This is a genomic window from Thalassovita aquimarina, from assembly GCF_018219815.1.
Classification (GTDB): domain Bacteria; phylum Pseudomonadota; class Alphaproteobacteria; order Rhodobacterales; family Rhodobacteraceae; genus Thalassobius; species Thalassobius aquimarinus.
The window spans coordinates 56,529-113,280 of the sequence record NZ_JADMKU010000009.1 but is presented as its reverse complement, the minus strand read 5'-3'; the positions used below and the strand labels follow the sequence as shown (position 1 = coordinate 113,280).

Here is a 56,752-nt window from a genome sequence, read left to right as displayed (position 1 = left end):
GCGGTCCTTCGCATGCCTTTTCGCACGCAATATCCGGCGTCATCCTGACCGAAGACCACGCAGTTACCGAGGAAGGCCGGCTTACCTCCGCGACAGATATTGACCGGTTGCGCGCCCACAGTTCTAGCGTCGCGTTTACCGCGCTCACCGAGGTCGCGCTCGAAGCCTCGGCCGCATGGAAGACGACAAACGCCGACTGGCTGGCAGACGCCAAAACCGGTTGCAGATTGTGGAACAATTTCCCCCAAGGTGGAAACGAGGCCGTGCAATGGAATGGCGCCTGCGACGCAGATGGACTGGCAACCGGTGCCGGCATCGCATCATGGTCCGACCACTATGGATCTCTCTACGAGACCGACGAAGGGGAGTTTGAAGGCGGGAAACTCAACGGCGCGGCGACAATCCTCGTCGGAAAAGACTACGAGGAAAAGACCCGCTTCGAGGGCAGCTTCAAGGACAACCTGCCCAACGGTTTCGGCACCCTGGAACGGGATGGGCAGACATACGCGGGCAACTGGATCGACGGGTGTCTTGGCGTCGGCCCGCACAGCGTTGCGTTCTTCACGCACCGCGACAGTTGCTCGCCCTTCTGAAACTGCAAACCACCGCCACGCGTCACCGCCATGATCCGCGAGGCGCATAAATCCGGCCATCGAACCAAAAAAACACCCGCCGAAGCGGGTGCTTTTGATCACTGATTATCCTGTTCCGCCTCGATCCGCCGCCACTTGGCGACGTTGGCGTTATGCTCGGCCAGGGTTTCGGCAAAGGCGTGGCCACCCGATCCGTCCGCCACGAAGAACACGTAATCGGTCTCCGCCGGGTTCAGCGCCGCCTCGATGCTGGCACGACCCGGATTGGCGATCGGCGTCGGCGGCAGCCCCGCGATTACATAGGTGTTCCACGGCGTTTCGCGGCGCAGTTCGCTCTGCCGCAACCCGCGGCCCAGAACGCCCTGCCCCTTGGTGATGCCATAGATCACCGCCGGGTCGGTCTGCAGCCGCATCCCCTGCTTCAACCGGTTGACGAAAACGCTCGCCACCTGGCGGCGTTCTTCCGGCACCCCGGTTTCCTTCTCGATGATCGAGGCCAGTATCAGCGCCTCTTCCTTGCTGGCCAGCGGCAACCCATCGACCCGGTTCTTCCAGGCCTCTTCCAGAATGGCATCCTGCTCCGCCGCCATCCGCCCGATGACCGATCCACGGGTATCGCCCGAACGCACCTCGTAGCTGTGCGGCGCCAGGGTTCCTTCCGCGGGCAGTTCGACGACATCGCCGGTCAGGACCGAAACCTGTTTCAGCCCCTCGACGACCTGCCAACTGGTCACGCCTTCGGCCAACGCGATGCGGTGACGGGTATCGGCCCGCGACAGCGGCTCGGCAAAGGCTTCGGGCGCTTCGTCGCCGGCAGGATCATAAGCCGCCTGTTCGACATAACGATTGGTGGCCGGGTCCAGTTCGCGCAGCACGAATTCGCTGCGGGTCACGCCGATCCGGTACACGATCTCGGTGCCGCAGGTGCTGGCGCCGCCACGGGTCAGGATGTCGACGATGTCCCGCATCGACGCGCCCTCGGGCACCAGGAAGCTGCCCGCCTTCAGCTGGTCGGATTTGTCGGAATAATCCGCGCCCAGCCGGAAGATCGTGCCATTGGAAATCGCGCCGTCCGTTTCCAGCTTGCGGCTGATCTTGGTCATGTTCGACCCGGGCTCCACCCGCACGCAGATCGCCTGCTCCAGCGGCCCGGTGGTTTCATAGCTGCGCTTGCCCCAGAGGATCAGGCCACCGCCGAGGAACAGGAAAACAATCAGCAGGGTCAGCGCGTTAGAGGCAACTGCCCGCCACATCAGCCGGCCTTTCCGAACAGCACGCTGGCATTGGTGCCGCCAAAGCCGAAGCTGTTGGACAGCGCCACGTTGATGTCGCGTTCACGCTTCTTGTTCGGGGCGAGATCGATCGAGCTTTCCACCGCCGGATTGTCCAGGTTGATGGTCGGCGGTGCCACCTGGTCGCGGATCGCCAGGATCGAGAAGATCGCCTCGATCGCGCCGGCCGCGCCCAGCAGGTGCCCGGTCGCCGATTTGGTCGAGGTCATCGTCGCCTTGCCCGCCGCATCGCCCAGCAGCCGTTCCACCGCGCCCAACTCGATCGTGTCGGCCATGGTCGAGGTGCCGTGCGCGTTGATGTAATCGATGCTCGACGCGTCGATCTTGGCATCCTTCAGCGCCGCGCGCATCGCCCGTTCGCCGCCTTCGCCATCTTCCGACGGCGCGGTGATGTGATAGGCGTCGCCCGACAGACCGTAACCCAGAACCTCGGCATAGATCTTGGCGCCGCGCGCCTTGGCGTGTTCGTATTCTTCCAAAACGACAACGCCGGCCCCTTCGCCCATGACGAAACCGTCACGATCGTTGTCATAGGGGCGGCTGGCCGCCTGAGGGTCGTCCTTGCGCTTGGTCGACAGCGCCTTGCAGGCGTTGAAGCCCGCGATGCCGATTTCGCAGATCGCCGCCTCGGCGCCGCCCGCGACCATCACGTCGGCGTCGCCATAGCGGATCAGTCGCGACGCGTCACCGATGGCGTGGGCGCCGGTCGAACAGGCGGTCACGACCGCGTGGTTCGGCCCCTTGAAGCCGTACTTGATACTGACCTGACCGGAAATCAGGTTGATCAGCGCACCGGGGATAAAGAACGGCGACACCCGGCGCGGGCCCTTTTCCTTGATCAGAACGGCGGTGTCGGCAATCGACTGCAGCCCGCCGATACCCGATCCGATCAACACGCCGGTGCGTTCGAGGCTTTCGTCGTCTTCCGGTTTCCAGCCGGCGTCTTCAACGGCCTGGGTCGCGGCGGCGATGCCGTAGAGGATGAAATCGTCGACCTTGCGGCGCTCTTTCGGTAGCATCCAGTCGTCGGGGTTGAAGGTGCCGTCGGAGCCATCGCCCATCGGCACTTCGCAGGCATAGTCGGTGGCCAGGTGGCTTGCATCGAAACGCGTGATGGTACCGGCGCCCGATTTCCCGTCCAGAAGCCGTGACCAGGTTTCCTCGACACCGCATGCCAGCGGTGTCACCATGCCCAGTCCGGTTACAACAACTCGACGCATATTCTGCTCTCCTCTGCCTCGACGGTTCGAGGTTCTCAATAGCTTGGATCGCGCCAGCGGCGCAAGTGGATGGCGGGGTTTATAGGCGGCAGCGACCGGTCACCGCCAGCGGAAAACGGCTTAGCGACGGCTTGGACCGGAGCGACAAAACCGCACCGCCTAACCCCGCAGCGCATATAGAAACCATGACCGAAAAGAAAAGCCCCCGCCTTTCGGCGAGGGCTCATGGAAATCAGTGATATTGAGCTATCACGAAGCCTGGCTGATGAATTTCACCGCGTCGCCGAAGGTCTGAATGGTTTCAGCGGCGTCATCGGGGATCTCGATGCCGAATTCTTCTTCGAACGCCATGACCAGTTCAACGGTGTCCAGGCTGTCCGCGCCCAGGTCATCGATGAACGATGCGTTCTCGGTGACTTTGTCTTCTTCAACACCCAGGTGCTCAACAACGATCTTTTTGACGCGGTCTGCGATATCGCTCATTTTATGTCCTCATCTTTAGGGCATAGTGCCCGAATTGTCGCCCTTGCCCGCGGGCAGGCTTGATATGTGCCCAACGAACGGGCGGCTCCTTTCCCGCGAAAAAACGGGATGTCCCGCGGGCTGGCACGCCCTCCCCCGGAAAAATCTGCGTGGCCTATAGCACATGGTGCGGCGTAGGCAAACGCTTTCGCAACCCCCTGCAGGGATTGCTAAGGATTTTTTACAGCCCCGCGCGAATCCGCATTCGCACGGGCGCTGCCTGTTTACAGCATCGCCATGCCGCCGTTCACGTGCAGCGTCGTGCCGGTGACATAGCCCGCTTCGGGGCTGGCCAGGTACAGAACGGCCGCGGCGATTTCTTCCGGCGTGCCCATCCGGGCGGCCGGAATCTGCGCGTTGATCTTTTCCTTCTGATCATCGGTCAGCTTCTCGGTCATCGCGGTGGCGATGAAGCCCGGCGCCACCGCGTTGGCGGTGATTCCGCGGCTGGCGACCTCGTAGGCAATGGATTTGGTCATCCCCACCATGCCGGCCTTGGCGGCGGCATAGTTGACCTGACCCGGGTTGCCGGTGGCCCCCACGATCGAGGAAATGTTGATGATCCGGCCCCAACGCGCCTTCATCATCGGGCGCATGACGCCGCGGCACAGCCGCATGGCGGAGGTCAGGTTCACATCCAGCACCGATTGCCATTCGTCGTCCGACATCCGCATGAAGATCTGGTCGCGGGTGATCCCGGCATTGTTGACCAGGATATCCAGCCCCCCCATCGCCGCGATCGCCAGTTTCGGCAGCGCGTCGACAGCCTCGGCATCGCTCAGATTGCAGGGCAGAACATGGGCGCGCTCGCCCAGTTCGGCGGCCAGCGCCTCCAGCGGTTCCACCCGCGTGCCGCTCAGCCCCACGGTGGCGCCCGCATCGTGCAGCGCCTTGGCGATGGCACCGCCGATACCGCCCGACGCCCCGGTCACCAAGGCGCATTTTCCGGTCAGATCAAACATTTCGATTGTTCCTTTTCATCGCTTCGGCCCGTCGCGCAGCGCCGGACCGGAAATTCCGTTTCCGGCTCAGCCCAGATTGGCCAGAGCTTTCGAGATATCCTCGGGCGTGCCGATTGCGGTGCAGGCGATTGACCGTTCGATCCGACGGATCATGCCCGACAGCGCCTTGCCCGCACCGATTTCCCAGACCTCGGTCACGCCGTTTTTCGCCATCCACATCACGCTTTCGCGCCAGCGCACCGACCCGGTGACCTGATCGACCAGCAGCGACCGGATCGTCGCCGGATCGCTGACCGCTTCGGCCACCACGTTGGCGACCAGCGGCACGGAGGGTTCGTTGATATCGACGTCTTCCAGCGCCTCGGCCATCACCCGGGCCGCCGGTTCCATCAGCGCGCAATGAAACGGGGCGCTGACGGGCAGCAGGACCGCGCGCTTGGCGCCCTTTTCCTTGGCCAGTTCCACGGCGCGTTCGACCGCGTCCTTGTGGCCCGACACCACCACCTGACCGGGATCGTTGTCATTCGCCGCCTGACAGACCTCGCCCATCGCGGCTTCTTCCGCGACGGCCTTGGCGGCGGCGAAATCCAGCCCCAGCAAGGCCGCCATCGCGCCTTCGCCAACCGGGACCGCTTCCTGCATCGCCTTGCCGCGGGTGCGCAGCAGCCGCGCGGCATCGGAAATGCTCAGCGCGCCAGCCGCCGCCAGCGCCGAATATTCGCCCAGCGAATGACCGGCGACGAAGGCCGCCTGATCGGCCAGAACCACACCTTCGGATTCCAGCGCCTTCAAGGCGGCCAGCGATGTCGCCATCAGCGCGGGCTGAGCGTTCTGCGTCAGGGTCAGCTGGTCCTGCTCCCCTTCCCAGATCAGCGCGCTCAGTTTTTCGCCCAAAGCGTTGTCAACTTCATCGAACACGGCCTTCGCCGCCGGATAGGCATCGGCCAGTGCCTTGCCCATCCCGATGGTCTGCGCCCCCTGTCCGGGGAAAACGAATGCTTTTGTCATGACGCCCCTCATCACGTTTTGTTTTGACGTGATGTAAACGCCCCGGTCGCCGATAACAAGACAAACGCCACTCTTGCCCGGGTCGGGCAGCATGGCGGGACGTTCCCAGTTCGTGGATCGCGATCAGATCGCGATGGACGGTTTCCGCCGTGCTGCGAAACGGTCAAGAGCGGCCTGCGGCAAGGGATTTGCAAACGCGACACGCAGGATGTCGCTGCCGCCCTTGGTCCGCGCCAACAGCGTGTCTTCGGCGAACTCCAGAACCTCCAGCTCTTTCAGGGTGCGGTGGCGCTGCAGCCCGGCGAATCCGCCGTTTCTGCCGGGAAGCTGAAAAAGCCTGCCGCTTTCGATGTCGATGGCGAATTCGTCGCCACCGGTCCGGCCCGTTTTGAACAGCATGTATCCTATCCCGCTCAGGAAACAGGTCAGCAGGGCGCGCATCGTCATCGCCCCCGGCTCGGCCAGGTTTTCGGGCTGCACCCACAGGCCGAGTGAGGACAGGCACATCACCAACCCGCAGAAGGTCAGAACGTCCCCCGCGAAATTTCGCGCCGGGTTGGCCACGACTGCCATCAGCGCCTGTTCCTGTTTGCTTGCCTCGCAGTCCATGGCATCCCCTTTCTCTTGGGCACCGGTCAAGTGCAGGTTTCGCTTTTCAAATGTAGGCTTCGCTTTCTGGCAAAAATGCGGCAAAGTCTGGACGAACCCGGCCCCGGGGGCCGACCGGAGGCGCAACAGGCGCACAATCCGTTTCTTTGGGTTGCAACATCACCTGATCCATCGTATACGCCCGCATCCTTCCGCATATTTATGTTGAACCGCGCAGTCTCTCGTGGATGGGTCGCGGAAGGAATTGACCCTCCTATGAAATGCGCCTGAAAATGAACAGGAGTGCACATGCCGCTTTACGAGCATGTATTCATCTCGCGTCAGGACCTGTCCAACACGCAAGCTGAAGGCCTTATCGAACATTTCGGCACCGTACTGGCGGACAACGGCGGCAAAGTCGTTGACAGCGAGTACTGGGGCGTCAAGACGATGGCCTACAAGATCAACAAGAACCGCAAGGGCCACTACGCCTTCCTGAAAACCGACGCCCCGGCGCCGGCGGTGCAGGAAATGGAACGCCTGATGCGCCTGCATGACGACGTCATGCGCGTTCTGACCATCAAGGTCGAAGGCCACGAAGACGGCCCCTCCGTCCAGATGCAGAAACGTGACGACCGTGGCGATCGCCGCGAGCGCCGTTCGTAACCCCAAGATAAGGAAGCTAAACAATGGCAGCTAAACCGTTTTTCCGCCGCCGCAAAGTTTGCCCCTTCTCCGGGGACAACGCGCCGAAGATCGACTACAAAGACACCAAACTGCTGCAGCGCTACATTTCCGAGCGCGGCAAGATCGTGCCCTCGCGCATCACCGCAGTGTCGGCCAAGAAGCAGCGTGAACTGGCTCGCGCCATCAAGCGCGCCCGCTTCCTCGCCCTGCTGCCCTACGCCGTGAAGTAAGGAGACGAACAGATGCAAGTTATCCTTCTCGAACGCGTGGCCAAGCTGGGTCAGATGGGCGACGTCGTCGACGTCAAGTCCGGCTACGCCCGCAACTTCCTGCTGCCCCAGGGCAAGGCCCTGACCGCTTCGGAGGCCAACAAGGCCAGCTTCGAAGCCCAGAAAGCGCAACTGGAAGCCCGCAACCTGGAAACCCGCAAAGAAGCCGAAGCGCTCGGCGAAAAGCTAGACGGCCAGCAGTTCGTCGTGATTCGCCAGGCCTCGGACGGCGGCAACCTCTACGGTTCGGTCACCCCGCGTGACGCAGCCGACGTTGCCACCGCAGGCGGTTACTCGGTCGACCGCAAGCAGATCGTCATCCCGACCCCGATCAAGGAACTGGGTCTGCACAAGGTTGACATCACCCTGCACCCCGAAGTTCAGGTTCAGATCGAACTGAACGTCGCCCGTTCGGAAGAAGAAGCCGAACTTCAGGCGTCGGGCAAGTCGATCCAGGAACTGGCCGCCGAAGCCGAAGCGGAAGCGGAATTCGAAATCGCCGAACTGTTCGACGATATCGGATCGGCCGCGGCAGACGAAGAACTGGATGTGGTTCCGGCCTCGGACGCTGGCGAAGCGGAAGAAACCGAAGAAGAATAAGTCACCTTCTCAGGATGACTGTTGGAACTGCGCGGAAATTCCGCGCAGTTCTTTTTTTAACCAGACAATTGCGTTGAGCCACTATTTGGGCCATGCTGCGTTACGTAACCTTTAGTTGTTGCGCTCTTTATCGTAGCGTCACCACAAACAAAAAGGGCGATGCCAGAACTCAGCAGGCCACCGCACGTTGAACGAAAATGAGCCGGATGTGACGCATTCACTCCGCGGAACGAGGCTCACGGAAACTGGTAGTTGTCAGGCACAGTAAGAATACAACAATGAATCTGATCGACCTAAGTTCGGTTAACGATGACGACAGGTTTCTGAACTTCATCGAAAGCCTCTGCAAAGAGCTGGGCTTCGATTACGCGTCCTATGCCACCACGAACATGGTCACCGGCGACGTTCAGGGTTTCGCCAACTATTCCGAGGATTGGAAGGATCACTATACCAAGCGGGGCCTGCACCGGCTGGACCCGACGCTGTCTGTCTCCATGCAAAGCATCGCACCGGTCGACTGGGCTCGTTTCCAGCATGATGAAAAGTTCCACGCGGTGTTTTCCGATGCCTATGATTTCGGCATCACCGATCGCGGCATAAGCGTACCGGTCCGTGGCCCTTATGGCGATTGCGGGCTGCTCAGCGTGACCCGCAAATGTTCCGATTCCGAATGGAAGAAATATAAAGCCGAAGTCATCGGTGAACTGCAATTTGCCGCTGTACACATGCATGATAACGTCATGAAGTCCGGATTGCTGCCCAAGGCGCTTGCGATCCCTGCTCTGTCGACCCGCGAAAAGGAAATCCTGCAGTGGGTCGCCGCCGGAAAATCCCAGCAGGATATCGGCGACATCCTGTCGATTTCGCATCGAACGGTCGAAGTCCATATCAGGTCCAGCCGTGAAAAACTGGGGGCGCTTACGACTGCGCAGGCTGTCGGGCGCGCGATCACGCTGGGCATGATCCACCCCGGATAAAAGATTTTCCGCAATCTTTAAGCTAATTTTGGGTTTATACGGGAAACCCCTAATGGCCATTCCCCTACTATTCGGTTCACATTTGATAAAAATAACCGATGGTAGGGGAACCACTCATGATTATTGTTGTAGACGCACTGAACAGACACTTATTTTCCGATATCTTGGCCGAAATGCATGCCCTGCGGGCCCGCGTCTTCGCTGACCGCCTGGGATGGGAAGTCACCGTGAAGAACGGAATGGAGATCGATGAATTCGATGCTCTCAATCCCGCCCATGTGATTTGCCTGGACGACGATGGGGATGTCGTAGGGTGCATGCGCCTGCTGCAGACGACCGGCCCGCACATGCTGGCCGACGTGTTCTATGACATCCTTGACGGCGAACCGCCGCTGCGCAGTTCGCGTATCTGGGAAGCCACGCGGTTCTGTGTCGATACCGAGAAACTGAAGGGCCGCACGACCCGCAATTCGATTTCCTATGTCACTAGCGAAGTCATGATCGGGGCCTTCGAATATGCCCGCGACGCCGGTGTTCTGGACGCGGTGGCGGTGATCGATCCGGTGATGAACCGGGTGATGCAGCGCTCGCGCAACGCGCCCTACGATTACCTTGGAACACCCAAGCAGATGGGCAAGGTCAAGGCGATGGCGGCGCTGATGGATTGTTCCGAGGAACGGATCGCCGGTATTCGCGATTTCGCGGGTATCAACCACGATGTCTTTGGCTCTGACGATGAGGTGCTGAGCTTGTTCAAGGAAAACAACGGCAGCGCCGGCAATGGCAGCCGGGAGATCACGCTGGAATCGGCCTATGACTTCGCCCCGGAACCGGAGGCGGTGCGCAAGCCGACCCGGAAAGACCTGCGCGAATATTGCGAAGCCCAGGTTGCCAGCGCGGCAAATGACGAAGAAAAGGTCGCGGCGCTCGCGCTCAAGCTCGAACTGGCCGAAATCCTGCGCGGGGACGTGCAAAACCGGTGCGACGCGTAACTGCTGCGCACCCACCCACGCATAACCAAAATGGCTGGTCCCCGTACTGATTACCGGGGCCAGCCATTTTACGTTCCGAAATTGTCACCGACCTGCAGCGGCGCCATCCGGATCAGACGGGAATCCGCCACCCCCGCCTGGCGGTGCAGCATGGCTTCGCGGTATTCCGGATCCTTCAGCATGTCGACGAAAGCCTGCGGACTGGGGTATTCGGCGATGAAACACAGGTCCCATTCCTTGTCCTTGGGCCCGATGACCATCTGCTCCATCTTGCCGCGCCAGACGATACGCCCGCCCAACCGCTTGAAAACCGGTTCGCTGCCCTTGCCATAGGCGGCATAGGCTTCGGCCCCGGTTGCATTGCGACCATCAGGATAGTCCGCCCTGTCGCGCAGTTTGACCAGGTTGAGCATATGTATCGGCCCGGGCCGGTCATTGGCGCGAAACGCGTCGAAATCATCCTTTGAAAAGCTGGTGTGCTCCATCTTGTCCTCCCTGTGGTCGCAGACAGAAAACGCCAGCAGCCGCACGCGGTCAACACACAGCCGGAAATCATCCTGCGAAACCGAAAAGGCCGCCCCCGAGGGGCGGCCTTTGGCGAAATCGATTCTGGGTCGGACTTATTCGTCTTCCAACGCTTCCACGGCTTTCTGCAGATCGTCCTTGCCGACTTCCTTGTCGGTCACCTTGGCCTGTGCGACCACGTGATCGATAACCTTGTCTTCGAAGATCGGCGCCCGCAGCTGCTGCTGCATCTGCTGGTTCTGCTGGATGAACTCGAAGAACTGGCGTTCCTGACCCGGGTACTGGCGGGCCTGGTTCATGATCGCCTGGGTCATTTCGGCATCGGTGACCTCGACCTCGGCCTTCTGGCCCAGTTCGGCCAGCAGCAGGCCCAGACGCACGCGGCGTTCGGCCAGCTTGTTATGCTCCTCGGTCGGCTCAATCTTGTCGTGGTTGTGATCGTGCACCTCGGGGTTTTCTTCATGCCACAGCTGATGCGCGATCTGCTGTGCTTCGGCCTCGACCAGCGACGGCGGCAGATCGAACGCCACCATGCCGTCCAGCTTGTCCAGCAGGTTGCGCTTCAGAACCTGACGCGCGGCGCCTTGGTACTCGGCTTCCAGACGTTCGGTGACCTGTGCCTTCAGTGCGGCCAGATCCTCTGCGCCGAATTTCTTCGCCAGCTCGTCGTCGATCTCAGCGGCTTTCGGGGCCTTGACCGCCTTGATGGTGCAGTCGAACACGGCTTCCTTGCCGGCCAGGTTTTCCGCGCCGTAATCTTCCGGGAAGGTCACGGTGACGGCTTTTTCCTCATCGGCCTTCACGCCGAGCAGCTGCTCTTCGAAACCGGGGATGAACGATCCCGATCCGAGCACAAGCGGATAATCCTCGGCAGAACCGCCTTCGAAGGCTTCGCCGTCGACCTTGCCGACGAAATCGAACACGATCTGGTCGCCGTCCTTGGCTTTCGAGCCCTTCTTGCGGTCCTCGAAATCCTGAGCGGTTTCGGCCAGCGATGCCAGCGCTTCGTCAACGGCCGCGTCGTCGGCCTTGACCACCAGGCGTTCCAGCTCGACTCCCGAGAAATCGACTTCGGGAATTTCGGGCAGCGCTTCGTAGGTCATGGTGACCTTCATGTCGTCGCCTTCTTTCCAGTCTTCAGCGCCGACCATCTGAACGTCGGGCTGCAGCGCCGGGCGCTCACCGGAGTCTTCGAAGTGCTTGTTCATCGCCTCGTCGACGGCTTCCTGCATCGCCTCGCCCAGCAGGCGCTGACCGAACTGCTTCTTCAGCAGCGCCATCGGCACCTTGCCCTTGCGGAAACCTTTCATTTCGACTTCCGGCTGCGCCTCGGCCAGCTTGGCGTTTACCTTGTCGTCAAGCTCCTGCGCGGTCAGCATCATCTCGTAAGCGCGCTTGAGGCCTTCATTCAGGGTCTCGGTGACCTGCATGTTCTCGTCCTTCTTTTCAACCTTGGTGCGGGTGGAGGGACTTGAACCCCCACGCCTTGCGGCGCCAGAACCTAAATCTGGTGCGTCTACCAATTTCGCCACACCCGCAAAAAATCGGGCAGGCAGCCCCGTCAAAGACGCGACTGCCTGCAGTTCCGGCGCTATCTAGCAAACAGTTCGGGCGGATGCGAGAAGAAAATTCAGCCCTATTGCAACGAATAAATCGCTAAAAAGAGCGGGACAAGCGCCGTTAAGATGATTAGTCTGACTGCAAAAAAGCAGGCAGAGCAGTAGGATAATCGCCCATGGAACTCAAAACTTCCGGGCGCACGAGCGGGCAAAACCCCGCGACGCGCCGCGTGGAACTTGTCAACGGGCTCATGCCTGGCACGCTGGTGTTGACCGAAGACGGCGCGTTGCCGGTCGAAACCCTTGCTCCGGGCGACAGGATCATCACCCGCAACACCGGGCTGGTGACCCTGAAAGCGATCGACCACGACTTCGAGATTTGCGAAACCGTGCGCATCCGCGCAGGATCGCTGGGCCATGACCGCCCCGACGCGGACACCATCCTGCCCTCGCGGCAAAAAATCCTGATCCGCGACTGGCGCGCCAGGGCGCTTTATGACGCCGATCAGGCCCTCGTCGACGCCCGTCGCCTGATCGACGGCGAATATGTCCGGCTGCAGCCGCGCGGCCAGCACATGGTGTTCCGCCTCTCGTTCGACAGCCCGCAGGTGATCTATGCCGACGGTCTGGAACTGGAATGCGCCACCGCGCCGGTCATGGCCGGCTGAGCAGACGTTTCAGCACGTTCGGCAATTGTTCGGGCAGGTCTTCGGCAATCAAGCCGGGACCGAATTCCAACGCGCATTCTACATGCAACCAGGCCGCCGTTTCCGCCGCCTGCATCGGGTCGAAGCCACGCGCCAGCAATCCGGCGATGAACCCGGTCAGAACATCCCCCGACCCCGCCGTCGCCAGCCAGGTAGCCGCGCGCTCGTATTGCGCCGAATTGATGCTGCAGCGCCCGTCCGGTGCCGCGATCACCGTGTCGGGCCCCTTGAATAGAACCACGCAGCCCGCCCGCTTCGCCGCCTCCCGCGTCGCATCCACCTTGGAATAGGCCGGTCCCTTTAGCGGCGCGGCCTCCAGCTTCGCCGCAATGTCCGGGAACAGCCGCTTGAATTCGCCCGCATGTGGCGTCAGCACGCAATTCTGATGCAGCTTGGCAAACAGCGCCGCGTCCTGCGTCAAAAGGGTCAGCGCATCGGCATCCAGCACCGTCGCCCGCCCGGCCTCCAGCGCGGTGGCAACCAGCGCCGCCGCCTCCTCGTCCAGCCCAAGCGCCGGGCCCAGCCCGATCGCGTTGAACCGCGCATCCTCCAGCACCTTGGCCAAGGCGGTAGCATCGCCCACCCGCCGCAGCATGATGGCGGTGACCTGCGCCGCCACCTCCGCTTGCGCCGCCGGCGGCACCGCCAGCGTCACCAGCCCGGCCCCGACACGAAGCGCCCCCCGCGCCGCCATCCGCGCCGCGCCGGTCCGGCCAGGACCGCCGGAAAGAATCAAGGCGTGGCCGTGGGAATATTTGTGAGTATCGCTGAACTTGGTCAAAGTTGATTTCGTCGGATCGCACAAGCGCACAGCGCCGGCGACATAGGAAGCTTTGAGCCCGATATCCTTGACGACCACTTTACCACACCAAACCGCTCCGCCCTGCGGCGGACCTTTGGGCAACAAGTAGTGCCCGATTTTCGCGCGATGGAACGATACTGTCAGATCGGTAGGGAATGCCCCTTCCAAATTGCGGCCCGAGTCACTGCATATGCCGCTGGGAATATCGACAGCGACGTATTTGGGCCGATCCTTTTGGTGCCAGCTGAAGACCCGGGGCACGAAACCATGCCACGTGCGTTCTGTATCGTCCGGCATCAGGCGGGTCAGGCCGGTTCCGAAAACCGCGTCGACAACCAGATCATGCTCACACTCATCGAGGGTGTCCTCAATCAAATTGTCATCCCACTTGTGGATGCTCCGGTTCCCTACCCACCGCTCGTAATTCTCCAGCGCATCCGGCGGCAGTTTCTCGGGATCGCCGTAGAGAAAAACCTCCACCTCCCAGCCGCGCTCTTTCAACAGCCGAGCAACGACAAACCCATCGCCGCCATTATTCCCCGGCCCGCAAAGCACCACCGCCCTGAACTTCTTCTGTTCACAAATATCCTGGGGGGAGGCCGCAGGCCGGGGGGCAACGCCCCCCTCCTCCGCCAGACGATCAACACCCCCCGCCCCGCTATCCGCATCCGTCCCGGCAAGCTCCGGCCATTCCTCGAAAATCGCCTCGACGACGCCCCGCCCGGCGCGTTCCATCAGCTCCAGCCCGGTCACCTCGCCCGACTCGATGGCCGCACGTTCGATCGCGCGCATTTGCGCAGAGGTCAGCAGTTCCGTCATGACATCGGCACCAGAGTTTTCATTTCGCACATATTTTAATCTTTTCGATGCTTTTTTAATCTCGCCCCAAGAATCCGGACTGGCCGATCCCCGGGAATGACTGTAGTCAATTGAGGCCGCCCAATGAAAGTGATCTGTGCCATCAACGAAGCATCTGGCGAGGAGACCCAGCGATGAAAAAGATCGAAGCGATCATCAAGCCGTTCAAGCTTGATGAGGTGAAAGAAGCCTTGCAGGAGGCCGGCATCCAAGGCCTCAGCGTGATCGAGGTCAAGGGCTTCGGTCGTCAGAAGGGCCATACCGAGCTTTATCGCGGCGCGGAATATGTCGTCGACTTCCTGCCGAAAGTGAAAATCGAGGTCGTGCTGGACGACGATCTCGTCGATGGCGCGATCGAGGCGATCATCGACGCCGCCAAGACCGACAAGATCGGCGACGGCAAGATCTTCGTCAGCCCCGTCGAACAAGCCATTCGCATCCGCACCGGCGAAACCGGTTCGGACGCGCTGTAATTACCCCATAAACGAAAGGGATTAAGGGAATGAGCAAGGACGCAGTTCTCAAGACCATCGCGGATGAAGACGTCGAATATGTCGATATCCGCTTCACTGATCCGCGCGGCACGCTGCAGCACGTTACCGTGATTGCCGACGAGGTCGACGAAGACTTCCTCGAAGAAGGCTTCATGTTCGACGGCTCGTCCATCGCCGGCTGGAAATCGATCGAAGCCTCGGACATGAAACTGATGCCCGACACCGACTCGGCCTATATCGATCCGTTCTATGCCGAAAAAACCCTGTGCATTCACTGCTCGGTCGTTGAACCCGACACCGGCGAACCCTACGAACGCGACCCGCGCGGCACCGCCGAAAAGGCCGAGGCTTACCTGAAATCGACCGGTATCGGCGACACCGCCTACATGGGCCCGGAAGCCGAATTCTTCCTGTTCGACAACGTCAAGTATTCGACCGCGATCAACAAAGTGTCCTACGAAGTCGACGCCATCGACGCCTCGTGGAACACCGACACCGATTACGAAATGGGCAACTCGGGCCACCGTCCGGGCGTCAAGGGCGGCTATTTCCCGGTCAACCCGGTTGACGACGCGCAGGACCTGCGGTCGGAAATGCTGTCGACGATGAAGCGCATCGGCATGAAGGTCGACAAGCACCACCACGAAGTGGCGTCGTGCCAGCACGAACTGGGCCTGATCTTCGGCACCCTGACCAAGCAGGCCGACGAGCTGCAGAAGTACAAGTACATCATCCACAACGTGGCACAGGCCTATGGCAAGTCGGCCACCTTCATGCCGAAACCGATCGCCGGCGACAACGGCACCGGCATGCACGTGAACATGTCGATCTGGAAAGACGGCAAGCCGCTCTTTGCCGGCGACAAATACGCCGACCTGAGCCAGGAAGCGCTGTACTTCATCGGCGGCATCCTGAAGCACGCCAAGACGCTGAACGCCTTCACCAACCCGTCGACCAACTCCTACAAGCGTCTGATCCCGGGCTTCGAAGCCCCCGTTCTGCGCGCCTACTCGGCCCGCAACCGGTCGGGATGCGTCCGTATCCCGTGGGCCGAAAGCCCGAAGGCAAAGCGCGTCGAGGCCCGTTTCCCCGACCCGGCGGCCAACCCCTACCTGTGCTTCGCAGCCCTGCTGATGGCCGGTATCGACGGCATCAAGAACAAGATCGATCCGGGCGAAGCGATGGACAAGAACCTGTACGATCTGCCCGCCGAGGAACTGGCCGGTATCCCGACCGTCTGCGGCAGCTTGCGTGAAGCCGTCGATGCGCTGGCAGCGGACCACGACTTCCTGATCGCTGGCGATGTGTTCACCAAGGACCAGATCGAGGGCTACATCAATCTGAAGATGGAAGAGATCCAGCAGTACGAACACACTCCTCACCCGGTGGAATTCGCGCTGTACTACAGCTGCTGATTTTCCCGCTTGGGAAGAGTATGGAAAGGGCGCCTGCGGGCGCCCTTTTTCTTTGCACCTCAACTAAATACCTGAAAAAAATAGATTTTTTGATTTCTTCCACTCCTGACCACACAATTAGGCCGGGAAATTTTTAGAAAAATTCACAACATTGCCTTTTTCCGTCGGAATTGCGCCACAGAAAGTTCCATTTTCACCGCCAAAAAAGGACCAGTCGTATCGAGCTGGAGATCTGCTATGGAAAAGGACTCGCACCGGTATTCGGCAGGTTTGGTGTTTCTCGAAGAAGCACATGCCGAAGAAGCACAGCTGAGCACCGCGCTTCAGTCCGTTCTGGAAGCGCGCGGTCAGCGCATACAGTCGGTAAACGTGCTGGAAAACGACCAGATGCGTATCTACACCGATACCATGATCCTGGATCTCACCCCGCCGCTGCACCCCGATAGCAGGCTGGCGATGATGGACGAGGATGAGGGCGACGCGATCCTGCCGCATGCCGAAATGCTCATCGGCCTGTCGCTGGCGCTGCGCAACGACGTGGAGCCGGAGGAAACCGACCCGGCCGAAATCGAACGCAGCCTGAAATCCTATCTCGCCGAAATGACCACCCGGCTGGCAAAGATGACCGAACCCGACTTCGTGCTGTGGCTGCGCCCCTCCGCCCTGCTGGAAACCGAGGAATTCATAAACGCGGCAACCCATATCATGCCGCGCAAGATCCGTCGGTCCGCCGAAAACGTCAAATCGCGCCATGCCCGCCCGAAGCCGGTCCTCATGAGCGGTGGCACCGCACGGGCCGCGGGCGCGGCTTGCGACGCCGCCAACCGCTTCCCCGAGATCAAGGTCGCCTCGCGCAGCCTTGAAAACGAATACGAACGCCGCACCCATGTCTCCGACAACCAGATCGACGCGGCGGACCTGCGCTCGGCGATCTATCCCCCGACCGAACAGACCGCCGCACAGGAAAACACCTTTGCGATGCGCATGGCCAGCTGGGTCATGGTGACGACCGTGGGGATGTTCTTCCTGCCGGTGGCGGTGCTACTGACTTTTGCCAACGTGGTGCGGGGCGAAGATTTCCGCCTCGCCGCCCATTCGATGGCCCTGACCGGGATGATGATGGCGCTGAACGCTTCCGGCGCGCTGGCCCAAACGATGAACATGATCGGCCTCTGATCCAACCGGCAACTATCTTTTAAAATGCGCCGTCAAAAGCATTTGGCGGCGTTTTTGCCGTGCGTTAGCCTGATTTCATTTCAACCAATCGGAACAGGCCAATGGCTTCAGCACTTTTCAGATCTCCGTTTTTCGTTCTCTGCAGCTTTCTGATTGTCCTTGCCGGCACCATGCCAGGCGATGTTCGGGCTGCCGCTTGCGGCAACGACTCCGCCGGATTTACCCACTGGAAAACCGCTTTCGCCAAGGAAGCCAGCGCTGCCGGGGTCGGCCGAAAGGGGCTCACCGCTCTAGCCGGCGCGCAATATGCCAGCAAAACGATCTGGGCCGACCGCAACCAGAAATCCTTCAAGTATTCGCTGGAAAAATTCATGCAGGTCCGTGGCGCCGACACCATCGTCGCACTTGGCCGCAAGCGCAAGGCGCGCAATCCGGCCTTCTATTCCAGCCTCGAAAAACGCTATGGCGTTCCCGCCGGGGTGCTGCTGGCGATCCACGGGATGGAAACCGCGTTCGGAAATTTCATGGGGGACAGCAACGTGGTGTCGGCAATCACCACACTGGCCTATGATTGCCGCCGGTCGGATTTCTTCACCCCGCATGCCCTGGCAGCACTGAAGCTGGTCGACCGGGGCGCGATATCGCCCGGTTCCATCGGCGCCAAACATGGCGAACTGGGCCATACGCAATTCCTGCCCGGTAATGTCCTGAAATACGGGGTGGACGGCAATGGCGACGGCCGGATCGATCTGACCGACGAGGCCGACGCGATGGCATCGACCGCAAACTACCTGCGCAAGAAGGGCTGGAAACGCGGCCGCGGATATCTGCTGGATCAACCCAATTTCAAGGTGATCCGACAGTGGAACGCCGCAGGCGTCTACCAGAAAGCGATCGCGATCATGGCCGACCGGATCGATCGCTAGAGCCATGAGCGGGCGATTTCGCCCGGGATCATGTACGTGTGGATCGAAAACACCACCGCCTGCGTTTCCGGCAGCCGCATCAATACCTGCCTTTCACTGCGTAGATGGGTCGCGGCGTCGCGGTCCACCGTGTGGTGCGCGCAGGTTTCGCTTCGTGGATTGTGCAGCGTGTTATTGTCATACCACAGCAGATTGAACCGCCATAGCGGCCGGTCCACCCCGATCCCGTCGAACAACCGCTGCACCCGCTTGGCGATATTGTCGTCATAGGCATCGACCGGGACATGAATACCGATCAGCGGCCTGAGGAACTTTTCCCGCAGCGTCCAGTTCGACGGGAAGCACAACAGGGCTGCGGTCAGCACATGTTCGTCGCCGCGTTTTTCCATCACGCAGAGGTCTTCCTGCACCAGCATTCCAAGCGTGCCCAGCGGATCGTCGCGATCGATCGCCACCCGGGCACCATCGGGCCGGATCACGTGATCGGCAGCGATGCAGAAACCGGTCTGCCCGCGCAGGAAGCCAAGCACCCGGTCGAGCAATTCCGCCACCGCCGGGGCGGCGCCGGACTCCATCGCGATCACCGCGTCGCGCCGGCCCTTCAACAGCCTTTCCCGTTCCGCCATCTGTCCCGCATAGGCTTCGTCCACGATCAGCCAATCAGCCGAATCCAGCGGCGCGATCCCGGGCAAGGGACGCGGTTTGGCGATGTCATAAGGCAGGGTATTTTGAACAATCTCGGTCATTGCCCGGAAATTTGACCTAATCCGAAAACAATCACAATTCTTTCTAAACAGTTTTCGACTTATGGCGTATGGCCTATGTGACAGGCACCACGGGTTCATCCATCCGGCATAGTCCGCGACGAACCGGCCTAGACCATAGGGATTAGCCCCCGAAGACAGGGATTAGCCCTTATTTACAAGGGCGTCAGAATCACCTGTACGCACCGTCGCGGAACAAATCGGCCCGACCGATTTCAATCCGCGCGAGCGCAGGCATATGCAAATGCCCGCGCCCTGTTTTATACGCCGGCAGCTGGAAATTTCGGACAATCCCCCCCCCCTTTCGGAGGGGTTTCAGGGCGAATAAGTCGGCCTTCCGGCGATGGCGTGGACCTCTCTGTTCAACGCTCGCAGCATCATCTTCATCAGGCAATCCACCGCCCTGCCTCATCAACGCGGCAGGATCGGCGCCACCCGAAAACGAGCATGTAACGAGCAACCACCTTTTCTGCGGAAAAGAGGGAACAGTGATGATTTACCTCGAGACAAGAAGTGTCAGTGACAACGAGTATGACCAGGACCTGTTCGGCGCCAACATCCTTGCCAACCGTGATCAGCTCGGCGAAGATGGCACCTATGACGAAGCAGCGGACGCTCTGGGCGTCACCCATATCCGTTACCCCGGCGGATCGCTGACCGAAGATTTCTTCGACATTTCCGATCCCGACAAAACCGTCGCTGTCGATCCCGATACCGGCAAGGAAGTCGAACTGCTGCCCTATTCCGAATTCATGGAATATGCCGAGGCGAACGACATCGATGTGACGATCGTTCTCCCCACGCGAAACTTCCTCAGCGAAGAAACCGACGCAGACGGCCACCGGTATGCCGATATCGACGAAGACGCGCTGCGCGGCTTCATTCAGGACACGCTGAACGGCGAATACGGCGAACCGACGATCCGCGCCTTTGAGATCGGCAACGAATACTGGGGCAGCGGCGAAATGGACACGCTGGAATACGGTCGCGTTGCCAGCCGCATGGCCGAGATCCTGAACGATGAGATCGACAGCCATCCCGAAGCCGACACCGCCTTTTCCGACATCGATATCCTGGTGCAGAACGGCCAGAACTACGGCGCCGACCGGCTGAGCGACGATTACGGCGATCTTCAGAGCGGCGCAGATCAGATCGCGGCCATCAACGAAGATTACGGGCTGGACCTTGATGACAGCTACATCATGAATTCCGGTGAAGTGTCTTGGGCCCGCGTCGCCAATGAAATCATCATCAGCGAATTCGACACCGAGGCCGAGCGCGACGCGGTCGACGGGATTGCTCTTCATGTCTATTCCAAGGGTGCGGACAAACCGAACAGTCGCGAATACGACCTGAACACCGTCGAGGACACTTGGCACGATGAACTGGGTGAACTGGACACCTACATCACCGAATGGAACCTCAAGGCGAGCCGCAGCAGCTGGGACCCGGCACAGGAATACGGCCTGAAGCAGGCGCATGAAATCCTCAACATGTCCGAGGTTTTCGTCGAGCACGAAGTGGATACAGCCCATATCTGGGCCATTCAGCAGAACAACCTGACCAACCTCGCCGGTAACGAAGGCGGTGACGGACAACTGACCGTTCCCGGCGAAATGTTCCGCATGATGAATGAATCTCTGGTGGGAACCAGCCCGATCGACTTCGTGTCGGACGACAGTCGCGAACACGAAGCAACCGACGACGGAGCCAGCGTGCACGGCTTCTATTCCGATGACCGGCTTGTTCTGTTCATCGCGTCGAACACCGAGGAAACCCAGGACGCGGTGGTCGACCTGTCGCAGATCGTGGATGGCGTAGGAAGCATGCATATCGATGTTCTGGGGGTTGAGGACGGCAACAATCCCACCTCGCCGGAAGCGATTGCCGAAGTGACCGCCCTCGATGCCGGGCAGGCGTACGAAGACGGCATCCTGACGGCCGAGATGGACGGATATGAAATCGTCCGCGTCGTGATCGACAATCCGCAATACACCGACGAGTTCAAGAATATCGTCCTGCCCGAGGACGGTTCGGACGATGATGGCGAGATCGTGATCGATCCCGACGACATTCCCGATACCTCCGGCGAAGAACATGTTGTCGAGGATGATGAACCCGAAGAAGCAGACGGCATGGCGGCAGCCGGCGACAGCGACGGCGGCGCATCGGGCGGCATCGGGATGGCATTGGCCATCCTGCCCTTCCTGGCCCTGTTGGGCGGTTTTTGATCCCGCTTTTTCGCGCGCCAATGATCCCGGCGGCCACACGCCGCTCAAGTGCGAGGACAATCGCGCTCCCCCCGCGGCGCCCGGAACTGCCCGGAAACGGACGAAGGTATTGACAGGAGCTTTCCTGCGGCACGACCGGCACACCCCACATTGCGGACACACATTCGGCCGGCACGAACGGTACCGATGCGACGACATATCTTGGCCCCTGCCCTTGCTGTAATGCCTCCGCGCCGCTAAAGACTGCCCCGAACTCCCGCTTTCCAAGGAAATTGACGATGATCCCTCGCTATTCCCGTCCTGAAATGGTCGCCATCTGGTCGCCCGAAACCAAGTTCAAGATCTGGTACGAAATCGAAGCGCATGCCTGCGACGCGCAGGCCGAGCTGGGGGTGATCCCGAAGGAAAACGCCGAAGCCGTCTGGAAAGCCAAGGACGTGGAATTCGACGTCGACCGGATCGACGAAATCGAAGCGGTCACCAAGCATGACGTCATCGCCTTCCTGACCCACCTGGCCGAACATGTGGGTAGCGAAGAAGCCCGTTTCGTGCACCAGGGCATGACCTCTTCGGACGTTCTCGACACCTGCCTGAACGTGCAACTGGTGCGCGCCGCCGACATCCTGCTGACCGATCTGGACAAGGTGCTGGCCGCGCTGAAGAAACGCGCCTTCGAGCACAAGAACACCGTGCGCGTGGGCCGCAGCCACGGCATCCATGCCGAACCCACCACCATGGGCCTGACCTTCGCCCGCTTCTACGCCGAGATGGACCGCAACAAGGCCCGCCTGCAGGCTGCCCGCGACGAAGTCGCCACCGGCGCGATTTCCGGCGCCGTCGGCACCTTCGCCAATATCGATCCGGCGGTCGAAGAACATGTCTGCAAGATGCTGGGCCTGAAGCCGGAACCGATTTCCACCCAGGTGATCCCGCGCGACCGCCACGCGATGTTCTTTGCCACGCTGGGCGTGATCGCCAGCTCGATCGAAAACGTCGCCATTGAGATTCGCCACATGCAGCGCACCGAGGTTCTGGAAGGCGCGGAATTCTTCTCGATGGGCCAGAAGGGGTCGTCGGCGATGCCGCACAAGAAGAACCCCGTTCTGACCGAAAACCTGACCGGTCTGGCCCGCCTGGTCCGCATGACCGTGGTGCCGGCGATGGAAAACGTGGCACTCTGGCACGAACGCGACATCTCGCACAGCTCGGTCGAGCGCGGCATCGGCCCGGACGCCACCGTGACGCTGGATTTCGCGCTGAACCGTCTGGCCGGCGTCGTCGAAAAGATGCTCATCTTCCCCGACAACATGCTGGACAACATGAACAAGTTCCCGGGTCTGGTGATGTCGCAGCGCGTGCTGCTGGCCCTGACCCAGGCCGGCGTATCGCGCGAAGACGCCTACACGATGGTGCAGCGCAACGCTTTGAAGGTCTGGGAAGACCGCGTCGATTTCCGCGAACAGCTTCTGGCCGACAAGGACGTCGTCGAGGCGCTCGGCGTGGACGGGATCAACGAAAAATTCGACATGGGCTACCACACCAAGCATGTCGACACGATCTTCAAGCGGGTGTTCGGCGAAGCCTGATTTCGCGAAAACCGCGACCTGTGATATGCTCCCTGCCAAGGTTCACCGCTTGGCAGGGAGTTTTTTCATGATCAAGATCGTTCTGACCGCCGTGGTCCTGACCGCCGCCCCGCTGGCCGCATTTGCCCAATGCAGCAGAGATCATCAGCAGGTGATGTCCTGCGCCGATGGCACGGTATGGGACGCGGAAAGCAAAAGCTGCACCAAGGTCACCGGCTGAGGCCGCACCGCCAACCGCCCGTCATTTCCTGATCCGCCCGTCAAGGCTGGACAGCGTCTGGCGCGCGCCCTAACCTCGCCATCATGAGCGATATTACCGGACGCCGCTGGCATGACATGGGCGGGGATCAGGCCGGACCTGTCCCCATGGATCAACACGACTTCGCGCTTTGGGAAAAGCGTGTCGATGCGTTGATGGTTATCTGTTCCTCCAAGGGCCTGTTCACCGTCGACGGTCTGCGCCGCGCGCTGGAGGACATGGGCGAGGATGCTTTCGAAAAGCACACATACTACGAACGCTGGGTCGCCGCGGTGAACCAGAACCTGATCGAGGGTGGCGTCTACACGCTGGAGGAACTCGGCCAGCGGATGGATGACATCGCCAAGCGCGGCCCGACCTATGGCGAGGCGACCGGTGGCTGAGCGTGTCCGCGTCAAATCGATGATGCCGCCGGGTCACGTGCGGGCGCCGGCCTATCTGCGCGGCAAGACCGGCGTGATCGAACGTGCGCTCGGCGAATTCGGCAATCCCGAACAACTGGCATACGGGCTCAAGGCGGAAAAGAAACCGCTGTACCGCGTCCGTTTCACCATGGCCGAACTCTGGGGGGCCGAGGCCGAAAACCCCGAAGATACCGTCGATGCCGAGGCTTACGCCCACTGGCTGGAGGAGGCCCCCGATGCCCCATGATCATCCCGACCATTTCCACCACGAAGGCATGAGCCCCTCGGGCCACCCCTACCGGCAGGACAACGACACGCCGCTGACCTATTGGCAGCGGATGGAAATCGCGGTGCGCGAATTGCTGGTCGAAAAGGGCGTGACCACGCCGGCCGAAATCGCCGCCCAGATTGACCTGATGGACAGCCGCAGCCCCATCAATGGCGCGGCGGTGGTGGCAAGGGCCTGGACCGATCCCGGTTTCAAGGCGCGGCTGTTGGCCAATGCCGGCGACGCGGCACGCGAAATGGGTTTCGATATCGGGCCGCTGCACCTGGTGGCGGTGGAGAACACCGACGAGGTGCACAACCTGATCGTCTGCACCCTGTGTTCGTGCTATCCGCGCAACCTGCTGGGCCTGCCGCCCGATTGGTACAAGACCCGGGCCTATCGGTCGCGGGCGGTGCGCGAACCGCGCAAGGTGCTGGAAGAATTCGGCCTGACCCTGCCGGAAAAAACCACCGTCCGGGTACATGACAGCACCGCCGACATGCGCTACATCGTACTGCCCGCACAGCCCCCGGGCAGCGAAGGAATGAGCGCGGCGGAACTGGCCGCGCTGGTCACCCGCGATTCGATGATCGGCACCGGCCTGCCGCGCCACCCGGAGTAAACCATGTCGCAAACCGCCAAAGCCATCGCCCTGATGATCGGGGCGATTTTCTTTTTCGCGGCGATGGACGCCACGGCAAAGGAAATCAGCCAGAGGGTCAGCACGGTGCAGGCGGTCTGGGCCCGCTATGCCGGCGCGGCGACGATGGTGTTCCTGATCGTGCTGCCCCGGCTCGGCACCGTGGCGCGCACCCGCTACCCGTTCCTGCAACTGGCGCGGTCGGTCTTCCTGATGTTCGGAACCGGGTTCTTCTTCTTTGGCATCGCCAATATCGGCCTGGCCGAGGCCACCGCGATCATGGACACCAACCCGGTGATCATCACCTTGGGCGCCGCGCTGTTCCTGGGCGAAAAGATCGGACCGCGCCGGGCCTTCGGCATCGCCGCGTCGCTGATCGGGGCGCTGATCATCATCCGCCCCGGCAGCGGGGTGTTTTCGCCCTACGCGCTGTTCCCGCTTGGCGCCGCCTTCAGCTATTCCGCCTACAACCTCGTCACCCGCTACGTCGGACTGAACGAAAGCCCCTGGACCTCGCTGCTGTACACCACGCTCTTTGGCGCGGTGCTTCTGAGCTGCATCGTGCCGTTCCATTGGGAACCGATCGACCTGACCACCGCCGCCCTGATGGGGATGCTGGCGGTTTTCGGCACCGTGTCGCAACTGCTGCTGATCCGCGCCCTGTCGATCGGCGAGGCCGGGATGCTGGCGCCATTCGCCTATGTCGGGCTGATCTTCGCCACCATCTGGGGCATGATCTTCTTCGGTGAATACCCCGATTTCTGGACCGTGGTCGGCGCGCTTGTGATCGTGCTGTCGGGCATCTATGTGTGGCATCGCGAAACCTCACAAGCGCGGGACTGACCTTTCCGATGAGCACTCAAAAGCTGTCTTTCGCGGCCCGCGCCGGGCAGTACGCGCTGAACCTGGTGATGAGCGCGCCGCTGTTCCTGACCCTCGCCCTGCCCTATCGCTGGCGGGTGCCGATGATGGGGTGGCTGCTCGCCCGCGTGATCGCGCCGCTGGCGGGCTATGACAAACGGGTGCGCCAGAACCTGGCACTGGTCTGGCCCGACCTTCCTCAATCCGAGGTCGATCGCCTGGCCCGCGCGGTGCCGGACAATTTCGGCCGCACCCTGATCGAAGTCTATTCCGGCGAGGCGCTCAGGCGCCACGTGGCCGGGACAAAGCTGGAAGGCCCCGGTGCAGCGGCGCTGGAAGAGGCATGCAAGGCGGGGCGCCCGGTGATGATGGTGTCGGGTCATTTCGGCAATCACGACGCAGTGCGCGCCATGCTGGCGCAGAAATACGGCAATATCTCGGGCCTGTACCGGCCGCTCGACAACATCTATTTCGACCGCCACTGGGTGCGCGCGCTGAACGCCATTTCCAGCCCTGTCTATCCCCGCACAAGGCGCGGCCTGGCCGAACTGGTCAAATTCCTGCGCCAGGGGAATATCGTGGCCTTCCTGATGGATCAGCACGTCGCCGAGGGCGCGCGGCTGACCTTCTTCGGCCATCCCGCCATGACTTCGCTTTCTGCCGCTGAACTGGCGTTGAAATACGATGCGCTGTTCCTGCCCGCATTCGGCATCCGCAACGAGGACGGGATCAGCTTCACCGCCTATATCGACACACCGATCCCCCATAGCAGCGCCGAGGAAATGACGCAGCAATTCAACGACCGGCTGGAAGCGATGATACGGCAACATCCGGATCAATGGTTCTGGATTCACCGCCGCTGGAAGGCGAAACCCTGACGGAATGCCCTAACGCAACCGCGACGCGGCAACGATCGGCCCCGGCCCCGGCGCCTGCAGGATCACCACCACCGGGTCATCCCCACGCACCTGCGCCTGCAGGTTCAGCGGCGACCGGGTATCCCAGTCTCCCAACCGGTTCCATTCGGTCACGATATTGGAATAAATCAAATCCCGCCCGGCGTTTTCGCCGCCCCGGATTTTCACCTTCTGCATCGGTTCATAGCGCACCAGATGCACCACGAGAGGCGTCGGCATCACCCGGTCTGCATGCGCCGAAATCGACAGCACTCCGCCCCGTTTCGACAGCGCCAACGACACACGGTCCGGCATCTTGGCATGTTTGGCGATCAGTTCTTCGACATCGACCGGATGGTTGCCGATCACGTGTTCGGCCCCGTTCACGATCATCTGCGGGGTATAGACCGACCTGCGATTCGCGGCCATCGCATAGGCTTTCTGCCGTTTTGTGAATTTCGGATCGGCAAAATCGTCCTTCCAGCCGATGTAATCCCAGTAATCCACATGCAGCGCCAATGCGATCACGTCTTCGCGTCCGGCCAGCGTGGAAAGATAGGCATCGGCGGGCGGGCAGGACGAACAGCCTTGCGAAGTATAGAGCTCGACAACAACAGGGTGATCATCAGCCAGAACCGGCGACGAAAACGAAATCAGAGCAGCGGCAAGCCAAGTGACGAAACGACGCATAAGCGGGGACTTCTTTCTTCGTTTGAGCTACCCTTGTTCTAGGCATTTGCAATTGAAATAACCAATCAAGGTTTCGTCAGGCCCCGGTGAGTGTACGGGGAGCGCGGCAAGAATGCGGAATTTAGTGTACATTGGTATACATTTTCCGCTTCTACCCCTTGATAGCCGCCGCGTTATCGGGCAGAAGCAGCGCCAGCAACACCCCTTTCACCTGCTCTGAGGGAGGCCATCTTATGCCCATCGTCGTTGGACAAGATACCGCAAAAACTCGCAAGACTTTGTCTGCGGGCGGTAAGTCCGTTTCCTATTACTCCATTCCCGCCGCCGAAGCTGCCGGGCTTGGCGATTTCTCCAAACTGCCCGCCGCTTTGAAAGTGGTGCTGGAAAACATGCTGCGCTTCGAAGACGGCGGCCGCACCGTTTCGGTTGACGATATTAAGGCCTTCGCCGAATGGGGCGCCAAGGGCGGCAAGAACCCGCGCGAAATCGCCTATCGCCCGGCCCGCGTTCTGATGCAGGACTTCACCGGCGTTCCCGCCGTCGTCGACCTGGCCGCGATGCGCGACGGGATCGTCGGCCTTGGTGGCGACGCCCAGAAGATCAACCCGCTGAACCCCGTTGACCTCGTCATCGACCACTCGGTGATGATCGACGAATTCGGCAACCCGCGCGCGTTCCAGATGAACGTCGACCGCGAATACGAACGCAACATGGAACGCTACCAGTTCCTGAAATGGGGGCAGTCGGCCTTCAACAACTTCCGCGTCGTGCCGCCGGGAACCGGCATCTGCCACCAGGTGAACGTTGAATACCTGGCCCAGACCGTTTGGACCGACGAGGATCAGAACGGCGAAACCGTGGCCTATCCCGACACGCTGGTCGGCACCGACAGCCACACCACCATGGTCAACGGCCTGGCCGTTCTGGGCTGGGGCGTCGGCGGCATCGAGGCCGAGGCGGCAATGCTGGGTCAGCCGATTTCGATGCTGATCCCCGAAGTCGTCGGCTTCAAGCTGACCGGGGAAATGGTCGAGGGCACCACCGCCACCGACCTGGTGCTGAAAGTGGTCGCGATGCTGCGCGAAAAGGGCGTTGTCGGCAAGTTCGTGGAATTCTACGGCGAAGGGCTTGACCGCCTGCCGCTGCCGGACCGGGCGACCATCGCCAACATGGCCCCCGAATACGGCGCCACCTGCGGCTTCTTCCCGATCGACGACGAAACCCTGCGCTACCTGCGCCAGACCGGCCGCGACGAAGACCGCATCGCGCTGGTCGAAGCCTATGCGAAGGAAAACGGGTTCTGGCGCGACGCCGATTACAACCCCGTCTACACCGACACCTTGGAACTGGACATGGGCACCATCGTGCCGGCGATCTCGGGTCCGAAACGGCCGCAGGATTACCTGCCGCTCGATACCGCGGCGAACGCCTTCTACGACGTGGTCGGCGAATATCGCGGCATCGACGTGTCGGCCGCAGCGCGTGACATGGCGTCGGAAGGCGACCACAACACCGCCAACAACGTGATCAAGTCGCAGGCCGTAAAGGGCGAAGACTACAAGCTGAACGACGGCTCCGTCGTCATCGCCTCGATCACGTCGTGCACCAACACCTCGAATCCCTACGTGCTGATCGGCGCGGGTCTAGTGGCGCGCAAGGCGCGGGCGCTTGGCCTGAACCGTAAACCCTGGGTGAAAACCTCGCTGGCGCCGGGTTCGCAGGTCGTGACCGAATACCTGGAGGCTGCGGGCCTGCAGGAAGATCTGGACGCGATCGGCTTCAACCTGGTGGGTTATGGCTGCACCACCTGCATCGGCAACTCGGGCCCGCTGCAGCCGGAAATTTCCGAAGCCATCGCCGAGGGCGACCTGGTTGCCACCGCCGTCCTGTCGGGCAACCGCAACTTCGAAGGCCGGATCAGCCCCGACGTGCGCGCCAACTACCTGGCCTCGCCGCCGCTGGTCGTGGCCTATGCCCTGGCAGGCGACATGAACATCGACCTGACCAACGAACCGCTGGGCCAGGACAAGGACGGCAACGATGTCTATCTGAAGGATATCTGGCCCTCGAACGCCGAAATCGCGGAACTGGTCGAAAAGACCGTGACCCGCGAAGCCTTCATGTCGAAATATGCCGACGTGTTCAAAGGTGACGAAAAATGGCAGGGCGTGGATGTCACCGGTGGTGAAACCTACGACTGGCCGGCCGCGTCGACCTACATCCAGAACCCGCCCTACTTCCAGGGCATGGGCATGGAACCCGGCACCATTTCGAACATCGAGGGCGCCAAGCCGCTGCTGATCCTCGGCGACATGGTCACGACCGACCACATTTCGCCCGCAGGGTCGTTCGCCACCACCACCCCGGCCGGTCAGTACCTGATCGATCGTCAGGTGCAGCCGCGCGAATTCAACTCCTACGGATCGCGCCGCGGCAACCACGAAATCATGATGCGCGGCACCTTCGCCAATATCCGCATCAAGAACGAAATGCTGGACGGTGTCGAAGGCGGCTATACCAAGGGCCCCGACGGGCAGCAGACCAGCGTTTACGACGCCTCGATGGCTTACCAGGAAGCGGGCACACCGCTGGTCGTCTTCGGTGGCGAACAGTACGGTGCGGGTTCGTCGCGCGACTGGGCCGCGAAGGGCACCGCGCTGCTGGGCGTCAAGGCCGTGATCGCCGAAAGCTTCGAGCGTATCCACCGCTCGAACCTGGTCGGCATGGGCGTCATCCCGTTCGAATTCACCGGCGGCGACACCCGCAAGACGCTGGGCCTGACCGGCAACGAAACCGTGTCGATTTCGGGTCTGGACAGCATCCAGCCGCTGCAGGAAGTGCCCTGCACCATCACCTTCGGTGACGGATCGACCAAGACCATCCAGCTGAAGTGCCGGATCGATACCGAAGTCGAGATCGAGTACATCGAAAACGGCGGCGTTCTGCACTATGTGCTGCGCAATCTGGCGAAGTCGTAAGACTTCTCTTCCTCACTCTTGGGAAAGCCCCGGCCTCTGGCCGGGGCTTTTTCGTTTTTTTGCGGAATCAGCATGCGCAAATCATTGAGCGCGGCAAAATCATCCCCTAAAGTTTCGATTAAGTTTGGTAACTATCTATGATTGTTTTCGACAATTTATTCGGGAGGACTAGATGGTGTTGTCGACGGAACAGAAAATGTTGGTTGAGCAACGTGTTACCAACGGACGGAAATCCACCGGGCGGACTTATCTGCTTTGGCTGTTTCTCGGCACTCTTGGCGTTCATCGTTTCTACCTTGGGAAGACGAACAGCGCTATTGTCATGCTGGCGATGACGCTGTTGGGGCTAACCACATTGGTGCTCTATGCCGGGACCTTTACGCTCGTTCCTTCGGGAATCTGGCTCGCGCTGGACGCGTTCCTGATCCCGGGCATGATCCAACAGGATGCGGATGCGCTCCGTCTGTTTTTCACAAGCCAGTTCTTGACGGCCGAATGATCCCAAGCCGGTAAGATCTCGATACGCAGGACCGGCCCCGGTGCTGCGGCTGAAACCATCGACAATGGCGGCATTCGCGACGGCGTGATGCGCGACAGGTTGCGTCGCCAGGCGTGCGAAAGAACACCGCGGTCCCGGCCACGCGCCGGGACCTTTCTCTGGCCGCTGTCGACACGACAGTCTAACCGGACGCCCCGACACCTCTTATTCCCTCTGGACCTTACCAACAGGCAGGCGTTAACTCAGCCCGAACAACCGGGAAACGGGCGATGCACTACAGTCAGGTCACGCGCATAAACGGCTATCTCACCGTCGCAATGGGCCTGGCGATGTTGCCGTGCATGATCCTCGACTGGGCCAGCGGAGATCAAAGCCCCTTTGTCTTCGGCGAAACCGCCGGATTCGCTCTGCTGGTCGGCGTTCTGGTCGTGCTGGCGACCAATAACCGGCGGTCGCGCGATATCAGCACCCGCGAAGCGTTCCTGCTGACCACCGGCACATGGGCCTACCTGCCGCTGGTCGGGGCCCTGCCCTTCATCCTCGGCGAACCGAATGTGGGGCTGACCGATGCCTATTTCGAAGCGGTTTCGGGCATGACGACCACCGGATCGACAGTGTTCGAAAATATCGAATCCCTGCCGCAGGGAACCCTGCTGTGGCGCGGCATCCTGCAATGGCTCGGCGGCCTCGGGATTGTCGTGGTGGCGATGATCTTCCTGCCGGTGATGGGGTTGGGCGGGATGCAGTTTTTCCGCTCCGAGGGATTCGACACGCTGGGCAAGATTCTGCCGCGCGCGCCCGATATCGCCCGCGCACTACTGAGCACCTATATCTTGCTGACGGTGATCTGCTGGCTCTGCTATCGCATTCTGGGCATGTCTACGCTGGACGCGACGGTGGTGTCGATGTCGACGATGTCCACGGGTGGCTTCGCCAATTCCGACGCCTCCTTCGCGGCCTTTTCCGGACCGCTGGAATACGTGTCCGCGGTGTTCATGCTGCTGGCCTCGATGCCGTTCATCCGCTTCGTGCAGCTGAGCCAGGGCCACAGCCGCCCACTGTGGGAAGACGTGCAGGTGCGCACCTATCTGCGCTGGACGGCCTATTGCATCGCCGCGGTGGTGATCTGGCGGCTGATCCACGAATCCGGCGATTTCTGGGTGGTGCTGCGCGAAACCACCTTCAATATCGTCACGCTGTTTTCCGGCACCGGCTATTCCAGCGCCGATGTCACCGGCTGGGGGCCCTTCCCGCTGACCGTCATCCTTGCGGCCGGGCTGGTCGGCGGCTGCACCGCCTCGACCGGCTGTTCGATCAAGATCTTCCGCTGGCTGGTGGTGATCGAAGCGCTCAAGGCACAGTTCCGGCGCATCCAGACCCCGCATTCGGTTGTCACGCCCAAGCTGGGGAAACAGCCGATCGGTGAGGACGTCTTCAACTCGGTGATCGCCTTCTTCGCCTTCTTCCTGCTGACCTTCGGGCTGCTGACCGTGGCGCTGGAACTGACCGGACTTCACAATGCCACCGCGCTCACCGCCGCCTGGACGGCGATCGCCAATGTCGGCCCCGCCTACGGGCCCGAGGTCGGCGGCTCGGGCGCGCTGAACGCCTTCCCGGCCACCGCCAAGTGGCTGATGATCTTCGGGATGCTGGTGGGGCGTCTGGAAATCCTGTCGGTCTTCGTGCTGTTCACCCCGGCCTTCTGGCGGACCTAGTCGCCTGCCGCCTCGGCGATGGCCTTGCCCAGTTCACCTTCCAGCGTCCGCTGGGTGATCGGTCCGGCATGGCGCATAAGGATGTTGCCCTCGCCGTCGATCACATAGGTTTCCGGCACGCCGTAGACGCCCCAGTTCAGCGCCATGCGACCGCTTTCGTCCGCCCCCAGGGCGGCATAGGGATTGCCCAGTTCGGCAAGGAAGCCAAGCGCCTTGGGCGCTTCGTCCTTGTAATTGACCCCGTAGATTGTCACGCCCTGTTCGGCGAGCTTTTCCAGATTGGGGTGTTCGACCCGGCACGGCGCGCACCAGGACGCCCAGAAATTCACCAGCTTAACCTTGCCGTCGCGCAGGCTGGCATCGTCGAACACGGGCGCATCCCCCAACGGCACGACCTGCACCGCCGGAGCCTGTTTCCCGGCCAGGGCCGAGGGCAATTCGTCGGGGTTTTCCCGCCCCATGCCGATCCAGAACATCGCCGCCAGACCGGCGAAGATCACCGGCGGCGCGATCATCATCGGATTGATCCTAGCCATTTGATTTGCCCCGTTTTTCAACTTCTTCCAGCGCGTTCTTCATCTTTCGCGCACGGCGGATGCTGACCGCGACCAAGGCTACGACCAGCAGGATCGACAACACGTAGGACGACAGCACCGCCTCGGCGTATTTTCCAAGATCGGGCATCACTTCATCCTTTCACGGGCCAGCAGCGCCCGCATCCGGCGGGCACGAATTTCGGTCTGGGTGCGCAGGAAGACCAACGCAATGAACAGCAGGATGAAGCCCGCGATGCTGACAAGTAGCGGATAATAGAACACGTCGGCGACGTTTTCTTCCTTGTCCATCGACAGCGACGCGCCCTGATGCAGCCCCTGGTTCCAAAAATTCACCGCGTAGCGGCTGAGAAGCGCAAAGACCGATCCCACCAGGCACAGGATCGAGGTCAGGTCCGCCGCGGTATCGTCATCCTCGATCGCCGCCCACAGCGCCATGTAGCCCAGGTAGAACAGGAACAGGATCAGGAACGAGGTCAGCCGCGGATCCCATTCCCACCAGGTGCCCCACATCGGTTGGCCCCAGATCGCCCCGGTGATCAGCGCGATCAGCGTCATCACCGCGCCCACCGGCGCCGCCGCGCGGGCCGCCAGCGCCGACACGTGGTGCCGCCGCACGATCCAGATCAGCGACGCCACCAGCATCATCATCCAAGCGTTGATCGCCATCAGCGCGCTTGGAACGTGCAGATAGATGATCTTGACCGTCGATCCCTGCTTGTAATCATCGGGGGTGAAAAAGAACCCCCAGACCAGCCCGCCGACCAGCGCCACAAGCGCAAGCGCCGACACCCACGGCAGCAACCTGTCCGTGGTGGTAATGAACTTCTTCGGATTGGCGTATTCCCAGATCGAGCCCATATGCTTTTCCTATCTCCTCCCGCGCCCGGTGCAAGTCACATCCGCGTCAGCGCAGGTTCACCCTGAGTACCGCAGCAGATGCAAAAGGCAAAAGCGCGATTGTGCCGCAGGTGATCCCCGCCAGCATCAGCAACGGCGTCGTGGCGTCCAGCCCCTCGATCGACCGGCGCGCCATTTCCGCGCCGAAGATCAGCGTCGGCACGTAAAGCGGCAGTACCAGCAGGCTCAGAAGCAACCCGCCACGTTTCAATCCAACGGTCAGCGCCGCCCCGAAGGTACCGATCACCGACAGCGCCGGCGTGCCAAGCAGCAGCGAAATGACCAGCGGCACATACCCCGCGTCGGGCAGGTTCAACAGCAGCCCGAACACCGGCGCCGCCAGCACCAGCGGCAGCCCGGTCGTGATCCAGTGCGCCAGCGCCTTGATGCTGACGATAGCCTCCATTGGCAGCGGCGCGGTGGCCAGCAGGTCAAGCGACCCGTCCTCCCAATCCAGCGCGAAAATCCGGTCCAGCGACAAAAGGCAGGCAAGCAACGCGCCCAGCCACAGGATGCCCGGCGCGATCTTCGACAACAGCCCGCTTTCCGGCCCCACCCCGAACGGCACCAGCACCACCACGATCAGGAAAAAGGCCAGACCAAGGCCAAAGCCGCCACCGGCGCGCACCGCCAACCGCAGGTCCCTTGTCAGCAGTGCAATCACAGGAAGGCTCCGTCAAAATCGTCCAGATCAGGTGGCGCGGCCTTGAAAGGCTCCACGTCCAGCACCCGCGCCTCGGCCAGTCCCAGATCGATATGGGTCGCCAGCAGTGCCAGCCCGCCGCCCGCCAGATGCGCCCGCACTGCCTCGGCGAACATCACGACCGAGGCCGCATCCAGCGACACGGTCGGTTCGTCCAGCACCCAGACCGGCCGCCCGGTCACCACCATCCGCGCCAACCCAAGCCGTCGTTTCTGCCCCGCCGACAGCCCTCCGGAAGCGCGGTTTTCCAGCGCCCCAAGGTCGAACGCCTCAAGCGCCGCATCGATCGAACCGGTTTCGAATACATCGGCCCAGAACTGCAGGTTCTCGCGCACGCTCAGCACCGACTTGATCCCGTCGGCATGACCGGCATAGGCCATCGCGTCACGTTCCAGCCCCACCGATCCACTCAGCGGCGGCTGCAGCCCGGCCACGGTGCGCAGCAGCGTCGTCTTGCCGATCCCGTTCGGCCCGCGCAGCACCAGGGCCTCGCCACTGGCGATGGCAAACGACACCCCTTCCAGAACCGGGATGCCGCCGCGCGCGACAGAGAGATCAGAAACAGTCAATTCCATGCATCCCTCCTATCCCATTGAAGGCCCCGCGAAAAGCGCCATCGCACGGGATGCGGCACTGCGCCATGCGTATCCGTGGCGCTTCTTTTGTTCAGAAATATTCCGGGGTGAATTGGCCCCCAAGCCAAGAGGGGCAGCGCCCCTCTGACACGCACCTTGCGACCGGCGAAAATCCCGACCGGAATCTCACACCGGCAGCGCGGCCAGCGCCACGCGCCGACCTTCCGACACCAGCACGTTGTAGGTCCTGCAGGCCGAGGGCGAATTCATCACCTCCACCCCGATCCCCGCCGCCTCCATCCGCTGGCGCAGATCGGCAGGCAGGTGGGCGATCTCGGCCCCCATGCCGACAAACACCACGTCGACGTCCCCGGCCAGCGCCAGCAGAGCCGCGCCATCGGCCTCCAACCCGTCCCAGACACGGGCCTTGTCGGCGGTCACGATCACCGCGCCGTGCAGAACCTGCCCGCCGATCCGGAAAAACCCCGGCCCGTATCCATCCACCGGCACCGCGTCGTCGAATGTCACCTCGGTCAGTTGCATCCTGTGTCCTCTCAATCCCAGAGCGGCAAGCCAGCCAGCCCCGACAACAGCGTTATGCCGTATCCGGCCGAACGGTAAAGCCGCTGTCGTTCGGGGCGGAACATAGCGGCCCCGGCCAGATTGCCCAGCAGATTCGGCAGCACCAGAACCGCGCCCAGCAGCACCGGCATCATCTCCATCCTTCCCTGCGCGGTCAGCAACGCGATTGTCGCCAGGTCGAAAACCAGCAGGTACAGCATCACGTTGGCGCGGATCACCCAGGCCGGCCTTTCCGACGCCATGAAAAGCAGGATCACCGGCGGCCCGGGCACGCCTGCCACCCCGCCCAGGAACCCCGACAGGGTGCCGGTACCGTATTGCAACCCCGGTCCGATCGCGCGCCGCAGCCTGATCCCGCAGGCCAGCAGAACCGGCACGGTCAGGGTCATGATGCAGACGCCATAGCGGAACAGCGCGGGGTCGATGGCAAACAGGATCAGCAACCCCAGCGGCAGCGCGATCAGAGCGCCGGTCGCCAACCGCCGCACCTCGTCAAGGCGGGCGGTGCGGATCGCGGCCGGAATGTTGGGCAGCGGACCGACCACCTCCATCAGCACCAGCGTGATCAGCGCCCAGACCGGCGGCATGAACTGCCCGGCGATGGGCATGTAGACCAGCGCCGCGCCGAACCCGGTAAACCCGCGCACGGCGCCGGCCAGAAACACCCCTGAAATCAGCCAGCCCAGCCCCTCATAGGCCAGAAGCTCACCGAGGATCTCAGGCATCCACGTTGGCGAACTGGTTCCCCTGGTTGCTGTCCGGCTTCGACCAGTCGCGCTTCACCCCCAGCATCAGAACGATGTTCTTGGCGACATAGACCGACGAATAGGTGCCGACGACGACGCCCCAGGTAATGGCAAAGATGAAGCCGCGGATCACGTCACCGCCGAGGATCAGCATGGCGATCAGTGCCAGCAGCGTGGTGCCAGAGGTCATCAAGGTCCGGCTCAGGGTTTCGTTGGCGGTCAGGTTCATCAGGTCGCGCAGCGGCGTCGATTTGAACTTGATCAGGTTCTCGCGCAGCCGGTCGAAGATCACCACCGTGTCGTTGATCGAATAGCCGATGATGGTCAGCAGCGCCGCGATGGTCGCCAGGTCGAAACGGATCTGCAGCACCGAAAAGATCCCGATCGTCAGGATCACGTCATGCGCCAGGGCTGCCACCGCGCCGACCGAAAACTGCCATTCGAAGCGCAGCCAGATATAGAACAGGATCGCCGCCAGCGACGCGCCGACAGCGAGGACCGCGGTCCAGATCAGTTCGCCCGACACTTTCGGCCCCACCGATTCGACCAGCGGGAAACTGATGGTTTCGTCCACCTGCTGAAGCGCCGCCTCGATCTTCGCGACGGTCTGCTGGCTGACGCTTTCCTGCCCGTCCTGGGCCTGGATACGGATCATCGCAACGTGCTGATCCTCGGTAAAGGTCGGATCGAACACCTCGGCGATCGACACGTCGCCCAGTTCCAGCGGGGTCAGCGCGTCGCGATAGGCGCCCACGTCCACAGCTTGTTCGGACTGGGTTCGGATCGTTGTGCCACCGCGGAAATCGATGCCGAAGTTCAGCCCGATCACCCCCCAGGCGACCAGCGACAGCACCACCAGAACGCCCGACAGGCCCAGCGTTGCCCATTGGAAGCGGAAGAAATCGAATTTCGGAACTTCGCGGAAAAATCTCAGGCGCATGTCAGACCTCAATCGTTTTGGGACGGCGACGTTCGAACCACATCACGATCAGGAGACGGGTCACGAAGATCGCGGTGAAGACCGAGGTCAGGATGCCCAAGCCCAGCGTGATGGCGAAGCCCCGTACCGGGCCCGAACCCAGCGTGAACAGGATCACCGAGATGATGAAAGTGGTGATGTTGGCATCGATGATCGCCGACAGCGCCCGGTCATAGCCCAGCTCGATCGCGCGGGCCGGTCCCTTGGCGGTGCGGATTTCCTCGCGGATACGTTCGAAGACGAGGACGTTGGCGTCCACCGCCATGCCGATGGTCAGAACGATCCCGGCAATCCCCGGCAGGGTCAGCGTGCCGCCAATCAGCGAAAGCGCGCCGAAGATCAGCGCCACGTTGATCAAAAGCGCTACATTGGCGAAGACGCCGAACAAACCGTAGCTCAGCATCATGAATACCAGCACCCCGGCAAAGGCGACGATACAGGCGATCTTGCCCGCCTCGATACTGTCGGCGCCCAGTTCCGGCCCGATGGTGCGTTCTTCGAGGAAATTCAGCCCCGCCGGCAATGCGCCGGCGCGCAGCAGAACGGCCAGGTTGGTGCTTTCCTCGACGGTGAAATTGCCGGTGATGATTCCCGAACCGCCGGCGATATGGGCCTGGATGACGGGGGCGCTGATCACCTCGTCATCCAGAACGATGGCGAAGGGATTGCCGATGTTTTCGGCGGTGTAATCGCCGAACTTGCGCGCCCCGGTGGTGTTGAAGCGGAAGGTCACGGCCGGGCGGCCGTTCTGATCGAAGGACGGCTGCGCGTCGACCAGTTCCTCGCCGGTGACGACCGGCGCCTGTTCCAGCACGTAATAGACGCCTTCGTCATCCAGCGAGGGCAGCAATTCGTTGCCCGCGCCGGGCGGCATGTCGGCGTTGCCGGTGCGGGTCACCACAGGCTGGAACGACAGCTGCGCGGTGGTGCCGATGATGTCTTTCAATTCGGCCGCCGATCCGACGCCGGGCACCTGGATCAGAATCCGGTCGGCACCTTGGCGCTGGATGGTGGGTTCGCGGGTGCCGACCTCGTCGATCCGGCGGCGAATGATTTCCAGCGCCTGCTTGACCGTGCGTTCGTCGGTGGCAAGGCGTTCGGCTTCGCTCAGCGTGACCACGATGTCGGCGCCGTCGACGCTGACCTCGATATCGCTGGCCCCTGCCCCGGTCAGGCTGACCACCGGGCGGGCCAGTCCGCGCACCAGTTCGGCGGCGCGCGCGGCCATTTCCGGTTTCTGGTTCAGCCGCACCCGCAATTCATGACCGTCGGTTTTCTGCAACCGGATGGTGCCGATTTCATCGCGTTCCTCGCGCAGCAGGTCGCGCACCTCGGGCCACATCGCCTGCAGCCGGGCCTCGTAGACATCCTCGACCTGAACCTCGGCCAGAAGATGCGCCCCGCCGCGCAGATCAAGCCCCAGATTGACCAGCCCGGACGGCAAAAAGGCGGGCCAGAGCCCCGCCTGTTCTTCCAACCCGCCGCCGGACGCCCCCGATTCAAGGGCCGCCACGGCATCGTTGCTGGTTTCCACCCGCGTGTAAAAGGCATTGGGAAGCGCCAGCAGCAATCCGAGGGCGCAAAGCCCCCAGATCACCACGCGCTTCCACAGATCAATCTGTAGCATATGTGCAGCTTTCGCTTTTCAGGCCCGTCAGGGGCCGGGAAAATCAGGATTCGGCGGCCGGTTCGGTCTTGTTCACGACCTGGGCGATGGTCGCCTTGACCACGCGCACCTTGACGCCTTCGGCCAGTTCGACCTCGATCTCGGTCTCGTCCTTGACCTTGGATACCTTGCCGATCAGGCCGCCCTGCGTCACCACCTGATCGCCCCGGCGCAGCGCCGACACCATTGCCTGGTGGTCTTTCATCTTCTTCTGCTGCGGGCGGATCAGCAGGAAATACATGATCACGAAGATCAGGATCAGGGGTACGAACTGGCCGATGGATTCCATCAAGTGCATCCTTTGCTTTGTTGTCAGGGAAGTCCCTGCATTTTCGTCCCGGAAACTATGTGGCGTTGTGGGGTTTTGCAAGGCACGACGCGAAGCAGCGGCGCGGGTTCCGTCAAGTCAGGAATTCAATGGTCCGGAATTCCTGCATATCGCGCCCGCGCCCCATGCCGTATCGTTACGGCAGTTTCAGCCGGTTTCCGGACAGTTCCTATGCCCTGCCCCCGGTCGCACCGGGCGCGCGATCGCTGCCGAAACCCGGTCCTGATGCACGATCCCGCCTGCCCACGGCTCAGGACCGCCCGGGTCGAGTTCGCCGGGCACCACTCGATCGCCTGTGCGAACTCCGGGGCCGGCCCCTCTCCGCCGGCCCCGTCTCCCCTTTTCGAACGCGAAGCCGCGGCCGGGTTGCAAAATGCGAACCGGTTTGCAAGCCGCGCAAAATACGCAATAACCTCGGCGGACAATCGACTCAGCCAACCGGAGCCTTCCCAATGCATGACATCCGCGCCATCCGCGAAAACCCAGGCGCCTTCGACGCCGCGCTTGCCCGCCGTGGGGCCGCGCCGATGTCATCCGAAATCCTGGCCCTGGACGAGGCGCGCCGCGCCAAGATCCTGGCCGCCGAAACCGCCCAGTCCGACCAGAAGAAGGCCGCCAAGGAAGTCGGTGCGGCCAAGGCCAAGGGCGACGAGGCCGAATTCGAACGCCTGCGCGCGCTAGTTGGCGACAAGAAGGCCGAAGTGACCGCGATGCAGGCCGAAGCGAAGGAACTCGACCAGAAGCTGGGCGAGCTGCTGATGACCATCCCCAACGCGCCACTGGCCGATGTGCCCGAGGGCGCGGACGAGGCAGACAATGTCGAGATTCGCCGCTGGGGCACCCCGCGCGAATTCGATTTCCAGCCGAAGGAACATTACGAACTGGCCGGCGTGAAACCGGGAATGGATTTCGAAACCGCCGCCAAGCTCAGCGGATCGCGCTTCGTGGTCCTGTCGGGCGCGGTGGCCCGCCTGCACCGGGCGCTGGCGCAGTTCATGATCGACACCCACGTGGACGAAAACGGCCTGTCCGAGACCTGGACCCCGGTCCTGGTGCGCGAAGAAATGATGCTGGGCACCGGGCAGTTGCCGAAATTCGGCGAAGACAGCTACCAGACCACCAATGGCTGGTGGCTGGTGCCCACCGCCGAGGTGTCGCTGACCAACATCGTCAATGGCGAAACCCTGGAAGAAAGCTACCTGCCGCGCCGCTACGTGGCCCATACCCAATGTTTCCGCTCCGAAGCGGGCAGCGCCGGGCGCGATACCGCCGGCATGCTGCGCCAGCACCAGTTCGAAAAGGTTGAAATGGTGTCGGTGACGCATCCGGACAAATCGCTGGAAGAACACGAGCGCATGACCCGCTGCGCCGAGGGCATCCTTGAACATCTGCGCCTGCCCTACCGCACCGTAGTGCTGTGCACCGGCGACATGGGTTTCGGCGCACAGAAGACCCACGATATCGAGGTCTGGCTGCCGGGGCAGAACACCTATCGCGAAATCAGCTCGGTTTCGGTCTGCGGCGATTTCCAGGCCCGGCGGATGAATGCCCGCTTCAAGCCGGCGGGCGGCGGCAAGCCGGAATTCCTGCACACGCTGAACGGCTCGGGCCTCGCCGTCGGCCGGGCGCTGATCGCGGTGCTGGAAAACGGCCAGCAGGAAGACGGATCGGTCGCCCTGCCCGAGGCCTTGCATCCCTATCTCGGCGGCAAATCGATCCTTGCAGCCGACGGCAGCCTGATCTGATTGACTGCGCTGACGCGCAGTCAGGTTTAGCCCGTACCGGGTCGTTTGAAGGGGGCCTTGCCCCCTTCTTGGCCTGCGGCCAATTCATCCCCCAAGATATTTTGAAACAGGAGAAGACAAGAGGCGCCTCTGCTTCTCCTTTTTGCAAATATCCCGGGGGTTTGGGGGCAGCGCCCCATTCCGCTTCGCCCCAAGGCGAAGCAAAACCTGCGCGGCCTGAAAGGCCGCACCTTTTGTTCAGTCGGTAGCCCGTTCAGGCGGTGGCGAGGCGCGCCTGCCGGGCGCGCGGGAACGGCACCAGCTTGCCCTTCTCCTCGTCCCAGAGCTTCAACCGGAAGGAAGCGATCGCCTGAGGCCATTTCACGATATTGGTCTGCGGCGCCAGGGCATGACCGATCTCGCGGTGGCATTTACGCAGCCGGTAGGACGGGATGCGCGGGTCATAATGGTGGATGTCGTGATAGGCGATATTGCCGGTCCCCAGATCCCACCACCAGCCGAGATCAAGCGCCGAGGATCCTTTCAGCGCCGCGACCGAGGGATCGAGGTCTGGGCGGCGATCCCAGTAGGTGTCTTCGAAATTGTGCTGCAGGTAGACTAGGAAGACGCCGATCGCCCCGGCCACCACCGCCGTCGCCGCCCAGACCGCCAGCCCGATCTTACCCGCCAGCAGCCACAATGCAAGCAGCCAGGCCGCCAGCGCCAGGTTATGCGCCAGAACCCCGGCGATCCCGGCCTTCAGCGTATTCTTGGGCCAGCGGTAGCGCAGGAAATAGACGAAGATACCGCCAACAAGCATCAACACGAATGGGTTGCGGTAGAGCCGGTAATAGAGCCGCTTGCCAAAGCCCGCCGCGTTCCATTCGGCCAGGGTCATCGTGTAGATCTCGCCGTCTTCGCGGTGGTCGAGATTGCCGACATGGGCGTGATGCAGGTTGTGGTTATGCCGCATCGCCCAGTAGGGCGTCAGGGTGAAGACCGACAGGCCGTAACCGGCCAGATCGTTCTGCCGCCGGGTGTCGAACAGCGAAGCGTGGCCGCAATCGTGCTGCAGCACGTACAGCCGCACCCCGGAAAAGGCGTTGAGGATCACCAGCGGCACCACCGCCCACCAGATCGTGGCCCAATGGATCGCCGCCCAGAGCGAGGCGAAATAGACGAGAAAGGTTCCGAAATAGCTGACCGCGGCGATGCGGTTGTCTTTTTCGATGTAATCCTTCGTGTAATCCCTGACAGACATGGCTTTCCTCAAGGTTCGGTATTCCGGGGGCCTTCCGTGCGCCGGCACGGTTTGCTGCTTCCCTAAATCACGCAGACAACAGTTTCTTGACCAAATAGATGGCCACCAATGCAAAACAACCGGCGCGGGCGGCGCCGGTTGCAATAACTGTAAGCAGAGCGGAAATTTTCTCAACCCCTTGCGCGGCCGGAACCGCGTGCGGGGTCTCAGTCGCGCGGCTGTCCGCGCTTTTTCGCCAGGTGTTTGCCCAAGGCGCCGGGTTTCTTTTCCCGTTTTGCCTTGTAGGGATTCTTGTCGCTCTGACCGCGCATGGTCAGCCGGATCGGCGTGCCGGGCATGTCGAAATCTTCCCGCAGCCCGTTGACCAGGTAACGCGAATAGCTGCCCGGGATCTTGTCGGGATGCGAACACATCACCACGAAGCCCGGCGGCCGCGTCTTGGCCTGAGTCATGTAACGCAGCTTGATCCGGCGTCCGCCCGGCGCGGGCGGCGGGTGCTGTTCCAGCATCGAGGTCAGCCAGCGGTTCAGCTTCGCCGTGGATATCCGGCGGTTCCAGACCTCGTAGGCCTTTTCCACCGCGGCCTGCAGCCGGTCCAAGCCGCGTCCGGTCTTGGCCGACACGGTAACCAGCGGCGCGCCGCGCAGTTGCGGCAGCAGCCGTTCAAACGCTTCTCGCAATTCACGCAGCTTTTCCTGCTTGTGCTCTTCCACGTCCCATTTGTTCACTGCCACGATCACCGCGCGGCCTTCGCGTTCGGCCAGGTCGGCGATGCGCAGGTCCTGCTGTTCGAAGGGAATCGCGGCATCGAGCAGGATGATGACGACTTCGGCGAATTTCACCGCGCGCAGGCCATCAGACACCGACAGCTTCTCCACCTTGTCCTGAACCTTGGCGCGCTTACGCATACCGGCGGTGTCCCAGATCCGCACCGGCAGACCGTTCCAGTCGATGGTCAGCGAAATCGCGTCACGGGTGATGCCCGCCTCGGGTCCGGTCAGCAGCCGGTCCTCGCCGAGGATCTTGTTGATCAGTGTCGATTTGCCGGCATTGGGCCGTCCGATCACCGCCACCTGCAACGGTTTTTCAAAGGTCGGCTTGCGGAAGCCTTCCTCGTCCTCGTCGTCATCCTCGTCCAGCGCGACGTCGGTTTCCGGCAGGTGCGCGGCCGCTTTTTCCGCATATTCATCGGCCAGCGGCCGCAGCACATGCATCAGTTCGTCCATGCCTTCGCCATGTTCGGCCGACAGGCGCAGCGGTTCTCCCAGCCCCAGGGCATAGGCTTCCAGAACGCCGGCATCGGCGGCCTTGCCTTCGCCCTTGTTGGCGGCAAGGATCACGTGCTTGGACCGTTTGCGCAGAATCTCGGCGAACATTTCGTCCACCGGCGTCACGCCGACGCGCGCATCGATCATGAACAGGCAGATATCGGCCATGTCCACCGCCCGTTCGGTCAGCCGCCGCATCCTGCCCTGCAGGCTGTCGTCGGTGGCGTCTTCCAGACCGGCGGTATCGATCACGGTAAAGCGCAGATCGCCCAGCTTGGCATCGCCTTCGCGCAGGTCACGGGTCACGCCCGGCTGGTCGTCGACCAGGGCCAGGCGTTTACCAACCAAGCGGTTGAACAGTGTGGATTTGCCCACATTCGGGCGCCCCACGATGGCGAGGGTAAAGCTCATTTAACGCTCCAAAACGGATCAAGCCGCCCTGTTACACCAAGTTTCGGTCAACGGAAAGCGAACAATTGACCTTTCGTGCCGACGACGTAAAGCGTGCCGCCCGCCACCACCGGCGCGGTGGTCGCGCCGCCCGGCACCTCGACGGTGCGGGTCAGATCGCCGGTGACCGGGTCGAAGAACCGCAGCAGCCCGTCATTGGACGCCACGACCAGCTGCCCGCCAGCCAGAACCGGGCCGTAATGGGCATAGACCTCGGCGGCCTTGCGCGGTTGGAATTTCACGAAGTTGGGCAGTTTCGTGCCCCAGATGCGGCTGCCGTCGCTGGCGTTGAGCCGCACCAGTTCGTTCTGATCTGTCAGCGCGAAAACCGACCCGCCGACCGGCCAGACTGGGCTGATCGCGCCCTCGGTGGCGGTCCAGATTCGTTTCCCGGTATTGATGTCCAGCGCCACCAGGCGCCCGGAATGGGACCCGACATAAACGGTGTTGCCGTCGATCACCGGGTCGCCGGTGATGTCGCCGATCTTGGCAAGCGACTTGAACCGGCGCTGCCCCGAAACATAGCTCGACCACAGCCGCAGCCCGCCCTTGCGGAACGCCCCATGCAACGCGCCGTCGCCATAGGCGAAGATCACGAACTTGTCGTTCACCGCGGGGGCCGAGGCACCGAGAACGTTGTTCACGTCGGGCGCCTGCGACAATTGCCAGCGCACGCGGCCGGTATCGACCTCGAGCGCCCAGGCGGTATCGTCGCCGCCGGTCAGATAGACCAGGTCGCCGTAAACAGTGGGGGCGCCCGATCCGGTTTCGCCCAGTTTTTGCTGCCACAGCACCTTGCCGCTGGCCGGGTCGATCGCGGTCAGCGTGCCAAAACCCGAAGCCACGAACAGCTTGCCGGCACCAAGCGCCAGCCCGCCGCCGGATGCATCGCCCGGCTGATCCTGCGCGGGGGTCAGGTTGGTCTGCCAAAGCGTGGCGCCGGCGGTCGAGGTGGCGGTGACCAGTGCTTCGGCGTCCAGCGTGAAGACGCGGCCCTGATCGACCACCGGGTCGGCGGTGATGCGATTGCGCTTGCCGTCGCCGACACCGATGTCGGCGCTCCAGGCCAGCGCGGGGGCCGCGGCCAGCGCGGGATGCGCAGGGCGGTATTTCGGCGTGCCGATGCGGTGGGTCCAGCTGCTGTTGTTGCGGGTCCGGGGCAGCGTCAGCCGGCGGATCGCGGCGGTGCGCGGCGCGGCATCCTCAGCGGCGTTCTCCGTCAGAATCGAACGGATATCTTCACGTTTGCCCGGCAGAATGACTTCTTTTTCGGTACAGGCCGCCAGCAGCGAAACCGCCACCATGCCTAGAACGAAGGAACTGCGTTTCACCAATACTGCCCTCTGTCAAATAATCCCGAAACCGCCGGAAATGGCAGCATCAGTTGGTCTGTGTCGTCGCGGCGGTATCGCCCCCAAGCGCCACAATCAACTGCGAGGCGCGGCGACGCAAGCCCGACGTGGCCTCGGCATCGGCCACGATCCGCTGCAGCCGTTCGATCGCCGACTGCGGGGCATCCTCGGAAATGTCGATCAGCGCTAGCTGCTCCTCGGCCAGAAGCCGCAGGGTCGATCCGGTCTGGATCAGCCCTTCCAGTCGCAGGCGCCGCTGATCGGCGGCCAGCGTGTCGGCCTGCAGCAGCACCGATTTGAACCCGGCCAGCTGGCGATAGATCGGCGCGGCCTCGCCATTGGCGGCCAGCGCGTCGAGGATTTCGACCGCCGCCACATCCTCGCCGGCCTGTTCCAGCTCGGCAGCGCGCAGCAGCGCGACGACGACATCGCCCTGCGGCGTTTCCGCGTCAATCGCGGCCAGCGCTTCGGCGCGGGCCGCCGGGGCATCCTGATCAAGCGCGGCCACGATCCCGTCGCCAAGCACCTGTGCCGCGGCCAGGTCCTGCGCCTTGCGCCATTCGTTCCATGCCGCACCCCCGACCAGCAGCACAACCGCCAGCACCGCGATCCAGCCATAGCGGCGCATCAGCCCGAACAGCCGGTCCCGGCGCACCTCTTCGGTCACTTCCTCGATAAAACTGTCGGTATCGCTCACAACCGTGCCCCCTTGATTTTCCCCCTCTTAGCGCGAAGCACCGGGCCTGCCAAGGGCCAGCGCAAGGCGCGCCACCACGACCGTCTATCTGCTTGCACCTTAAACATCAGAGGCGTAAAAACTGAACCGATCTGTTTAGACAGGACCCGGCGGGCTTGCAATTTTTCGTGAAAGCGCCAGCTACGGCTCCTGAGACGTTGATATAGCTTAAGGACTTCGAATGCGCATTGTACCGATTCTGACTGCGATCATCGTGACCGTCGTTTTGTTCCTGCTGGTGATGAAGCGCGATGCACTGATCGCCTTTGCCGTCAGCGATGCCGAACAGACCGTGGAAACCGTGGAAGACCCCGCCCCCGCCGTGGAGGACGCCGACGCAAAGCCGGTCATGAAGGTATTGGTCCGGCGGTCGCAAAGCCGCGAAATCGACAGCGCCGTGGTGCTGCGCGGTGAAACCGAAGCGGCCCGCCAGGTCGAGGTACGCGCCGAAACCACCGGTCAGGTGATTTCCGATCCGCTGCGCAAGGGCAGTTTCGTCGAGACCGGCCAGGAATTGTGCAAACTCGATCCCGGCACCCGGCCCTCGGTTCTTGCCAATGCGCAGGCGCAGCTTGCCAATGCCCAGGCACAGGTTCCCCAGGCCGACGCGCAGGTGAAGAAAGCGCAGGCCCTGCTGGAAGAAGCACAGATCAATGACACCGTCGCATCGGAACTGTCGAAGGACGGTTTTGCGTCCACCACCCGGCTGGCCTCGACCCAGGCGGCGGTGAAATCGGCCGAAGCGGCGGTGGAATCGGCCCGGTCCGGGCTTGAAGCCGCCCAGGCCGGCATCCGCGCCGCCGAAGCCAATGTCGCCACCGCGGAAAAGGAAATCGAACGCCTGACCATCACCGCCCCCTTCGCCGGGCTGCTGGAAAGCGACACCGCCGAACTGGGCAGCCTGCTCAGCGCCGGGGCCCTCTGCGCCACGGTGATCCAGCTCGATCCGATCAAGGTCGTCGGTTATGTGCCGGAAACCCAGGTCGGCCGGGTGTCACTGGGCAGCCTGGCCGGGGCGCGGTTGAGCGACGGGCGCGAGGTGCGCGGCCGGGTGACATTCCTGTCGCGCTCGGCCGACCCGCAGACGCGCACCTTCCGCGTCGACATCGAAGTGGCCAACGGTGACATGAGCATCCGCGACGGCCAGACCGCCGAGATCCTGATCGCCTCGGCCGGGACCAAGGCGCATCTGTTGCCGCAATCCGCGCTGACGCTGGACGATGACGGCCACCTTGGCGTTCGGATCGTGGAGGACGGCGATATCGTCGCCTTCAACCCGGTCACCCTGATCCGCGATACCGCCGCCGGGGTCTGGATCACCGGATTGGCCGAAACCGCCGACGTGATCGTGCTGGGCCAGGAATACGTGGTCGATGGTGTCAAGGTCGAACCGAGCTATCAGGAACTGGTGCAATGACCGGTATCGTCGACTGGGCCGCCGCCCGCGCCCGCATGGTGCTGGCCTTCATCCTGCTGTCGCTGCTGGCCGGCGGATATGCCTATTTCGGACTGCCGAAAGAAGGCGAGCCGGATATCGAAATTCCGGCGCTGTTCGTGTCGGTGCCCTTCCCCGGCATTTCGGCCGAGGATTCCGAAACCCTGCTGGTCAAGCCGATGGAAACCGAGCTGGCCGGACTGGACGGGCTGAAGAAGATGTCGGCCACCGCCGCCGAAGGCTATGCCGGGGTGGCGCTGGAATTCGAATTCGGCTGGGACAAGACCAAGGTGATGGCCGATGTGCGCGACGCCATGTCGACAGCAGAAGGCCAGTTTCCGCAAGGGTTCGAAAAGTACACAGTCAATGAAATCAACTTCTCGGAATTCCCGATCCTGATCGTCAACCTGACCGGCGACGTGCCCGAGCGCACTATGTACCGGGTCGCCAAGAACCTGCAGGACCAGCTGGAATCGCTCGACGCGGTGCTGGAAGCGGGGATCGCGGGCAATCGCGATGAAATGGTCGAGGTGGTGATCGATCCGCTGCGGCTGGAATCCTATAACGTCACCGCGCAGGAACTGATCAACGTGGTGACCCAGAACAACATGCTGGTCGCCGCCGGCGAGGTGGAAACCGCACAAGGCACGTTTTCGGTCAAGATCCCGTCTTCGTTCGACGAACCGCGCGACATCTATTCGCTGCCGGTCAAGATCAACGGTCAGCGGGTGGTCACGCTTGGCGATCTGGCTGATATCCGGCTAACCTTCGAAGACCGCGCCGGCACCGCCCGGTTCAACGGGGTGCCAACGGTGGCGCTGCAGGTCGTCAAGCGCAAAGGCTTCAACCTGATCGACACCATCGACGCGGTGAAGGCAGAACTCGACATCGCGCGCGAGAACTGGCCCGAGGACCTGAAGTCGGCGGTTCGGCTTGGCACCTCGAACGACCAGGGCCGGGTCGTGGGATCTATGGTCAGTCAGCTCGAGGGATCGGTGCTGACCGCGATCGCGCTGGTGATGATCGTGGTGCTGGCCTCATTGGGCAGCCGCGCCGCGCTGCTGGTGGGTTTCGCGATCCCGACGTCGTTCCTGCTGTGCTTCCTGTTGCTGGCCGCGATGGGCGTGACGATTTCCAACATCGTGATGTTCGGGCTGATCCTCGCGGTGGGGATGCTGGTCGACGGCGCCATCGTGGTGGTGGAATATGCCGACAAGCGCATCAGTCAGGGCGTCGGCCCGATGCATGCCTATGTCGAGGCCGCCAAGCGGATGTTCTGGCCGGTGGTCAGCTCCACCGCGACGACGCTGTGCGCCTTCCTGCCGATGCTGTTCTGGCCTGGGGTACCGGGTGAATTCATGGGCATGTTGCCGGTGACGCTGATCTTTGTCCTGTCGGCGTCGCTGGTGGTGGCGCTGATCTACCTGCCGGTGATGGGCGGCGTGTCGGGGCGGCTGAGCCGCAAGTTCCACGTGATGTCGGAATTCCTCCGGCGCAGGCTGCCCTGGGTGGTGCGTGCGGCGCTGGTGCCGGTGGCGATGCTCGTCATGTTCACCGGCGCGATGCAGGTCCTCAATCCCAACTACCTGTTCCGGCTGGGCGATGCTGGCCGGGCATCGCTGTTGGTGGGCGGTGTGATCTTCATTCTCGGCGCCTTCGCCGCATCGGTCACGCTGCAGGCCGCGGAAATCCACTGGGGCCGGCGCAAGATCAAGGCCGGCCACCGCCGCACCGCCTTCGGCTGGATCATCAAGGCCATCGTCGCCAACCCGGTGATGCCGCTCGTCGCCGTCGTCGCGGTGGTGTTCTTCGTGTCTCAGGTGTTCAGCTACTACGGCGCGAACAACAAGGGCACCGAATTCTTCGTCGAATCCGAACCGGAACAGGCGATCGTCTATGTCCGCGCCCGGGGCAACCTGTCGCTGGCTGAAAAGGACAGGCTGGTGCAGCAGGCCGAAGCCATCGTGCTGGCCCATCCCGGCGTGCTGAACGCGTTTTCCTTTGCCGGCGAAGGCGGCCTGAACAGCAATACCGGCGGGGCGCAGCCGCCGGTGGACACGATCGGGCAAATCCAGCTGGAAACCATTCCGTGGGAAGAGCGCTCCGACCGGCCGGAACTGGACGGTGACATCGTGCTGGAGGAACTGACCGCGCAACTGGAACAGATCCCCGGCATCAAGATCGAAATCCTCGCCCAGGCGCGCGGCCCGGCCTCGGCCAAACCGGTGCATCTGCGGCTGAAGGGCGACAACTGGGACGATCTGATCACCGCCACCGACCTCGTCCGCACCCGGTTCGAACGGACCGAGGGGCTGGAACTGATCGAGGACACCCTGCCGCTGCCGGGCATCGACTGGCAGATCGACGTCGACGTCGAAAAGGCCGGCCGCTATGGCGCCAACGTGGCCACGGTGGGCGCGATGGTGCAGCTGGTGACCCGCGGCATCCTGCTGGACACGATGCGTGTCGATACCTCGGACGAAGAAATCGAAATCCGTGTCCGCCTGCCCGATGACGACCGGGTGCTGTCGACGCTGGACACGCTGAAAGTGCGCACCAGCGACGGATTGGTCCCGCTGGCCAATTTCGTCACCCGCCAGCCTGTGCCGAAACTGGCGACGATCAGCCGGGTCGATCAGAAACGCTATTTCGACGTCAAGGCGGCGGTGACCGGCAATCTGTTCAAGACCGTGATCGACGAAGACGGCAACGAGGTTTCGGAACCGATCAACGCCAACGAACGGATCGAGGCTCTGACCGAGTGGCTGAAAACCGATCCTCTGCCCGCCGGCATCGAATGGGAATGGACCGGCGACCAGGACGACCAGGCCGAAAGCCAGGCCTTTCTCGGCAAGGCGTTCGCCGCGGCGCTTGCGCTGATGTTCATCATCCTGCTGGCGCAGTTCAACAGCTTCTACAATTCGGGGCTGGTGCTGCTGGCGGTGGTGCTGTCCACCACCGGGGTGCTGATCGGCATGCTGGTGATGGATCAGACCTTTTCGATCATCATGACCGGCACCGGGGTGGTGGCGCTGGCCGGGATCGTGGTGAACAACAATATCGTCCTGATCGACACCTACCAGGAATATTCCGCCTACATGCCGCGGATCGAGGCGATCGTCAAAACCGCCGAGGACCGCATCCGTCCGGTTCTGCTGACCACGGTGACCACCATGGCCGGCCTGGCGCCGATGATGTTCGGCCTGTCGCTGGATTTCATCCAGGGCGGCTACAGCATCGACAGCCCCACCGCGCTGTGGTGGAAGCAGCTGGCCACGGCGGTGGTGTTCGGGCTGGGCATCGCCACGGTTCTGACGCTGGTCTTCACCCCCGCGATGCTGGCGATCCGGGTTTGGTTCACCACCTACCTGCGGTGGATCGCGCGGGCCTTGGCGGCGCTGTCCATGGGCCGCGCCAGCCGCGCCGCCCGCGACCTGGCGCTGCAACGCGCCGCGCGCAGGCTGCACGCGCCTGAAATCATCTGGGACGATGACACGCCGGACGTGTTCGACACCGCGGACACGGACAAAGGCGCGCCCGGGCAAAAACTGAAAGCCGCGGAATAAGGCGGGGGCCGTTGCGGCCCCTGCCCGCCTGCCCCCTGGCACCCTTTTTTTCCGCCATGCCCTTGCACGGCCCCGCTCCGCGCGGGGCCGCTTTCGTTCGCATTCTGTTCGAAGCCCGGCCCTGATTCACGCGCGCTTAAGAATTTCCGATTAATCACAAATTTTATATTTCATTTTCGATATAAGAGAGCGTTCATCATGCTTGCATTGACCGTATTGCCGCTGCTGCTGGGGATTCTTCTGCTTGACCTCGGAATATCCGACGACGTTGACGACGACGAAACGATTGCCGGCAGCCAGGACGATGACAGGATCATCGAGATGGGCAATAACAACGATCTGCGCATTCTCACCGAAGAAGGCGACGACGTGGTCCGCACCGGCGACGGGAATAACGAAATCCGCACCGCGGCCGGGCACGATTCCGTCGATGCCGGCGATGGCAACGACCTGATCCTGGGCGGGGCCGGCGATGACGACCTGAACGCCAATGGCGGCGATAACACGATCATCGGCGGCGACGGCAACGACCTCCTGCAATCGGGTCATGGCGACAACGACATCGACGGCGGTGCCGGCGACGACCGGGTCAAGACCGGCGACGGCGATGACCGGATCGTCACCGACGGCGGCTCGGACACGGTCACCTCGGGCGGCGGCGACGACCTGATCGACCTTGGCGAGGGCGATGACAGATGGCTGGACAACCTGCTGGATTACCCGAACGCGGCACATGACAACGATACGGTATCGGGCGGGGCCGGCAGCGACCTGTTGACCTCCTATCAGGGATTCGACCTCGTGAACGGCGGCGATGGCGACGACCGGATCGTGGCGCGCGACCTTCAGTTCGATACCGAGCGCAATTCCCTGCCCGACGCCCTCGATACGCTCAACGGCGGGGCCGGCGACGATTTCATACGGGGCGATGACGGCGACATCATCACCGGCGGCGAAGGCAGCGACCGGTTCTGCATCTGCGTGCGTCAGGACCCGCGGCTGGTGCAGGACAGCAGCGATGCCGAAACCGTCACCATCACAGATTTCGACCCCGAAACCGAAAGCGTCCGCATCACCCTGATCGGCGGGCTGGAATTCGATTTCGGCGAAATCTCGGCGGTGGAGGATACCGAAAACGGGGGCATCATCCTGGTGGCCGAGGAAATCGAGTTCCTGCGGCTGCAAGGCGTCAGCTTCGACCAGATGACGCTCGACAACCTGACGGTGCGGGTGATCGAGGGCTAGGCCTAGGCCGCCTCGTCCTGTTCGCTCGCCTGCCGCTGCCACAGCTGGGCATAGCGGCCCTTCCGTTCCAGCAGCTCGGCATGGGTGCCGGTTTCCACGATCACGCCCTTTTCCAGCACCACGATGCGGTCGGCGTCCGCGATGGTGGAGAGCCGGTGCGCGATGGTGATCACCGTGCGCCCCTGCCCGGCCCGTGCCAGCGCGCCCTGGATTTCCTGTTCCGTCTCGGTGTCGAGCGCCGATGTCGCCTCGTCCAAAAGCAGGATCGGTGGGTTCTTCAGCAGGGTGCGGGCGATGCCCACCCGCTGCTTTTCGCCGCCCGACAGTTTCAGCCCGCGTTCGCCCACCGTGGTGTCATATCCCTGCGGCAGCGCGGCAATGAAATCGTGGATCTGCGCCGCCCGTGCGGCGGCCTCGATTTCTTCCTGGCTGGCGCCGTCGCGCCCATAGGCGATGTTGTAGCGGATGCTGTCGTTGAACAGCACCGTGTCCTGCGGCACCACGCCGATCATGTCGTGCAGGCTGTCCTGGGTCACGTCGCGCACGTCCTGCCCGTCGATTCTGACCGCGCCGCCCAGCACGTCGTAGAACCGGAACAGCAGCCGCCCGATGGTCGATTTGCCCGATCCGGACGATCCGACGATGGCCACGGTCTTGCCCGGCTCCACCGTCAGGCTGATGCCGTGCAGGATCGGCCGTTCGGGATCATAGCCGAAGACGACGTTTTCCAGATCGACCTTCCCGCCCGACACCTTCAGCGCGGGCGCATCGGATTTGTCCGTCACCTCGGCCGGCTGTTCCAGAAGGCCGAACATCTCGCTCATGTCGACCAGCGACTGGCGGATTTCACGGTAGACGGAGCCAAGGAAATTCAGCGGCATGGTAATCTGGATCATGTAGGCGTTGACCATGACGAAATCGCCCACACTCAGATCGCCGCGCTGCACGCCGAGGGCGGCCATCACCATCACCGCGACCAGGCCGCTGGTGATCAGAAAGGCCTGACCGAAATTCAGAAAGGCCAGCGAATAAGAGGTTTTCAGCGCCGCCCGCGAATAGGCCGCCATCGCGCCGTCATAGCGCGCCGCCTCGCGCGCTTCGGCGCCGAAATATTTCACGGTCTCGAAATTCAGCAGGCTGTCGATCGCTTTCTGGTTCGCGTCGGTATCCTGATCGTTCATTTCCTTGCGCAGCTTCACCCGCCATTCCGTCACCTTGAAAGTGAACCAGACGTAAAGCGCGATGGTCAGCGCCACGACGGCCAGGTACCAGACGTCGAACAGGAAAAACAGGATCCCGGCTATCAGCAGCAGTTCCAAAACCAACGGCCCGATCGAAAACAGCAGGAAGCGCAGCAGGAATTCCACCCCCTTGACGCCGCGTTCGATGATCCGGGAAAGCCCGCCGGTTTTACGGGTGATGTGATAGCGCATCGACAGCCGGTGGATATGGGTGAAGGTTTCCAGCGCCAGCTTGCGCAGCGCCCGCTGCCCCACCGCGGCGAAGATCGCGTCGCGCAATTGCTGGAACCCGTTCGCCATCAGCCGCGCCAGGCCGTAGGCCAGCGTCAGCCCCACCGCACCAAGCACCAGGTCTGGCACCCCCTCGGCGCCCAACGCATCGACCGCCTGCTTGTAAAGAAGCGGGGTCGACACCGCCACCAGCTTGGACAGCAACAGCGCCAGCATGGCGAAAACCACCCGGCGCTTGACCCATGAATGCGACGGATCGGACGGCCACAGATAGGGCGCGACGCGGCGGATCGTGCGCCAGCCCGAAAGCCTTTCGTTCTTCAGATTGGCATCCGTATAGGGTCCTGCACGCCGCATCTCTTGATCCTTTTTCGCATCGGAAGCCTAGAGATAGGACGCTCGCGGAAGGATTGCCAGCGCGAAAGCCCGGTCGAAACCGGCAACAGGCAAGTCGCGCGGATCAGGGGCAGGATGATACCTCCGATCCGTCTGCCTCCTACAGCCGGATCACATGGCCCTCGCGCGGGTTGGACCGGCCTCGCGCGATGTCACGGTAAACTCCGACCGCGGCCTCCAGCCCTTCATGCACCACGACATCGAGCCATTCGCCCGCATCCGCGGAGATGCGCTTCCAGCCTGCGGTAATCTGCGCCTCGATCACGCCCGGCCCCCAGTCTTCGCGCCGCTTGCGCACCTGTTCGGGGGCGAAGAAGAATTGCGGTTTCGGCCCCGGAAGGTCGGGGGCCGGCGGGGCGAACTGATCCCAATGGCTGGTTCCGACGGCGGCGCTGTGGCGCAGGTGCTCCTCCAGGCGGGTGTGCAGCCGTTTCTTGACCGCCGCGTTTCCCGCCATGTCGACATAGACCGACGGCACCTGCGCCAGCGTATCTATCTCCTCGTAGCTCAGCACCTGATCGCAGGCGCCGGTCGCCTCGACGAAATCGCGGTTGCGCTGCCCAGTCAGCCCGACGATCCGGTAAGGCCGGCTGTCCGGTTCGGCGAGGAATTTGCACAGGCCCAACCCGGTCTTCGACGAGGCGCTGCCGACGATGATCTGTTCCGCGCCGAACCAGTCGTTATCCATGAGCCAGTCGAACAGCAGGTAGGATGTCGCCAGCAGGGGCTGAAGCAGGGCGCGCTTGTAATCCTCCTCGGCCGAGCCGCCGCGCACGGTGACGTAGGTGTTGTAGACCAGCGGCAGGTCGGCGCGATGGGAACTGGTATCGACATAGACGGCCGCGGTGCTTTGCTCGGGCGCGATGATCAGTTCCTCCGCCATCGGGTAGAAGCCGTAAAGCCGCGCCCCTTCGGGCACCGCTTCGCACCGGCTTTCGCTGACCCGCGCGACGCCCCAGACCGGCACGATCCCCTTGCCGTCGACCCCGCTGGAAAAGAACTTCCAATAGCCGATTACAAAGCCGGTGGCGGCATAGGTGACGTTATTGGTGGTGATGGCGAAACTTTCCAGCTTCAGCCGCACCTGCCCGTCCTGCAAATCCGCCGCCGCCGCCTCGGTCAGTTCCGCTTCGGTGATCTTGGCCTGATCGACCAGCACTTGATTGATCATATCGGTGTTTCCTCCCTGTCCCTGGAAACACGTTACCCCTGCCGGCGGCGTCGCCGGCAGGGGTAAAATTCGTAACGTTCCGTCGTTTTCGCGCGCCGCTCAGTCGCGGGGGATTTCGAACACCTGGCCGGGATAAATCAGGTCCGGGTTGCGGATCAGGTCGCGGTTGGCCTCGAACAGCCGGACATAGAGGATCCCTTCGCCATATTGTTCGCGGGCGATGGCCCAGAGCGTGTTGCCCGGCTGGATCGTCACCACGCGGATCGGCGCGGCTGCCCCGCCCTGATCGGTGTCGGCCTGTGCCTGCGCGGCTTCGGCGGCAACGATGTTTTCCGGAGCTTCGCGCTTGAACGGGGTTTCGATGCGCGAAGTGACCTTGCCCGCCGCATCGACCTGATCGATCCGCAGGGTGTAGATGCCCGGCGCCACGTCGGTCAGCCGGGTCGTCCACTGCCCGGTCTCGGCGATCACTACGGTCGCCCGTACGGTGTTGTCCAGATAGGCGCGAATCGTCGCCCCGCCTGCCCCACGCCCGGTCAGTTCGACCGCGCCGCCGTCGCTGTAGCTGATCGCGTCCAGAACCAGCGCGGATGATGCCGTTGCGGACTGCGCCGGCTGGATGACGCTGACCCCGGCCTTGCCTGCCAGCAGCACCGCTGGCGCGGCAGGTTCGGCAGGTTCGGCAGGTTCGGCAGGCGTTTCCACCTGCTCGGCGGCGACGGTGGCCTCGCCGGGTGCGGCTGTCGTTTCGGCGGTTTCGGCGCTTCCTTCCGCCTCCCCGGCGCTCTGCGCAGGTTGCGCGGCATCTTCGGTGGTGACCGCCGTCGCGGTCGCGGCCGTATCTTCGGCCCTGCCCTCCGGCGTTTCCGCCGGCTCGGGATCGGCTGCGGCAATCTGCGTTTCCTTCGCGGCTTTGGTGGCAACCCGCGCCACCGGCGCGACGATCACCTGATCTTCCGAGGCGATGCGCGCCTCACCGGCGTGCAGCAGCAGCGACAAAAGGCGCGGGGTTTCGGACGGGTCGAGCGTCAGGAAGGTTGCGAACTTGCCATCCGGCCCCGGCTCGGCGCGGGCTACCGCGACCCGATCCAGTAGGATGTCCACCGCATCGCCACCCGCAGCCACTCCCGCGATCAGCGTGTTGCCATCGGGTTCGACCCGCACCACGTCGAATGTGGGCGGCGCAGGTTGATCCAGGGGCGCGGTGTCGTCCCCTGCCGTCTTGGTTGCCGGTTCGCCAGCGGTGACGGTGGCGGGGACGGCGGCCTCCTCGGCGGGCACCGCTTCCGGCTCGGCAGTGACGGTTGGTTCCGGTTCAACGGCGGCGTCGGCCTCCGGCGACGGCTCGGCGACCTCTGCCGGGCGTTCCAACTCACCGCTGGCGGGCGCTTCCGGCACCGGTTCCGATGCGACTTTCTCCGGCTCCACGACCGGTTCCCCAGTATCGAAAACTCCCAATCCATACGCTGCCACCAATGCCGCCACAATGATGCCCGCAGCGCCCAAGATCAGGGTCTGGCTGCTGGCCAGTCCGGAATTCTTCGTCATCTTTTCCCTTTCAATCCGCCCATATCCCCATTGGCGGTTGAGCGACCATAGCAACAAGGTTATCAGGGGTCAAAAGCATGTTTGTCCGAGGAAAATCAAGATGATTAGCAGGTCAGTCTGTGTCTTTTGCGG

At 62.5% G+C, this 56,752-nt stretch carries 55 protein-coding genes and 1 tRNA gene (2 of these 56 only partly in view); 27 read left to right on the top strand and 29 right to left on the bottom strand.

All coding sequences use genetic code 11. The features are described 5' to 3' along the window. Positions 1-593: the 3' portion of an MORN repeat-containing protein gene (locus IT775_RS11695; protein ID WP_212701294.1), read on the top strand. It extends 520 nt beyond the left edge of the window; only the last 593 of its 1,113 coding nucleotides appear in the window; the start codon falls outside the window, past its left edge; it ends in the stop codon at positions 591-593. A gap of 98 nt (positions 594-691) precedes the next feature. On the opposite strand, the gene mltG is transcribed toward IT775_RS11695, so the two are convergent. The 6 genes from mltG to IT775_RS11665 form a co-directional block, all read right to left on the bottom strand. Continuing rightward, complete coding sequence (gene mltG / locus IT775_RS11690) at positions 692-1,846, bottom strand: endolytic transglycosylase MltG (RefSeq protein WP_212701293.1); 1,155 nt, start codon at positions 1,844-1,846, stop codon at positions 692-694. Beyond that, complete coding sequence (gene fabF, locus IT775_RS11685; RefSeq protein WP_212701292.1) at positions 1,846-3,105, bottom strand: beta-ketoacyl-ACP synthase II; 1,260 nt, start codon at positions 3,103-3,105, stop codon at positions 1,846-1,848. The genes mltG and fabF overlap by 1 nt, the downstream gene beginning before the upstream one ends. Before the next feature lie 249 nt (positions 3,106-3,354). Then, entirely contained in the window at positions 3,355-3,588 is a 234-nt protein-coding gene (locus IT775_RS11680; RefSeq protein WP_058261235.1) for an acyl carrier protein, read from the bottom strand. Between the two features lie 263 nt (positions 3,589-3,851). Continuing rightward, entirely contained in the window at positions 3,852-4,589 is a 738-nt protein-coding gene (gene fabG / locus IT775_RS11675; protein ID WP_212701291.1) for a 3-oxoacyl-[acyl-carrier-protein] reductase, read from the bottom strand. A 66-nt stretch (positions 4,590-4,655) separates the two neighbouring features. Continuing rightward, positions 4,656-5,597: an ACP S-malonyltransferase gene (gene fabD, locus IT775_RS11670; protein ID WP_212701290.1), complete on the bottom strand. Its 942-nt coding sequence runs from the start codon at positions 5,595-5,597 to the stop codon at positions 4,656-4,658. Positions 5,598-5,720: 123 nt separating this feature from the next. Further along, positions 5,721-6,206, bottom strand: coding sequence for a hypothetical protein (locus IT775_RS11665; RefSeq protein ID WP_212701289.1), 486 nt, complete (start codon positions 6,204-6,206; stop codon positions 5,721-5,723). A gap of 288 nt (positions 6,207-6,494) precedes the next feature. Here IT775_RS11665 and rpsF point away from each other — a divergent pair, with 288 nt between their 5' ends. The 5 genes from rpsF to IT775_RS11640 all read left to right on the top strand — a co-directional run bounded on the left by rpsF (position 6,495) and on the right by IT775_RS11640 (position 9,710). Further along, positions 6,495-6,851 (top strand): 30S ribosomal protein S6, encoded by a 357-nt coding sequence (gene rpsF / locus IT775_RS11660; protein WP_212701288.1) that lies wholly within the window; start codon positions 6,495-6,497, stop codon positions 6,849-6,851. 23 nt (positions 6,852-6,874) lie between these two features. After that, positions 6,875-7,102, top strand: coding sequence for a 30S ribosomal protein S18 (gene rpsR / locus IT775_RS11655; RefSeq protein ID WP_008328567.1), 228 nt, complete (start codon positions 6,875-6,877; stop codon positions 7,100-7,102). A 12-nt stretch (positions 7,103-7,114) separates the two neighbouring features. Then, positions 7,115-7,741, top strand: a complete 627-nt coding sequence (gene rplI, locus IT775_RS11650) for a 50S ribosomal protein L9 (RefSeq protein WP_212701287.1) — start codon at positions 7,115-7,117, stop codon at positions 7,739-7,741. A gap of 278 nt (positions 7,742-8,019) precedes the next feature. Then, positions 8,020-8,718, top strand: coding sequence for a LuxR family transcriptional regulator (locus tag IT775_RS11645; protein ID WP_212701286.1), 699 nt, complete (start codon positions 8,020-8,022; stop codon positions 8,716-8,718). A 173-nt stretch (positions 8,719-8,891) separates the two neighbouring features. Then, positions 8,892-9,710: an acyl-homoserine-lactone synthase gene (locus IT775_RS11640; protein ID WP_343231140.1), complete on the top strand. Its 819-nt coding sequence runs from the start codon at positions 8,892-8,894 to the stop codon at positions 9,708-9,710. A gap of 68 nt (positions 9,711-9,778) precedes the next feature. On the opposite strand, the gene IT775_RS11635 is transcribed toward IT775_RS11640, so the two are convergent. The 3 genes from IT775_RS11635 to IT775_RS11625 all read right to left on the bottom strand — a co-directional run bounded on the left by IT775_RS11635 (position 9,779) and on the right by IT775_RS11625 (position 11,773). Further along, a complete protein-coding gene (locus IT775_RS11635) occupies positions 9,779-10,195 on the bottom strand; it encodes a DUF1330 domain-containing protein (protein WP_212701284.1) in 417 nt (138 codons plus the stop codon). A 135-nt stretch (positions 10,196-10,330) separates the two neighbouring features. Then, positions 10,331-11,665, bottom strand: a complete 1,335-nt coding sequence (gene tig, locus IT775_RS11630) for a trigger factor (protein WP_212701283.1) — start codon at positions 11,663-11,665, stop codon at positions 10,331-10,333. A 23-nt stretch (positions 11,666-11,688) separates the two neighbouring features. After that, positions 11,689-11,773, bottom strand: a tRNA-Leu gene (locus IT775_RS11625). A 197-nt stretch (positions 11,774-11,970) separates the two neighbouring features. Between IT775_RS11625 and IT775_RS11620 the strand changes: the two genes are divergently transcribed. Then, positions 11,971-12,462 carry a Hint domain-containing protein gene (locus IT775_RS11620; RefSeq protein WP_212701282.1) on the top strand — a complete coding sequence of 164 codons (492 nt, stop codon included), beginning with the start codon at positions 11,971-11,973 and terminating at the stop codon, positions 12,460-12,462. Here the strand turns inward: IT775_RS11620 and IT775_RS11615 are convergent. Beyond that, complete coding sequence (locus IT775_RS11615; RefSeq protein WP_212701281.1) at positions 12,449-14,122, bottom strand: NAD(P)H-hydrate dehydratase; 1,674 nt, start codon at positions 14,120-14,122, stop codon at positions 12,449-12,451. The genes IT775_RS11620 and IT775_RS11615 overlap by 14 nt on opposite strands. A gap of 173 nt (positions 14,123-14,295) precedes the next feature. Between IT775_RS11615 and IT775_RS11610 the strand changes: the two genes are divergently transcribed. The 4 genes from IT775_RS11610 to IT775_RS11595 all read left to right on the top strand — a co-directional run bounded on the left by IT775_RS11610 (position 14,296) and on the right by IT775_RS11595 (position 18,172). Next, the gene (locus IT775_RS11610; protein WP_058261561.1) at positions 14,296-14,634 is read left to right on the top strand and encodes a P-II family nitrogen regulator; all 339 of its coding nucleotides are present in this window, start codon (positions 14,296-14,298) and stop codon (positions 14,632-14,634) included. Positions 14,635-14,663: 29 nt separating this feature from the next. Then, the gene (gene glnA, locus IT775_RS11605; protein WP_212701280.1) at positions 14,664-16,070 is read left to right on the top strand and encodes a type I glutamate--ammonia ligase; all 1,407 of its coding nucleotides are present in this window, start codon (positions 14,664-14,666) and stop codon (positions 16,068-16,070) included. Between the two features lie 237 nt (positions 16,071-16,307). Beyond that, positions 16,308-17,246, top strand: coding sequence for a hypothetical protein (locus IT775_RS11600; RefSeq protein ID WP_212701279.1), 939 nt, complete (start codon positions 16,308-16,310; stop codon positions 17,244-17,246). Positions 17,247-17,416: 170 nt separating this feature from the next. Continuing rightward, complete coding sequence (locus IT775_RS11595) at positions 17,417-18,172, top strand: lytic murein transglycosylase (protein ID WP_246525522.1); 756 nt, start codon at positions 17,417-17,419, stop codon at positions 18,170-18,172. Here IT775_RS11595 and IT775_RS11590 read toward each other — a convergent pair. Beyond that, entirely contained in the window at positions 18,169-18,918 is a 750-nt protein-coding gene (locus IT775_RS11590) for a heme-dependent oxidative N-demethylase family protein (RefSeq protein WP_212701277.1), read from the bottom strand. The two genes, IT775_RS11595 and IT775_RS11590, sit on opposite strands and share 4 nt — an antisense overlap. Before the next feature lie 509 nt (positions 18,919-19,427). Here IT775_RS11590 and IT775_RS11585 point away from each other — a divergent pair. From IT775_RS11585 to IT775_RS11550, 8 genes are all read left to right on the top strand, one after another. Beyond that, the gene (locus IT775_RS11585; protein ID WP_212701276.1) at positions 19,428-21,167 is read left to right on the top strand and encodes a type I secretion protein; all 1,740 of its coding nucleotides are present in this window, start codon (positions 19,428-19,430) and stop codon (positions 21,165-21,167) included. 278 nt (positions 21,168-21,445) lie between these two features. Then, the gene (gene purB / locus IT775_RS11580) at positions 21,446-22,753 is read left to right on the top strand and encodes an adenylosuccinate lyase (RefSeq protein ID WP_212701275.1); all 1,308 of its coding nucleotides are present in this window, start codon (positions 21,446-21,448) and stop codon (positions 22,751-22,753) included. 67 nt (positions 22,754-22,820) lie between these two features. After that, the gene (locus tag IT775_RS11575) at positions 22,821-22,973 is read left to right on the top strand and encodes a carbohydrate-binding module family 14 protein (protein ID WP_212701274.1); all 153 of its coding nucleotides are present in this window, start codon (positions 22,821-22,823) and stop codon (positions 22,971-22,973) included. Positions 22,974-23,056: 83 nt separating this feature from the next. Further along, positions 23,057-23,395 (top strand): SH3-like domain-containing protein, encoded by a 339-nt coding sequence (locus IT775_RS21445; protein ID WP_281414357.1) that lies wholly within the window; start codon positions 23,057-23,059, stop codon positions 23,393-23,395. Continuing rightward, on the top strand, positions 23,388-23,663 hold the full coding sequence (locus IT775_RS21440) for an SH3-like domain-containing protein (RefSeq protein WP_343231139.1): 276 nt from the start codon (positions 23,388-23,390) through the stop codon (positions 23,661-23,663). The genes IT775_RS21445 and IT775_RS21440 overlap by 8 nt, the downstream gene beginning before the upstream one ends. Next, the gene (nthA, locus tag IT775_RS11560; protein ID WP_212701272.1) at positions 23,653-24,306 is read left to right on the top strand and encodes a nitrile hydratase subunit alpha; all 654 of its coding nucleotides are present in this window, start codon (positions 23,653-23,655) and stop codon (positions 24,304-24,306) included. Before IT775_RS21440 ends, nthA begins: the two co-directional genes overlap by 11 nt. 3 nt (positions 24,307-24,309) lie before the next feature. Beyond that, a complete protein-coding gene (locus tag IT775_RS11555; RefSeq protein ID WP_212701271.1) occupies positions 24,310-25,167 on the top strand; it encodes a DMT family transporter in 858 nt (285 codons plus the stop codon). An 8-nt stretch (positions 25,168-25,175) separates the two neighbouring features. After that, a complete protein-coding gene (locus IT775_RS11550) occupies positions 25,176-26,063 on the top strand; it encodes a lysophospholipid acyltransferase family protein (protein WP_212701270.1) in 888 nt (295 codons plus the stop codon). A gap of 9 nt (positions 26,064-26,072) precedes the next feature. On the opposite strand, the gene IT775_RS11545 is transcribed toward IT775_RS11550, so the two are convergent. Continuing rightward, positions 26,073-26,771, bottom strand: coding sequence for a DUF1223 domain-containing protein (locus IT775_RS11545; RefSeq protein ID WP_212701269.1), 699 nt, complete (start codon positions 26,769-26,771; stop codon positions 26,073-26,075). 233 nt (positions 26,772-27,004) lie between these two features. Here IT775_RS11545 and acnA point away from each other — a divergent pair, with 233 nt between their 5' ends. The 3 genes from acnA (at position 27,005) to IT775_RS11530 (ending at position 31,963) form a co-directional block, all read left to right on the top strand. Next, complete coding sequence (gene acnA, locus IT775_RS11540) at positions 27,005-29,749, top strand: aconitate hydratase AcnA (RefSeq protein WP_212701268.1); 2,745 nt, start codon at positions 27,005-27,007, stop codon at positions 29,747-29,749. 172 nt (positions 29,750-29,921) lie between these two features. Further along, the gene (locus IT775_RS11535) at positions 29,922-30,248 is read left to right on the top strand and encodes a TM2 domain-containing protein (protein ID WP_246525520.1); all 327 of its coding nucleotides are present in this window, start codon (positions 29,922-29,924) and stop codon (positions 30,246-30,248) included. A 269-nt stretch (positions 30,249-30,517) separates the two neighbouring features. Beyond that, entirely contained in the window at positions 30,518-31,963 is a 1,446-nt protein-coding gene (locus IT775_RS11530; RefSeq protein ID WP_212701267.1) for a TrkH family potassium uptake protein, read from the top strand. On the opposite strand, the gene IT775_RS11525 is transcribed toward IT775_RS11530, so the two are convergent. From IT775_RS11525 to yajC, 10 genes are all read right to left on the bottom strand, one after another. Beyond that, complete coding sequence (locus IT775_RS11525) at positions 31,960-32,499, bottom strand: DsbE family thiol:disulfide interchange protein (protein ID WP_212701266.1); 540 nt, start codon at positions 32,497-32,499, stop codon at positions 31,960-31,962. The two genes, IT775_RS11530 and IT775_RS11525, sit on opposite strands and share 4 nt — an antisense overlap. Continuing rightward, the gene (gene ccmD / locus IT775_RS11520) at positions 32,492-32,647 is read right to left on the bottom strand and encodes a heme exporter protein CcmD (protein ID WP_218958598.1); all 156 of its coding nucleotides are present in this window, start codon (positions 32,645-32,647) and stop codon (positions 32,492-32,494) included. The genes IT775_RS11525 and ccmD overlap by 8 nt, the downstream gene beginning before the upstream one ends. Next, a complete protein-coding gene (locus tag IT775_RS11515; protein ID WP_212701264.1) occupies positions 32,647-33,378 on the bottom strand; it encodes a heme ABC transporter permease in 732 nt (243 codons plus the stop codon). The genes ccmD and IT775_RS11515 overlap by 1 nt, the downstream gene beginning before the upstream one ends. Positions 33,379-33,424: 46 nt before the next feature. Further along, entirely contained in the window at positions 33,425-34,081 is a 657-nt protein-coding gene (ccmB, locus tag IT775_RS11510) for a heme exporter protein CcmB (RefSeq protein ID WP_212701263.1), read from the bottom strand. Next, positions 34,078-34,695, bottom strand: a complete 618-nt coding sequence (ccmA, locus tag IT775_RS11505) for a heme ABC exporter ATP-binding protein CcmA (protein ID WP_212701262.1) — start codon at positions 34,693-34,695, stop codon at positions 34,078-34,080. Before ccmA ends, ccmB begins: the two co-directional genes overlap by 4 nt. Positions 34,696-34,881: 186 nt before the next feature. Next, positions 34,882-35,238 carry an Mth938-like domain-containing protein gene (locus IT775_RS11500; protein ID WP_212701261.1) on the bottom strand — a complete coding sequence of 119 codons (357 nt, stop codon included), beginning with the start codon at positions 35,236-35,238 and terminating at the stop codon, positions 34,882-34,884. A gap of 11 nt (positions 35,239-35,249) precedes the next feature. Further along, entirely contained in the window at positions 35,250-36,002 is a 753-nt protein-coding gene (locus IT775_RS11495; protein ID WP_212701260.1) for a sulfite exporter TauE/SafE family protein, read from the bottom strand. Next, entirely contained in the window at positions 35,995-36,963 is a 969-nt protein-coding gene (gene secF, locus IT775_RS11490) for a protein translocase subunit SecF (protein WP_212701259.1), read from the bottom strand. The genes IT775_RS11495 and secF overlap by 8 nt, the downstream gene beginning before the upstream one ends. 1 nt (position 36,964) lies before the next feature. Then, positions 36,965-38,629 carry a protein translocase subunit SecD gene (gene secD / locus IT775_RS11485; RefSeq protein ID WP_212701258.1) on the bottom strand — a complete coding sequence of 555 codons (1,665 nt, stop codon included), beginning with the start codon at positions 38,627-38,629 and terminating at the stop codon, positions 36,965-36,967. A 43-nt stretch (positions 38,630-38,672) separates the two neighbouring features. After that, the gene (gene yajC / locus IT775_RS11480) at positions 38,673-38,957 is read right to left on the bottom strand and encodes a preprotein translocase subunit YajC (protein ID WP_212701257.1); all 285 of its coding nucleotides are present in this window, start codon (positions 38,955-38,957) and stop codon (positions 38,673-38,675) included. A 491-nt stretch (positions 38,958-39,448) separates the two neighbouring features. On the opposite strand from yajC, the gene serS reads away from it, so the two are divergent. Further along, positions 39,449-40,741 carry a serine--tRNA ligase gene (gene serS, locus IT775_RS11475; protein WP_212701256.1) on the top strand — a complete coding sequence of 431 codons (1,293 nt, stop codon included), beginning with the start codon at positions 39,449-39,451 and terminating at the stop codon, positions 40,739-40,741. A 253-nt stretch (positions 40,742-40,994) separates the two neighbouring features. Here serS and IT775_RS11470 read toward each other — a convergent pair whose 3' ends face one another. The 4 genes from IT775_RS11470 to IT775_RS11455 all read right to left on the bottom strand — a co-directional run bounded on the left by IT775_RS11470 (position 40,995) and on the right by IT775_RS11455 (position 45,748). Continuing rightward, a complete protein-coding gene (locus IT775_RS11470; RefSeq protein ID WP_212701255.1) occupies positions 40,995-41,981 on the bottom strand; it encodes a fatty acid desaturase in 987 nt (328 codons plus the stop codon). A gap of 206 nt (positions 41,982-42,187) precedes the next feature. Continuing rightward, positions 42,188-43,660: a ribosome biogenesis GTPase Der gene (gene der / locus IT775_RS11465; RefSeq protein ID WP_212701254.1), complete on the bottom strand. Its 1,473-nt coding sequence runs from the start codon at positions 43,658-43,660 to the stop codon at positions 42,188-42,190. 47 nt (positions 43,661-43,707) lie between these two features. Continuing rightward, the gene (locus IT775_RS11460; protein WP_343231138.1) at positions 43,708-45,030 is read right to left on the bottom strand and encodes a PQQ-like beta-propeller repeat protein; all 1,323 of its coding nucleotides are present in this window, start codon (positions 45,028-45,030) and stop codon (positions 43,708-43,710) included. A gap of 49 nt (positions 45,031-45,079) precedes the next feature. After that, positions 45,080-45,748, bottom strand: coding sequence for a hypothetical protein (locus IT775_RS11455; RefSeq protein WP_212701253.1), 669 nt, complete (start codon positions 45,746-45,748; stop codon positions 45,080-45,082). Between the two features lie 220 nt (positions 45,749-45,968). On the opposite strand from IT775_RS11455, the gene IT775_RS11450 reads away from it, so the two are divergent. The 3 genes from IT775_RS11450 (at position 45,969) to IT775_RS11440 (ending at position 52,033) form a co-directional block, all read left to right on the top strand. Beyond that, on the top strand, positions 45,969-47,204 hold the full coding sequence (locus IT775_RS11450) for an efflux RND transporter periplasmic adaptor subunit (protein ID WP_212701252.1): 1,236 nt from the start codon (positions 45,969-45,971) through the stop codon (positions 47,202-47,204). Next, complete coding sequence (locus IT775_RS11445; protein ID WP_212701251.1) at positions 47,201-50,788, top strand: efflux RND transporter permease subunit; 3,588 nt, start codon at positions 47,201-47,203, stop codon at positions 50,786-50,788. Before IT775_RS11450 ends, IT775_RS11445 begins: the two co-directional genes overlap by 4 nt. Before the next feature lie 198 nt (positions 50,789-50,986). Further along, positions 50,987-52,033 carry a calcium-binding protein gene (locus tag IT775_RS11440; protein WP_212701250.1) on the top strand — a complete coding sequence of 349 codons (1,047 nt, stop codon included), beginning with the start codon at positions 50,987-50,989 and terminating at the stop codon, positions 52,031-52,033. Positions 52,034-52,035: 2 nt separating this feature from the next. Here the strand turns inward: IT775_RS11440 and IT775_RS11435 are convergent, their stop codons facing one another. The 3 genes from IT775_RS11435 to IT775_RS11425 all read right to left on the bottom strand — a co-directional run bounded on the left by IT775_RS11435 (position 52,036) and on the right by IT775_RS11425 (position 56,620). Beyond that, a complete protein-coding gene (locus IT775_RS11435) occupies positions 52,036-53,862 on the bottom strand; it encodes an ABCB family ABC transporter ATP-binding protein/permease (RefSeq protein WP_212701249.1) in 1,827 nt (608 codons plus the stop codon). A 139-nt stretch (positions 53,863-54,001) separates the two neighbouring features. Beyond that, entirely contained in the window at positions 54,002-55,072 is a 1,071-nt protein-coding gene (locus IT775_RS11430; RefSeq protein ID WP_218958596.1) for a DUF2855 family protein, read from the bottom strand. 99 nt (positions 55,073-55,171) lie between these two features. Then, positions 55,172-56,620, bottom strand: coding sequence for a LysM peptidoglycan-binding domain-containing protein (locus IT775_RS11425; protein ID WP_212701248.1), 1,449 nt, complete (start codon positions 56,618-56,620; stop codon positions 55,172-55,174). A gap of 100 nt (positions 56,621-56,720) precedes the next feature. On the opposite strand from IT775_RS11425, the gene IT775_RS11420 reads away from it, so the two are divergent. Next, a protein-coding gene (locus IT775_RS11420) for an LOG family protein (RefSeq protein ID WP_212701247.1) crosses the window boundary here: on the top strand, positions 56,721-56,752 show its beginning. The gene runs 520 nt beyond the window's last position; the window shows 32 of its 552 coding nt (coding positions 1-32); its start codon is at positions 56,721-56,723; the stop codon falls past the right edge of the window.

Bases quoted from the DNA above. Each gene is read 5' to 3' on its own strand.
- mltG (WP_212701293.1), bottom strand. From the start codon at position 1,846: ATGTGGCGGGCAGTTGCCTCTAACGCGCTGACCCTGCTGATTGTTTTC.
- fabF (WP_212701292.1), bottom strand. From the start codon at position 3,105: ATGCGTCGAGTTGTTGTAACCGGACTGGGCATGGTGACACCGCTGGCA.
- IT775_RS11680 (WP_058261235.1), bottom strand. From the start codon at position 3,588: ATGAGCGATATCGCAGACCGCGTCAAAAAGATCGTTGTTGAGCACCTG.
- fabG (WP_212701291.1), bottom strand. From the start codon at position 4,589: ATGTTTGATCTGACCGGAAAATGCGCCTTGGTGACCGGGGCGTCGGGC.
- fabD (WP_212701290.1), bottom strand. From the start codon at position 5,597: ATGACAAAAGCATTCGTTTTCCCCGGACAGGGGGCGCAGACCATCGGG.
- IT775_RS11665 (WP_212701289.1), bottom strand. From the start codon at position 6,206: ATGGACTGCGAGGCAAGCAAACAGGAACAGGCGCTGATGGCAGTCGTG.
- rpsF (WP_212701288.1), top strand. From the start codon at position 6,495: ATGCCGCTTTACGAGCATGTATTCATCTCGCGTCAGGACCTGTCCAAC.
- rpsR (WP_008328567.1), top strand. From the start codon at position 6,875: ATGGCAGCTAAACCGTTTTTCCGCCGCCGCAAAGTTTGCCCCTTCTCC.
- rplI (WP_212701287.1), top strand. From the start codon at position 7,115: ATGCAAGTTATCCTTCTCGAACGCGTGGCCAAGCTGGGTCAGATGGGC.
- IT775_RS11645 (WP_212701286.1), top strand. From the start codon at position 8,020: ATGAATCTGATCGACCTAAGTTCGGTTAACGATGACGACAGGTTTCTG.
- IT775_RS11640 (WP_343231140.1), top strand. From the start codon at position 8,892: ATGCATGCCCTGCGGGCCCGCGTCTTCGCTGACCGCCTGGGATGGGAA.
- IT775_RS11635 (WP_212701284.1), bottom strand. From the start codon at position 10,195: ATGGAGCACACCAGCTTTTCAAAGGATGATTTCGACGCGTTTCGCGCC.
- tig (WP_212701283.1), bottom strand. From the start codon at position 11,665: ATGCAGGTCACCGAGACCCTGAATGAAGGCCTCAAGCGCGCTTACGAG.
- IT775_RS11620 (WP_212701282.1), top strand. From the start codon at position 11,971: ATGGAACTCAAAACTTCCGGGCGCACGAGCGGGCAAAACCCCGCGACG.
- IT775_RS11615 (WP_212701281.1), bottom strand. From the start codon at position 14,122: ATGACGGAACTGCTGACCTCTGCGCAAATGCGCGCGATCGAACGTGCG.
- IT775_RS11610 (WP_058261561.1), top strand. From the start codon at position 14,296: ATGAAAAAGATCGAAGCGATCATCAAGCCGTTCAAGCTTGATGAGGTG.
- glnA (WP_212701280.1), top strand. From the start codon at position 14,664: ATGAGCAAGGACGCAGTTCTCAAGACCATCGCGGATGAAGACGTCGAA.
- IT775_RS11600 (WP_212701279.1), top strand. From the start codon at position 16,308: ATGGAAAAGGACTCGCACCGGTATTCGGCAGGTTTGGTGTTTCTCGAA.
- IT775_RS11595 (WP_246525522.1), top strand. From the start codon at position 17,417: ATGCCAGGCGATGTTCGGGCTGCCGCTTGCGGCAACGACTCCGCCGGA.
- IT775_RS11590 (WP_212701277.1), bottom strand. From the start codon at position 18,918: ATGACCGAGATTGTTCAAAATACCCTGCCTTATGACATCGCCAAACCG.
- IT775_RS11585 (WP_212701276.1), top strand. From the start codon at position 19,428: ATGATTTACCTCGAGACAAGAAGTGTCAGTGACAACGAGTATGACCAG.
- purB (WP_212701275.1), top strand. From the start codon at position 21,446: ATGATCCCTCGCTATTCCCGTCCTGAAATGGTCGCCATCTGGTCGCCC.
- IT775_RS11575 (WP_212701274.1), top strand. From the start codon at position 22,821: ATGATCAAGATCGTTCTGACCGCCGTGGTCCTGACCGCCGCCCCGCTG.
- IT775_RS21445 (WP_281414357.1), top strand. From the start codon at position 23,057: ATGAGCGATATTACCGGACGCCGCTGGCATGACATGGGCGGGGATCAG.
- nthA (WP_212701272.1), top strand. From the start codon at position 23,653: ATGCCCCATGATCATCCCGACCATTTCCACCACGAAGGCATGAGCCCC.
- IT775_RS11555 (WP_212701271.1), top strand. From the start codon at position 24,310: ATGTCGCAAACCGCCAAAGCCATCGCCCTGATGATCGGGGCGATTTTC.
- IT775_RS11550 (WP_212701270.1), top strand. From the start codon at position 25,176: ATGAGCACTCAAAAGCTGTCTTTCGCGGCCCGCGCCGGGCAGTACGCG.
- IT775_RS11545 (WP_212701269.1), bottom strand. From the start codon at position 26,771: ATGCGTCGTTTCGTCACTTGGCTTGCCGCTGCTCTGATTTCGTTTTCG.
- acnA (WP_212701268.1), top strand. From the start codon at position 27,005: ATGCCCATCGTCGTTGGACAAGATACCGCAAAAACTCGCAAGACTTTG.
- IT775_RS11535 (WP_246525520.1), top strand. From the start codon at position 29,922: ATGGTGTTGTCGACGGAACAGAAAATGTTGGTTGAGCAACGTGTTACC.
- IT775_RS11530 (WP_212701267.1), top strand. From the start codon at position 30,518: ATGCACTACAGTCAGGTCACGCGCATAAACGGCTATCTCACCGTCGCA.
- IT775_RS11525 (WP_212701266.1), bottom strand. From the start codon at position 32,499: ATGGCTAGGATCAATCCGATGATGATCGCGCCGCCGGTGATCTTCGCC.
- ccmD (WP_218958598.1), bottom strand. From the start codon at position 32,647: ATGCCCGATCTTGGAAAATACGCCGAGGCGGTGCTGTCGTCCTACGTG.
- IT775_RS11515 (WP_212701264.1), bottom strand. From the start codon at position 33,378: ATGGGCTCGATCTGGGAATACGCCAATCCGAAGAAGTTCATTACCACC.
- ccmA (WP_212701262.1), bottom strand. From the start codon at position 34,695: ATGGAATTGACTGTTTCTGATCTCTCTGTCGCGCGCGGCGGCATCCCG.
- IT775_RS11500 (WP_212701261.1), bottom strand. From the start codon at position 35,238: ATGCAACTGACCGAGGTGACATTCGACGACGCGGTGCCGGTGGATGGA.
- IT775_RS11495 (WP_212701260.1), bottom strand. From the start codon at position 36,002: ATGCCTGAGATCCTCGGTGAGCTTCTGGCCTATGAGGGGCTGGGCTGG.
- secF (WP_212701259.1), bottom strand. From the start codon at position 36,963: ATGCGCCTGAGATTTTTCCGCGAAGTTCCGAAATTCGATTTCTTCCGC.
- secD (WP_212701258.1), bottom strand. From the start codon at position 38,629: ATGCTACAGATTGATCTGTGGAAGCGCGTGGTGATCTGGGGGCTTTGC.
- yajC (WP_212701257.1), bottom strand. From the start codon at position 38,957: ATGGAATCCATCGGCCAGTTCGTACCCCTGATCCTGATCTTCGTGATC.
- serS (WP_212701256.1), top strand. From the start codon at position 39,449: ATGCATGACATCCGCGCCATCCGCGAAAACCCAGGCGCCTTCGACGCC.
- IT775_RS11470 (WP_212701255.1), bottom strand. From the start codon at position 41,981: ATGTCTGTCAGGGATTACACGAAGGATTACATCGAAAAAGACAACCGC.
- der (WP_212701254.1), bottom strand. From the start codon at position 43,660: ATGAGCTTTACCCTCGCCATCGTGGGGCGCCCGAATGTGGGCAAATCC.
- IT775_RS11450 (WP_212701252.1), top strand. From the start codon at position 45,969: ATGCGCATTGTACCGATTCTGACTGCGATCATCGTGACCGTCGTTTTG.
- IT775_RS11445 (WP_212701251.1), top strand. From the start codon at position 47,201: ATGACCGGTATCGTCGACTGGGCCGCCGCCCGCGCCCGCATGGTGCTG.
- IT775_RS11440 (WP_212701250.1), top strand. From the start codon at position 50,987: ATGCTTGCATTGACCGTATTGCCGCTGCTGCTGGGGATTCTTCTGCTT.
- IT775_RS11435 (WP_212701249.1), bottom strand. From the start codon at position 53,862: ATGCGGCGTGCAGGACCCTATACGGATGCCAATCTGAAGAACGAAAGG.
- IT775_RS11430 (WP_218958596.1), bottom strand. From the start codon at position 55,072: ATGATCAATCAAGTGCTGGTCGATCAGGCCAAGATCACCGAAGCGGAA.
- IT775_RS11425 (WP_212701248.1), bottom strand. From the start codon at position 56,620: ATGACGAAGAATTCCGGACTGGCCAGCAGCCAGACCCTGATCTTGGGC.